The organism is Sphingomonas sp. CCH10-B3 (assembly GCF_001556185.1).
Lineage (GTDB): Bacteria > Pseudomonadota > Alphaproteobacteria > Sphingomonadales > Sphingomonadaceae > Sphingomonas > Sphingomonas aquatica.
In genome coordinates, this window is record NZ_LSIJ01000063.1 from 1 (window position 1) to 45,799 (window position 45,799).

44 protein-coding genes are annotated in these 45,799 nt (G+C 66.6%); 24 read left to right on the forward strand and 20 right to left on the reverse strand.

The window, feature by feature from the left end; all coding sequences use genetic code 11:
• Both arfB and AX672_RS10900 read right to left on the reverse strand, forming a co-directional pair.
• On the reverse strand, positions 1-377 hold a 377-nt coding region (gene arfB, locus AX672_RS10895; protein ID WP_066651318.1), incomplete at its 3' end, for an alternative ribosome rescue aminoacyl-tRNA hydrolase ArfB.
• On the reverse strand, positions 370-1,095 hold the full coding sequence (locus tag AX672_RS10900; protein WP_082730507.1) for an RluA family pseudouridine synthase: 726 nt from the start codon (positions 1,093-1,095) through the stop codon (positions 370-372). The genes arfB and AX672_RS10900, both read right to left, overlap by 8 nt.
• 82 nt (positions 1,096-1,177) lie before the next feature.
• Between AX672_RS10900 and AX672_RS10905 the strand changes: the two genes are divergently transcribed.
• Entirely contained in the window at positions 1,178-1,903 is a 726-nt protein-coding gene (locus AX672_RS10905; RefSeq protein ID WP_066651380.1) for a M15 family metallopeptidase, read from the forward strand.
• Between the two features lie 16 nt (positions 1,904-1,919).
• Here AX672_RS10905 and wrbA read toward each other — a convergent pair whose 3' ends face one another.
• Together wrbA and AX672_RS10915 are read right to left on the reverse strand one after the other, a co-directional pair.
• Positions 1,920-2,522 carry an NAD(P)H:quinone oxidoreductase gene (wrbA, locus tag AX672_RS10910; protein ID WP_066651319.1) on the reverse strand — a complete coding sequence of 201 codons (603 nt, stop codon included), beginning with the start codon at positions 2,520-2,522 and terminating at the stop codon, positions 1,920-1,922.
• A gap of 53 nt (positions 2,523-2,575) precedes the next feature.
• Positions 2,576-3,295, reverse strand: coding sequence for a pirin family protein (locus tag AX672_RS10915; protein ID WP_066651320.1), 720 nt, complete (start codon positions 3,293-3,295; stop codon positions 2,576-2,578).
• A 110-nt stretch (positions 3,296-3,405) separates the two neighbouring features.
• On the opposite strand from AX672_RS10915, the gene AX672_RS10920 reads away from it, so the two are divergent.
• Together AX672_RS10920 and ctrA are read left to right on the forward strand one after the other, a co-directional pair.
• Complete coding sequence (locus AX672_RS10920) at positions 3,406-4,338, forward strand: LysR family transcriptional regulator (protein WP_066651381.1); 933 nt, start codon at positions 3,406-3,408, stop codon at positions 4,336-4,338.
• A gap of 112 nt (positions 4,339-4,450) precedes the next feature.
• Complete coding sequence (ctrA, locus tag AX672_RS10925; RefSeq protein WP_066651383.1) at positions 4,451-5,152, forward strand: response regulator transcription factor CtrA; 702 nt, start codon at positions 4,451-4,453, stop codon at positions 5,150-5,152.
• Between the two features lie 145 nt (positions 5,153-5,297).
• On the opposite strand, the gene AX672_RS10930 is transcribed toward ctrA, so the two are convergent.
• Positions 5,298-7,766: a PhoX family protein gene (locus tag AX672_RS10930; RefSeq protein WP_066651321.1), complete on the reverse strand. Its 2,469-nt coding sequence runs from the start codon at positions 7,764-7,766 to the stop codon at positions 5,298-5,300.
• A gap of 152 nt (positions 7,767-7,918) precedes the next feature.
• The gene (locus AX672_RS10935; protein WP_066651322.1) at positions 7,919-9,559 is read right to left on the reverse strand and encodes an amidohydrolase; all 1,641 of its coding nucleotides are present in this window, start codon (positions 9,557-9,559) and stop codon (positions 7,919-7,921) included.
• Between the two features lie 162 nt (positions 9,560-9,721).
• Between AX672_RS10935 and AX672_RS10940 the strand changes: the two genes are divergently transcribed.
• From AX672_RS10940 to AX672_RS10960, 5 genes are all read left to right on the forward strand, one after another.
• Positions 9,722-10,945, forward strand: coding sequence for a threonine ammonia-lyase (locus tag AX672_RS10940; protein ID WP_066651324.1), 1,224 nt, complete (start codon positions 9,722-9,724; stop codon positions 10,943-10,945).
• 228 nt (positions 10,946-11,173) lie between these two features.
• Positions 11,174-11,956 carry an arginyltransferase gene (locus AX672_RS10945; protein ID WP_066651326.1) on the forward strand — a complete coding sequence of 261 codons (783 nt, stop codon included), beginning with the start codon at positions 11,174-11,176 and terminating at the stop codon, positions 11,954-11,956.
• Between the two features lie 76 nt (positions 11,957-12,032).
• On the forward strand, positions 12,033-14,729 hold the full coding sequence (locus tag AX672_RS10950) for a bifunctional YncE family protein/alkaline phosphatase family protein (RefSeq protein ID WP_168727447.1): 2,697 nt from the start codon (positions 12,033-12,035) through the stop codon (positions 14,727-14,729).
• A 244-nt stretch (positions 14,730-14,973) separates the two neighbouring features.
• Positions 14,974-15,729 carry a Crp/Fnr family transcriptional regulator gene (locus tag AX672_RS10955; RefSeq protein WP_202189313.1) on the forward strand — a complete coding sequence of 252 codons (756 nt, stop codon included), beginning with the start codon at positions 14,974-14,976 and terminating at the stop codon, positions 15,727-15,729.
• Positions 15,730-15,845: 116 nt separating this feature from the next.
• Complete coding sequence (locus AX672_RS10960) at positions 15,846-16,172, forward strand: PilZ domain-containing protein (RefSeq protein WP_066651330.1); 327 nt, start codon at positions 15,846-15,848, stop codon at positions 16,170-16,172.
• 35 nt (positions 16,173-16,207) lie between these two features.
• On the opposite strand, the gene AX672_RS10965 is transcribed toward AX672_RS10960, so the two are convergent.
• From AX672_RS10965 to AX672_RS10975, 3 genes are all read right to left on the reverse strand, one after another.
• Positions 16,208-16,675: a c-type cytochrome gene (locus AX672_RS10965; RefSeq protein ID WP_066651332.1), complete on the reverse strand. Its 468-nt coding sequence runs from the start codon at positions 16,673-16,675 to the stop codon at positions 16,208-16,210.
• Between the two features lie 128 nt (positions 16,676-16,803).
• A complete protein-coding gene (locus AX672_RS18615; protein ID WP_168727448.1) occupies positions 16,804-17,157 on the reverse strand; it encodes a DNA primase in 354 nt (117 codons plus the stop codon).
• Between the two features lie 101 nt (positions 17,158-17,258).
• Positions 17,259-18,488, reverse strand: a complete 1,230-nt coding sequence (locus tag AX672_RS10975; protein ID WP_066651386.1) for a multidrug effflux MFS transporter — start codon at positions 18,486-18,488, stop codon at positions 17,259-17,261.
• Positions 18,489-18,612: 124 nt separating this feature from the next.
• Between AX672_RS10975 and AX672_RS10980 the strand changes: the two genes are divergently transcribed.
• The 4 genes from AX672_RS10980 (at position 18,613) to AX672_RS10995 (ending at position 22,097) form a co-directional block, all read left to right on the forward strand.
• Positions 18,613-19,086: a hypothetical protein gene (locus AX672_RS10980; RefSeq protein ID WP_066651334.1), complete on the forward strand. Its 474-nt coding sequence runs from the start codon at positions 18,613-18,615 to the stop codon at positions 19,084-19,086.
• 99 nt (positions 19,087-19,185) lie between these two features.
• A complete protein-coding gene (locus tag AX672_RS10985; RefSeq protein ID WP_066651336.1) occupies positions 19,186-19,626 on the forward strand; it encodes a hypothetical protein in 441 nt (146 codons plus the stop codon).
• A gap of 65 nt (positions 19,627-19,691) precedes the next feature.
• Positions 19,692-20,642 (forward strand): isopenicillin N synthase family dioxygenase, encoded by a 951-nt coding sequence (locus AX672_RS10990; RefSeq protein WP_066651338.1) that lies wholly within the window; start codon positions 19,692-19,694, stop codon positions 20,640-20,642.
• Positions 20,643-20,810: 168 nt separating this feature from the next.
• The gene (locus tag AX672_RS10995) at positions 20,811-22,097 is read left to right on the forward strand and encodes a homoserine dehydrogenase (protein WP_066651340.1); all 1,287 of its coding nucleotides are present in this window, start codon (positions 20,811-20,813) and stop codon (positions 22,095-22,097) included.
• 16 nt (positions 22,098-22,113) lie between these two features.
• Here the strand turns inward: AX672_RS10995 and AX672_RS11000 are convergent, their stop codons facing one another.
• Positions 22,114-23,319: a penicillin-binding protein activator gene (locus AX672_RS11000; protein ID WP_066651341.1), complete on the reverse strand. Its 1,206-nt coding sequence runs from the start codon at positions 23,317-23,319 to the stop codon at positions 22,114-22,116.
• Positions 23,320-23,331: 12 nt separating this feature from the next.
• On the opposite strand from AX672_RS11000, the gene rsmI reads away from it, so the two are divergent.
• From rsmI to AX672_RS11020, 4 genes are all read left to right on the forward strand, one after another.
• Positions 23,332-24,204: a 16S rRNA (cytidine(1402)-2'-O)-methyltransferase gene (rsmI, locus tag AX672_RS11005; RefSeq protein WP_082730511.1), complete on the forward strand. Its 873-nt coding sequence runs from the start codon at positions 23,332-23,334 to the stop codon at positions 24,202-24,204.
• Entirely contained in the window at positions 24,090-24,491 is a 402-nt protein-coding gene (locus AX672_RS11010; RefSeq protein WP_066651388.1) for a YraN family protein, read from the forward strand. The genes rsmI and AX672_RS11010 overlap by 115 nt, the downstream gene beginning before the upstream one ends.
• 272 nt (positions 24,492-24,763) lie before the next feature.
• The gene (gshB, locus tag AX672_RS11015; protein ID WP_066651343.1) at positions 24,764-25,723 is read left to right on the forward strand and encodes a glutathione synthase; all 960 of its coding nucleotides are present in this window, start codon (positions 24,764-24,766) and stop codon (positions 25,721-25,723) included.
• Positions 25,724-25,764: 41 nt separating this feature from the next.
• Positions 25,765-26,154 carry a limonene-1,2-epoxide hydrolase family protein gene (locus tag AX672_RS11020; protein ID WP_066651345.1) on the forward strand — a complete coding sequence of 130 codons (390 nt, stop codon included), beginning with the start codon at positions 25,765-25,767 and terminating at the stop codon, positions 26,152-26,154.
• Between the two features lie 455 nt (positions 26,155-26,609).
• Here the strand turns inward: AX672_RS11020 and AX672_RS11025 are convergent, their stop codons facing one another.
• The 3 genes from AX672_RS11025 to fsa all read right to left on the reverse strand — a co-directional run bounded on the left by AX672_RS11025 (position 26,610) and on the right by fsa (position 28,600).
• Positions 26,610-27,488: a tyrosine recombinase XerC gene (locus AX672_RS11025; protein WP_066651347.1), complete on the reverse strand. Its 879-nt coding sequence runs from the start codon at positions 27,486-27,488 to the stop codon at positions 26,610-26,612.
• Positions 27,489-27,584: 96 nt separating this feature from the next.
• Complete coding sequence (locus AX672_RS11030) at positions 27,585-27,950, reverse strand: nuclear transport factor 2 family protein (RefSeq protein ID WP_231731289.1); 366 nt, start codon at positions 27,948-27,950, stop codon at positions 27,585-27,587.
• Positions 27,947-28,600, reverse strand: a complete 654-nt coding sequence (gene fsa, locus AX672_RS11035) for a fructose-6-phosphate aldolase (RefSeq protein ID WP_066651349.1) — start codon at positions 28,598-28,600, stop codon at positions 27,947-27,949. The genes AX672_RS11030 and fsa overlap by 4 nt, the downstream gene beginning before the upstream one ends.
• Before the next feature lie 155 nt (positions 28,601-28,755).
• Between fsa and AX672_RS11040 the strand changes: the two genes are divergently transcribed.
• From AX672_RS11040 to AX672_RS11050, 3 genes are all read left to right on the forward strand, one after another.
• Positions 28,756-29,085, forward strand: coding sequence for a hypothetical protein (locus tag AX672_RS11040; protein WP_066651351.1), 330 nt, complete (start codon positions 28,756-28,758; stop codon positions 29,083-29,085).
• Between the two features lie 68 nt (positions 29,086-29,153).
• Complete coding sequence (locus tag AX672_RS11045) at positions 29,154-31,319, forward strand: primosomal protein N' (protein WP_066651352.1); 2,166 nt, start codon at positions 29,154-29,156, stop codon at positions 31,317-31,319.
• A gap of 73 nt (positions 31,320-31,392) precedes the next feature.
• Positions 31,393-32,895: a S1C family serine protease gene (locus AX672_RS11050; RefSeq protein ID WP_066651354.1), complete on the forward strand. Its 1,503-nt coding sequence runs from the start codon at positions 31,393-31,395 to the stop codon at positions 32,893-32,895.
• Here AX672_RS11050 and AX672_RS11055 read toward each other — a convergent pair.
• The gene (locus AX672_RS11055) at positions 32,871-33,767 is read right to left on the reverse strand and encodes a CPBP family intramembrane glutamic endopeptidase (protein WP_231731291.1); all 897 of its coding nucleotides are present in this window, start codon (positions 33,765-33,767) and stop codon (positions 32,871-32,873) included. The two genes, AX672_RS11050 and AX672_RS11055, sit on opposite strands and share 25 nt — an antisense overlap.
• 138 nt (positions 33,768-33,905) lie before the next feature.
• Between AX672_RS11055 and AX672_RS11060 the strand changes: the two genes are divergently transcribed.
• Positions 33,906-35,369, forward strand: a complete 1,464-nt coding sequence (locus AX672_RS11060) for a hypothetical protein (RefSeq protein ID WP_066651359.1) — start codon at positions 33,906-33,908, stop codon at positions 35,367-35,369.
• Here AX672_RS11060 and AX672_RS11065 read toward each other — a convergent pair whose 3' ends face one another.
• From AX672_RS11065 to AX672_RS11090, 6 genes are all read right to left on the reverse strand, one after another.
• The gene (locus AX672_RS11065; RefSeq protein ID WP_066651361.1) at positions 35,370-35,840 is read right to left on the reverse strand and encodes a DUF1203 domain-containing protein; all 471 of its coding nucleotides are present in this window, start codon (positions 35,838-35,840) and stop codon (positions 35,370-35,372) included.
• Positions 35,837-36,874: a bifunctional DNA-binding transcriptional regulator/O6-methylguanine-DNA methyltransferase Ada gene (gene ada / locus AX672_RS11070; RefSeq protein WP_066651364.1), complete on the reverse strand. Its 1,038-nt coding sequence runs from the start codon at positions 36,872-36,874 to the stop codon at positions 35,837-35,839. The genes AX672_RS11065 and ada overlap by 4 nt, the downstream gene beginning before the upstream one ends.
• 76 nt (positions 36,875-36,950) lie before the next feature.
• Positions 36,951-37,589, reverse strand: coding sequence for a hypothetical protein (locus tag AX672_RS11075; protein WP_066651366.1), 639 nt, complete (start codon positions 37,587-37,589; stop codon positions 36,951-36,953).
• A gap of 46 nt (positions 37,590-37,635) precedes the next feature.
• Positions 37,636-38,433, reverse strand: a complete 798-nt coding sequence (locus AX672_RS11080) for an alpha/beta hydrolase (protein ID WP_066651368.1) — start codon at positions 38,431-38,433, stop codon at positions 37,636-37,638.
• An 11-nt stretch (positions 38,434-38,444) separates the two neighbouring features.
• Positions 38,445-39,125: a dienelactone hydrolase family protein gene (locus AX672_RS11085; RefSeq protein ID WP_066651370.1), complete on the reverse strand. Its 681-nt coding sequence runs from the start codon at positions 39,123-39,125 to the stop codon at positions 38,445-38,447.
• A gap of 80 nt (positions 39,126-39,205) precedes the next feature.
• Complete coding sequence (locus AX672_RS11090) at positions 39,206-40,951, reverse strand: methyl-accepting chemotaxis protein (protein ID WP_066651372.1); 1,746 nt, start codon at positions 40,949-40,951, stop codon at positions 39,206-39,208.
• A gap of 264 nt (positions 40,952-41,215) precedes the next feature.
• Between AX672_RS11090 and AX672_RS11095 the strand changes: the two genes are divergently transcribed.
• The 4 genes from AX672_RS11095 to atpD all read left to right on the forward strand — a co-directional run bounded on the left by AX672_RS11095 (position 41,216) and on the right by atpD (position 45,782).
• On the forward strand, positions 41,216-41,764 hold the full coding sequence (locus AX672_RS11095; protein ID WP_066651374.1) for a F0F1 ATP synthase subunit delta: 549 nt from the start codon (positions 41,216-41,218) through the stop codon (positions 41,762-41,764).
• 2 nt (positions 41,765-41,766) lie between these two features.
• The gene (atpA, locus tag AX672_RS11100) at positions 41,767-43,296 is read left to right on the forward strand and encodes a F0F1 ATP synthase subunit alpha (protein ID WP_066651375.1); all 1,530 of its coding nucleotides are present in this window, start codon (positions 41,767-41,769) and stop codon (positions 43,294-43,296) included.
• Positions 43,297-43,403: 107 nt separating this feature from the next.
• Positions 43,404-44,279, forward strand: a complete 876-nt coding sequence (locus AX672_RS11105; RefSeq protein WP_066651377.1) for a F0F1 ATP synthase subunit gamma — start codon at positions 43,404-43,406, stop codon at positions 44,277-44,279.
• Between the two features lie 48 nt (positions 44,280-44,327).
• Positions 44,328-45,782: a F0F1 ATP synthase subunit beta gene (gene atpD, locus AX672_RS11110; protein ID WP_202189314.1), complete on the forward strand. Its 1,455-nt coding sequence runs from the start codon at positions 44,328-44,330 to the stop codon at positions 45,780-45,782.
• The last annotated feature ends 17 nt before the right edge of the window (positions 45,783-45,799 follow it).

The window sequence follows — 45,799 nt, forward strand, 5'->3', positions numbered from 1 at the left end:
GCCTTCACCACACTCCGGCCCTTTTTCTCGTTGACCCGCTTGGCCTTGGCGGTTTTGGAGGGCTTGGTCTTCACCCGCCGCACCGGGCGCTGGTGCGCGGCCACGATCAGCGCCGTCGCGCGCTCGCGGGCGTCGGCGCGGTTGGCTTCCTGCGTGCGGTGCTGGCGCGCGGTGATGAGCAGGCTGCCGGTCGCAGTCATCTTGCTGCCCGCGAGCCGCTTGAGCCGGGCGTACACATCGGGGGCAAGGCCGAGCGCGAAGACATCGACACGCAACTGGCAGGCGGTCGCGACCTTGTTGACATTCTGCCCGCCGGGGCCAGTCGCGGCGAGGAACTTCTCCTCGATCGCCGCCTCTGGCAGGACGAAGTCAGCCATGGTCCGATGCGGTGTCGGTGGCAGGCGGCGGCGCGGTCGGATCAACGGGGCCCGTCGCGTTCGGCTCGGGGTGATCGAAGCCGGCCGCGGCAAAGCGCGGCGGGGTCGGCGCGATCGCATGCACCGGTGGCTTGGCCCCGCGCGGCACGCTCAGCTCGGCGGCGTGGAGCAGCATCCCGTGCGGACCCGCCTTGCCATACACCGGATCGCCCGCCACCGGGCAGCCGAGCCCTTCGGCGGCATGGACACGGATCTGGTGGGTACGACCGGTCTCGGGGCGGAATTCGACCAGCGATTGTCCGCCCTCGACCCGCAGCAGCCGCCAATGCGTGCGCGATGGCTTGCCCTTGGCGTCACCCGTCATCCGCCAGCCGGTCTCCGCCGTGCTGACTTTGATCAGCGCGAGGTCGATCAGCCCGTTCTCACCCTCGGGCACGCCGTCGAGCACAGCGATATAGCGCTTGGCGACGGTCCCCGCCTCGAACGCTGCCTGAAAGCGCGCCTGCGCCTTCGGGTTGCGCGACAACAGCAGACAGCCGCTGGTGTCGCGATCGAGCCGGTGGACCGCGACGGGCCAGCGCTGGAAGCCGAAGGTCAGGCCCTGCAAGTGGTTTTCGAGGCTGAGGCCGCCGTCACGCGGCGGATCGACCGGCAGGCCGCTTGGCTTGTCGATCACGATCGCTTCGGCATCGATGAACAGGACATGGTCGGCAAGCATCAACTGCCCTTGCCAGTCTTGGCGCCGACATGCCAGAGCTAGGGTAAATCAGACGTTATCCGGGGGACCTATGAAGCACGCGATGGCGGCTGCGCTGGCTTGGCTGGCGCTGGCTTCGGACGGCGCGCAGGCAGAGTTACTGTGCCCGACGCAGGAAGTGGCCGCCGTCGACGGGCGGATGCTGGGCCATATCCGCTATGACGAGGCGCGCGCCGCTGATCTGGTGGCGGCGCCTGCCGGTTTCGCGATCGGCGCGCCGTGCCGGGTGCGGCCCGAAGTCGCGATTGATCTGGGCCGCATGCTTGCCGTCGCCGACGCCGACCCGCAGGTAAAGGGGCGGTTGCGCGCGGTTTCCTGCTATCGATCGATCGCGCATCAGCGGCAGGTATTCTGCGGCGCGATCGGCCCGAAAAAGCGCGCGCGCACAGCGGCCGACCGCGCCCGCTTCGTCGGCCCGCCGGGCTATAGCGAGCATGCGACTGGCTATGCGATCGATTTCGGAACGCGGCCGTCGCCGGGCTGCGGCGATGTGTCGGCGTGCTTTGCGGGCACCGCGGCAGGGCGCTGGCTGATGCAGCACGGCCCCGACTTCGGTTTCGAATTGAGCTTCCCGCCGGGCAATGCGCAGGGCGTGACGTGGGAGCCATGGCACTGGCGGTGGGTCGGCACGTCGTTGCTGATCCCCGGGTCGGCAGCGGCGCGGGCGACCTTTGCGACCGCACGCGCCACTTTCCCGGCACGACCGACGACTGCCGACAACCCGGCGCGAGCATTGGCGCCCGCGCCGGGCTTCACGATGCCGCGCTGATCGGCGGCCGGGTCGATCAGGCGGCGATCTTGGCCGCAACCTCGGCGATGCGGCGGCCCTGATAACGCGCACCGGCAAGGTCGATCGCGCTCGGCTGGCGGCTGCCGTCACCGGCCGCGACAGTGGTCGCACCATAGGGGGCGCCACCCAGCACTTCGTCGACGCGCATCTGGTCCTGATGGCCGTAATCGAGCCCGACGATCGTCAGGCCAAAGTGGAGCAGGTTGGTGATCACCGAAAACAAGGTCGTTTCCTGACCGCCATGCTGCGTCGCGGTCGAGGTGAAGGCGCCGCCGACCTTGCCGTGCAACGCGCCCGACATCCACACGCCACCGGCGGTGTCCCAGAACGCCGCCATCTGGCTCGCCATGCGGCCAAAGCGGGTCGGCGTGCCGACGATGATCGCGTCATATTGGGCGAGCGCTTGCGGCCCTTCGATCACCGGATGCGCGGTGTCGGTCTTGAAATGCGCGGCTTCGACCACGGCCTGCGGCGCGGTTTCGGGGACGCGGCGGATGTCGACCTCGGCGCCCGCCGAGCGCGCGCCTTCGGCGACGGCTTCGGCCATCTGCTCGATATGGCCATAGGAGGAATAATAGAGGACGAGGACTTTGGTCATGGCAGGTCTCCAAAATGCCCCCTCCCGCGAGCGGGAGGGGGTTGGGGGGAAGATTATTCGCTGTCGACGAGGACGACTTCGGCGTCGTCGATTGCCGTCACGCTGATCGTGCGGCCGCCCAGGATAGCTGCGCCGTCGCGCGCATTGATGCGCTCGCCGTCGACCTCGATCGTGCCGCGCGCCGGAACGAGATAGGCATGGCGCCCTTCGCCGATCGCATAGCTGATCGTCTCGCCGGCCTGCACGGTTGCTGCCAGCACCCGCGCGTCGGCGCGGATCGGCAGCGCGCCTTCATCCTCGGCAAAGCCGCTGGCGAGCGTCACGAACTTGCCGCTACGGTCCGCCTTGGGGAAGGGCTTGGCACCCCAGCTGGGGCTGCCGCCGAGCCGCTTGGGCTGGATCCAGATCTGGAACAGCGTCGTCGTCTCGGGCTCAAGGTTGTACTCGGCATGGCGCACGCCCGTGCCTGCGCTCATGACCTGCACGTCGCCCGCTTCGGTGCGACCCTTGTTGCCGAGCGAGTCCTGATGCGTGATCGCCCCCGAACGGACATAAGTGATGATTTCCATGTCGCGGTGGGGGTGCGGCGGGAAGCCGCTGTTGGAGGCGATCTCGTCGTCGTTCCAGACGCGGATCGCGCCCCAGCCCATGCGATCGGGATCATAATAATCAGCGAACGAGAAGTGATGCCGCGCGTTCAGCCAACCGTGATCGGCATGGCCCAGGCTGTCGAAGGTGCGACGGTCGATATGCGATTGGGTGGTGGTTGTCATCGCGTGTCTCCTTTGTTGCCGCCAAGATAGGGAATTTGATTGCGCGGTAAATGGAAACGATGGAAACCTATCGTTTCCCCTGATAGCGGATTGGGAGGCAGGAGATGGCGATGCGGTTACCCGATCTTGAAGCCTGGGCGATCTTTGCCTGTGTGGTCGAACACAGGTCGTTCAGCGGCGCAGCCGACGCAATCGGCCTGTCGAAAGCGACCGTGTCGAAAGCAATCACGCGGCTTGAAACGCAACTCGGCACCGGGCTGTTCCATCGCACCTCGCGGCGGCTGGCGCTGACCGAAAGCGGGCGGTCGCTCGCCGATCATGCACAGCGCATCCTTGCCGAGGCGCGCGCGGCTGAGGAGGCGGCGAACGATGGCGCGGCATCGTTGGCCGGGCGGGTGCGGGTGAGTGCACCGATGAGCTTTGGCCTCGCCCATGTCGCCCCGCTGCTGGCGCGCTTCCTTGCCGAGCATGAGCGGATCGAGATCGAACTCAACCTCTCCGATGCCGTGACCGACATCGTCGCCGAAGGTTTCGACATCGCACTGCGCATCGGCAGCCTGCCCGATAGTTCGCTCCGCGCGCGGCGGCTGGGGCCAGTGGCGATGCATATCATCGCCGCCCCGGCCTATTTGGCGCGCCACGGCCGCCCGACCCACGCCGGCCAGCTCGGCGAGCACCGGCTGCTGGGCTATACCAATGCGAGCGGGCCGCTGCATTTATATGGCCCCGGCGGCGCCGAAGTCGCGGTGCGCTTTGCCGGCCCGCTCGGCGCCAACAGCGGCGAAGCGATCCTGCCGGCACTGCGCGCAGGGCTGGGTATTGCCGTCCTGCCCGACTTCATCATCGCTGGCGATATTGCTGCCGGGACGGTCGAGCCGATCCTGACCGACTGGCGCACGGCGCCGGTTGCACTGCATTTGATGACGCCGCCCGGCACGCTCCGGCCCGCACGCGTTGAGGCGCTGATAAGCTTCCTTACCGACGAGATCCGGCGCCAATGCCCGCCCGACCCAGTGATTGACTCGCCGCGACTCGTGGATTGAGGCCACTTAATCACAAATTAACCTTTTGCCTTCATCCGTTGTTTGGTTAATGCTGTACCGTGAGCGATGCGCCGAACAGGTGGGCGTGGCGCTGCAACAGGGGGAAAGCCAGATGCGCGTGCTGCTGATCGAGGACGAGCCGACGACGGCGAAGGCGATTGAACTGATGCTCTCGGGCGAGGGCTTCAATGTCTATACGACCGACCTGGGCGAGGAAGGCCTCGATCTGGGCAAGCTCTATGATTACGACATCATCTGTCTCGACCTGAATCTGCCCGATATGCACGGTTATGACGTGCTGAAGAAGCTGCGCGTTGCCCGCGTGCAGACGCCGGTGCTGATCCTGTCGGGCAATGCCGAAATGGATTCGAAGGTGCGCAGCTTCGGCTTCGGCGCCGATGACTATGTCACCAAGCCGTTCCACCGCGAAGAGCTCGTCGCGCGCATCCATGCGGTGGTGCGCCGCTCGAAGGGCCATTCGCAGAGCATGATCCGCACCGGCAAGCTGGCGGTCAATCTCGACGCCAAGACCGTCGAAGTCGATGGCGCCCGCGTCCATCTGACCGGCAAGGAATATGCGATGCTCGAGCTGCTTTCGCTGCGCAAGGGCACCACACTGACGAAGGAAATGTTCCTGAACCACCTTTACGGCGGCATGGACGAGCCTGAGCTCAAGATCATCGACGTGTTCATCTGCAAGCTGCGCAAGAAGCTCAGCATGGCCTGCGATGGCGAAAACTACATCGAAACCGTCTGGGGCCGTGGCTATGTGCTGCGCGAGCCCGACGAAGTAGGCAGCGCCAAGGTCGCCTGACCAACCAGTTTCCAAGGGGGCAAAGGCCCGCGATCCACGCCGGATCGCGGGCCTTTTTCTTGCACCGTGCAGCCGGCACATCGCCGCCTGCGCATAAAAAACGGGAGGTCGCAGCTGCGACCTCCCGCTGAGGTTCGGGGGATGATCAGAGGCCGACGATACCGCCGTCATTCTTGGTGATGACGATCGTCGCCGAGCGCGGACGGGTGCCGGCCGGTGCCGTGCCCGTCGCCTGAGTGGTCGGCCAGCTGCTGGTCGGCGCAGTCGGGGTGCCGTTTTCGCCCGGGTGCTGGATGTTCACGAACAGCGTGCGACCGTCCGGCGTCGAGTCGACGCCGGTGATTTCGCAATCGTTCGGTCCGACGAGGAAGCGGCGGAGCTGGGTACCGGGCGCCCGGCCGACGCGCGTCGCCTGCGTGGCGCCACCCGAGTTGGTGACCGTGCGGACGCCGCCGTCGTTCACCGTGCCGGGGACGGCAAGCAGCATCTGGTTGTTGGTGACATCGCGGAAGGCGTTGTCGTCGGTCTGGATCCACAGGAACGGGTTGATCTGGCCCGACGCGTTCGAGGGGCGACCGAACCACAGGCCGTCGGGCGACGAGAAATCGTTGGTCGCGTCGAGGCCGGACAGGTTGATGTTGGTCGCATCCAGATCGGCACCGGCGCCGAACAGATAGATGTCCCAAGTGAAGCCGACGCTTTCCGAATTGTCGCCGATTTCGCGCAGGCGCAGGATGTGGCCGTTGCGGTTGCCGACCGCCGCGCTCGGCGGATCGACATAAGCGCGCGGGTTCGAGGCGTTGGTGTTCGCCGGCGTGCGCGACGCATTGTTGGTGAGGGTGAGATAGACTTCGCCGGTTGCCGGATTGACGGCGGTCCATTCGGGGCGGTCCATCCGGGTCGCGCCGAGCGCGTCGGCGGCGAGGCGCGAGTTGATGAGAACATCGGCCTGATCGGCAAACGAATAGGTCGTGTTCGCCGGCGTCAGCGGACCGTTGCCGAAGGTGAGCGCGGCCCAAGTGCCGGTACCATCGGGATTGAAGATCGCGACGTAGAGCGTGCCCGCGTCGAGATACTTGTCGCCGATTGCGAGGCGATCGGCTGCCTGCGCATCGGCGGGCACCCACGGCGTCGCCGACACGAACTTGTAGAGATATTCGTTCTGCGCGTCGTCGCCCATGTACCAGGCGGGGCGACGACCGGCGACGAAGTTCGATGGCCATGCACCTTCATGGTTGAAGCGGCCAAGCGCGGTGCGCTTGCGCGGCGCGGCGGTGCGGTCATAGGGATCGATTTCCACGATCCAGCCGAACTGGTTGTGTTCGTTGCGATAATCGTCGGTGGCCGTTGCGCCGGTCACGGCGACATTGTGACGACGGAAAATCGTATTGGCAGGATCGGCAGGAACGACGCTCGCCCAGCCATAGGCACCAGTGGTGCTCGTCACGCCGGCGCGGGTCAGCGCGACGACTTCCTTCGCCGAGCGCAACGGATTGTCGGTCGCGGGCGGACGACGGAAATAGCCCGCCCAGTTCTCCTCGGCCGTCAGGTTGGTTCCCCAAGGCGTGTAGCCATTGGCGCAATTGTTAAGCGTGCCCCGGCCTGCACGACCAGTCGGCGAGAACACCGTACGCATCTGCGGCGTGCCAGCCGCCGGACCGCTCATCACGGTCGGGGTCAGCGGCGTGATGCGGCGGTTGAAATTGCTGCCGACGGTGTAGCTCCAGGCACCCGCAGCGCTGCGGGTGACTTCGATCACGCTCAGGCCATGGCATTCCATTTCCCGGATCGCTTCGACTTCAGGGCGGGCGCCAGCGACGGTGGTCGGACCGTTCGGATGCAGATACTGCTGGTTGATGTTCTCGTGGTTCATCACGAGCAGGCCGCGGCTGTTGTTGGTGTCGTCGCGCGCCGTCCCGGCGGAATTCAGACCGTAATAATATACCGCGTCGTGATGGTCGCCCGAGCGATTGCCATAATCGTTGTCGGTGCCGTCGTTGCGGTATGCTGGCGTGCTGGCGTTGATCGGGTCACCCGTGCGGTAAAGCACCGTCACGGTGTAACCGGCGGGGACGGTGACGACGTCGCTGCGATTCTTCGCGACAGCCGTGAAGCCGATCTGCGCGGGCGACACCGTGACGGTCGTGTCGGCGGTGCTTGCCTGCGCCAGATTGTCGTTCGCCTGATAGCGGAAAACGAGCTGCGTCGCGGCCGACACGGCGGGCGCGACGAAGGTGAACACGCCCGCGGTCGCACCGGGGATCAGCGTGACGGGCGGACCCGAAATCTGGAACACCGTCTGCGAAGCAACGCTGCCATTGTCGGTTGCAGTGCCGGTCAGCGTCACGACGCGCCCTGCGCTGGTGTTGCCCGACGAACCGAAGGTGACGACCGGCACGGGGTCAGCTGCCGTCGGCGTCACCGCGTTGGACGTGCAAGCCGAGAGCACCGAGCCGCCGAACACGGCGATGGCTGCTGCCGAGGCACCGCTGCGCAGCGCTTCACGCCGCGAATAGCGCGCATCGATCATCGCATTCAGCGAGGGATTGTCAGTCCGGTTGGTATCGACGTCGCCATCGTCGTAGCTGAAGCAAACACTCATCGACTCAGTCATGCTAACCCCCTGAGGTTGTGCGATTCCTTGATCGCATTAAGATTACTCAAGGGTATTGCGCGCCCAATCCGACGCTTTGATGGACTTTCAATGACTCCTTGGTGAATGTTATTGGTCGCTAATGTTGCAAAGGACGTAAGTGCCCGCACGCATCAACGCTTTTGCCAAACCTTGACGCCGCCGATCCACGTCTGCTCGACCTTGGTCGCGCGCAGGTCGCTGGCCGAAACGGCGGTCGGATCACGATCGACGATGATGAAATCGGCATATTGGCCGGGGGCAAGCCGCCCGAACTGCGCCTCGGCAAAACCGGCATAGGCGGCGTCGATTGTATAGGCTTTCCACGCCTGTTCGCGCGTCACGCGTTCCTGCGGCTGCCAACCGCCGAACGGCTGCCCTTCGGCATCAGTGCGAGTGAACCCGGCCGCCCAGCCAGCGAAGGGATCGGGGCTTTCGACCGGATAGTCGGTACCGAACGCGAGCGGCACGCCCTGCTTCAGCATCGTTGCCCAGGCATAGGCGCCCGCCAGACGATCTTGTCCAAGCCGCGCCTCGGCCATCGTTCGGTCGCTGGTCTCGTGCACCGGCTGCATCGAGGCAATCGTGCCGTGGCGCGCGAACTGCGGCAGGTCAGCAGGGTCGACGATCTGGGCATGCTCGATCCGCCAGCGTCGGTCGCCCTTGTACGTGTCGGCAAGCTCGTCGATCGCGCCCAGCACCTGCGCATTGGCGCGGTCGCCGATCGCGTGCACCGCGACCTGATAGCCGTCCATCGCCGCGCGGCTCATCAGGTTGCGCAGCTGTGCATCGCTCAGGAACCCCGCACCGCTTTGCGTGGCAGCATCGCTATAAGGCGCCTTCAGCCACGCGCCGCGCGAGCCGAGCGCGCCATCGGTGTAGAGCTTGACGCCGTTCAGCTTCAGCCGCCCCTGATACAGCCACGGCGTCGGCCCGGTGCCGCCGATGCGGATCGTATCCTCGACGCCCGCGCCATAGCTCATGATCCGCACGCGCATTGCGCCTGCGTCTCCGGCGCGGCGATAGGTCATCCAGTCGTCGAGCGTCGTGCCCATGTCGGCGGTCGCAGTGATGCCGAAACCGAGCAGGATTTCCTGCGCCTTGTAGAATGCGAGCGCCCGTTCCTTCGGCAGCGGCATCGGCACCGCGCGCTGCACCAGCGCCTGCGCTGAATCGACGAACACGCCATTGGGTTCGGTACCGGTCTTTTCGATCCGCCCGCCCGCCGGCGTCTCGCTCTTGGCAGTGACGCCGGCAGCCTTCATCGCCGCCGTATTGGCCCAGCTGGCATGGCCGTCGGCACGCGAGAGCCAGACCGGGCGGTCGCTCACGGCGGCATCAAGGTCGGCCGCCGTCGGGAAGCGCCCCAGCCCCCATTTCTCCTGGTTCCAGCCGCCGCCGAGGATCCATTTGCGCTCAGGGTTGGCCGCCGCATAGGCGGCGATCTTCGCCTTGGCCTCGTCAAGCGTCTTGGTGTCCGACAGATCGAGTTCGAGCGCACGGAAGCCGAGTTCCATCACATGGCCGTGCGCGTCGACGAAGCCGGGGATCAGCACCTTGCCCTTCATGTCGGCGCGCCAGTCGAGCCGGTCGGGGCGCTTGTCGCCGTCCTTCAGCAGCCGCACGACCTTGCCCTCGTTCGACACCAAGAGAGCACTGAAGCGGACGACCACGCCGCGCTCGTCGAGCGTGACGCCGTCGACATTGTCGACCAGTCCATCGGCGTGGGCCGGGGCGGCCAGCAGCAGGGCAGCGAGCGCGAGCAGCTTTTTCATTCACTTCGTCTCCAGGCACAGGCAATCGGCTGGCAGGGCATGGCCAGCAGCCCTCGGGCATAAGCACTGTTCCCCCATGGCGCCAGATGGTCTAGGCCCCCGCCCCACCACCGCCCTTGGACTGTACCCGCAGCCCGGCAGCAAGAGGACCGAACCGCGCGCATGGCGAGCATCCCCGACCTTCCCGTTTCGATCGACGACATCCGCGCGGCCCATGCCCGCATCGCCGGCGCGATCGTCCGCACGCCGACGCTCGTCAGCCGCACGTTGTCCGAACTGACCGGCGCGACCGTTTATCTGAAGTTCGAAAATCACCAGTTCACCGCCGCCTACAAGGAACGTGGCGCGCTCAACACGCTGCTGCAGTTGCCGCGCGACACCAAGGGCGTGATCGCGGCATCGGCGGGCAATCATGCGCAGGGGTTGGCCTATCACGCGCACCGGCTCGGCATTCCGGCGACGATCGTTATGCCGACGACGACGCCGATCGTGAAGGTCACGCAGACCGAAGGTCACGGCGCCAATGTGATTCTGGTCGGCGAGACGTTCGACGAAGCCTATGCGCATGCGCGCATGCTCGAGGCCGAACAGGGCCTGACGTTCGTCCATCCGTTCGACGACCGGCGGATCATCGCCGGGCAAGGCACCGCCGCGATCGAAATGCTGGAGGATGCGCCCGACATCGACATGTTCGTAACGCCGATCGGCGGCGGCGGGCTGATCAGCGGCATGGCGGTCGTCGCGCGCGCGGCGGGCCGCCCGATCGAGGTCGTCGGCGTCGAGGCCGAACTGTTCCCGTCGATGTACAACCGCGTCCGCAACGGCCAGCTGCCCTGCGGCGGCGAAACGCTGGCGGAGGGCATTGCGGTGAAGGAACCGGGCCTGATCACCGGCCGCATGGTCGAACTGCTGGTCGACGACATCGTGCTGGTGAGCGAGCGCAGCCTCGAAAAAGCGGTGTCGCTGCTCGTCCAGATCGAAAAGACCGTGGTCGAGGGCGCGGGCGCCGCTGGCCTTGCCGCGCTGATCCAGCATCCCGAACGCTTCAAGGGCAAGACCGTCGGGCTGGTGCTGTGCGGCGGCAACATCGACACGCGGCTGCTGGCGAATGTGCTGGTCCGCGATCTCGCGCGTTCGGGGCGGCTCGCGCGCGTGCAGATCCGGCTGCAGGACCAGCCGGGCGCGCTGTTCAAGCTGGCGGGCGTATTCGATGCCGAACGCGTCAACATCATGGAAGTCTATCACCAGCGCATTTTCACCTCGCTGCCCGCCAAGGGGCTGATCACCGAGATCGAATGCGAAACCCGCGACCGCGCGCATCTTGAGCGGCTGCTGACGGCAGTGCGCGCCGCCGGTTATGAAGCGAGCCTGATCGAACTCGCCTGAGGCGACCGCGAGCCGAAGCGAATCTCACGAGCGACGGACCGAGTCGGCGGCCGCGTGCGGCGCGGTGGCCGATCGGCTATCATCGCGGCGTGCCGATTGCGCATCTCCCGCTAATCCACAGCTCTGTTAACCCTCTTTCGTGGTAAAGCGGCTTTTCATCATGATCGCGACGATTCATAACAGCCCCCAAGCGCGTCGGCGGGCGTCGCGCGAGGGGACCATCGAGCGGTGACCGCGCCTTTTCGCTTTCCGCGCTTCTTCGTGACCAGCCCGTCGCCCTGCCCCTATCTGCCGGGGCGGCTGGAGCGCAAAGTGTTCACCGAGCTGGCCGGGCCGCACGCCGCCGAACTCAACGACGCGCTTGGCCGAATCGGGTTCCGCCGCAGCCAGTCCGTGGCCTATCGCCCGAGCTGCGCGGGATGTTCGGCCTGCGTGTCGGTCCGCGTGGTCGCGGACCAGTTCGCGCCCAACGCGACGCAGCGCAAGCTGATCCGCCGCCACGCCGATCTCGATGTGCGCGCCTGTCAGCCATGGGCGACCGACGAGCAATATGATCTGCTCCGTCGCTATCTGGCGAGCCGCCATCCCGGCGGCGGCATGGCCGGGATGGACGAGGCCGATTATGCCGACATGGTCGAGCAGTCGCCGGTCAAATCCTATGTCATCGAATATCGCGAGCCTGCGCGCCCGGGGCGACGCGGGCGGCTGGTCGGCGCTTGCCTGACCGATCAGCAGGTCGACGGGCTGTCGATGATCTACAGCTTCTTCGATGCCGACCATGAAGAGCGTCAGGGCCTAGGCAATCTCATCATTCTCGATCACATCCTGCGCGCGCGCGCCGCGGGGCTGCCCTATGTCTATCTCGGCTATTGGGTGAAGGGCAGCGCGCGGATGAGCTACAAGACGCGTTATCGCCCGATCGAAGTGCTCGGGCCGACCGGCTGGAGCCTGCTCGCGGACGAAGACGCCGCACCGGCCAAGCTCCCGCTGCCCGCTGACGAGCTGGTCTAGCGCCTGCCTCCGGCGACTGTCACAGTCGCGTCATGCCGCCGATGCTATCGGGGGCATCGATCATGGGAGACGGATGATGCGGATCGCGGTTGCGCTGGCGCTGCTCGGTACGGGGTTGGCCTCTGACAGCATGGCGGTGGCCGCTGACGACATCCTGCCGACCGGCCAGCGCATCACCCCGCTCGCCGCACCGGGCAGCACCATGATCGCGCTCGATCCCGAAGTCGCCGAGCTGCCGGGGCTGAAGCTCGGGTTTGCCGTCAACGCGGTGCTGTCGCCCGATCGCACCCGGCTGGCGATCGTGACGGCGGGCACCAACAGCCTGGCAGGGCCGGACGGCAAGCCGCTCAATCCCAAGGCGACGGGCGATTTCATCGTCATATACGACGTGACCGGCCCCACCCCGCGCCGCACCGCGACGATCGATGTGCCAGCCAGCTATGGCGGGCTCGCGTGGAGCGCCGACGGTCGCAAGCTCTATGTCGCGACCGGCGTCGACGACAGCGTGCGCGGCTATGCCGAGGCGGGCGGCGTCTGGACCCTCATCGGCACGCCCATCAAGCTCGGCCATGGCGCGGGCATCGGCATCGACACCAAGCCGCTCGCCGCCGGCATCGCCTTGTTCGACCGCGACACCCGGCTCGCCGTCGCCAATCGCCACAATGACAGCGTGTCGATCGTCGATCTTGCCAGCGGCGCGGTGCGCGAGATCGATCTGCGCCCCGGTGGCGGCAAGCCCGGCGGCACTTCGCCTTACTGGATCGCGGTTGCGGGCAAGACGCTCTGGGTGACGAGCCAGCGCGACCGCGAGCTGGTCGAGGTCGACCCGGTCGCGGGGCGGGTGCTGCGCCGCGTCGCGCTGAAGGGCGTGCCCAACCGCGTCATCGCCGACCGCGCGGGCAAACGCCTGTTCGTGACCGAGGACAATGCCGATCTGGTCGAGATCGTCGATGCGGCGAAGGGCGTGGTCGCGCAAGCCGTCCCGACCCTGCCCGACACGCGCACGCGGCCGCGCGGCGCCACGCCGACCAGCCTCGCCCTGTCGGGCGACGAGCGCACGCTCTATGCCACCAATGCCGGCACCAATGCGGTCGCCGTCATCAGCCTCGCTGCCCGCAAGCCACGCCTCGCCGGGTTGATCCCGACCGGCTGGTACCCCGCCGCGGTCGCCTGGACACCGAAGCGGCTGTTCGTGATCGATACCAAGGGTCAGGCCGGCCCCAATCGCGGCTGGTGCGCGCAGATCGTACGGATGAAGCAGCAGGGCGACTGCGCTAAACCGCGCGTCGGCCGGGCAAGCAATGATTACATCCTCCAGCGCGTCCGCTCGGACCTGCTGACGATTCCGCTGCCGTCGGCCAAGACGCTTGCGGCGCTGACGCCGCGCGCGCTTGCCAACGCCCGGATCGGCGCCGCCGCGAGCCGCGCCGATACGCTCAAAATGGCTGAGCTGCGCAAGCGGATCAAACACGTCATCTATATCGTCAAGGAAAACCGCACCTATGATCAGGTGCTCGGCGACCTGCCGCGCGGCAACGGCGACCCGCGCCTGGCCCAGTTCGGGCGCGCGATCACGCCCAACCAGCATGCGCTGGCCGAACAATTCGTGACGCTCGACGATTTCCGCGTGTCGGGCGAAGTCTCGGGTGATGGCTGGCAGTGGAGCACGGCCGGCCGCGCAACCGACGTCAACGAACAGCTGGTCCACGCGCAATATTCGGGCAAGGGCGGCAGCTACGACAGCGAAGGCACCGAACGCGGTGTCGTCGTCAGCGGCAACAAGGCCGAACGCCGCGCCGCACAACCGCTGGTCGACGAGGACGACGATCGGCTGGCAGGCAACCGTAACGCCGCCGAAATCGACGGGCCAGAGGATGAGCGCGGGCTCGGTTATCTGTGGGATGCCGCGCACCGGGCCGGCAAGTCGGTGCGCAACTATGGCTTCTTCCTCGACCTCTCGCGTTACGACCAGCCCGTCGACAAGGGCGGCATCCCGCCGCTCGAAGACCCGTTCGCGAGCAAGACTCCGGTCGCGGTCGTCGCCAGCAGCTTCCTGAAGCCGCTCACCGACCCCTATTTCCGCGGTTTCGACAGCCAGCTCCCCGATTTCTTCCGCTTCCGCGAATGGCAGCGCGAATTCAAACAGTTCGAGGCCAAGGGGACGATGCCGTCACTGTCGTTCGTGCGCTTCATGAACGATCACATGGGCGCGTTCGACACTGCCATCCGCGGCGTCAACACCCCCGAGACGCAGCAGGCCGACAATGACTATGCCGTCGGGCTGCTGGTCGAAGCGATCGCCAACAGCCGCTTCGCCAAGGACACTTTGGTCTTCGTGCTCGAGGATGATGCGCAGGACGGCCCCGACCATGTCGACGCCCACCGATCAATCGCGTTTGTCGCCGGACCCTATGTCAAGCAGGGCGCCGTGGTCTCGACACGCTATACGACGGTCGACATGATCCGCACGATCGAAGCGATCCTGGGCCTGAAGCCGAACAACCTCTTCGACGGCGGCGCGCGGCCGATGGCGGACGTGTTCGATCTGGCGCAAGGGCCGCGCTGGTCATTCAAGGCGACGCCCGCGGACGTGCTCTATTCGACCAAGCTGCCGCTGCCGCCACGCCAGGCCGCCGGTCCGATCGCGCAACCGCGCCGCGATGCTGCGTGGTGGGCGGCGGCAACCAAGGGTTTCAACTGGAAGTCAGAGGACAAGAACGACGCCGATGCGTTCAATGCCGTGCTGGCGAAGGGGCTATCGGAGGGGAAATAGCCCCTTCGCCAGGGCAGCGACATGGGCCGAACGCGGCCCCGCCGCCGCCGCCGCTGCCCCCGCGCAGGCGCTCGGGCAGTGCCATGCCAGATGCGCGGCAGACGCTCGACGATCCACCGCGCACATCGTTGCCTGCATCCTCCCCATGGTGGGCCTCTGCGGACCCGTTGCATCCGGAACGCTAGCGGACACGTAGCTGGATCATGGGCTCGTTTGGGTTGGCGTGATGATGCACGGGCGAATGATGGCGAACGCGGTCGAACCACATGACAATGCGCTGCTCGGCGCGCTGCAGCCCGAGGACCAGTGCCTGATTGCCAGCCGGCTTCAGCGGCACGTTCTCAATGGCGGCGCCATCCTTCTCGACCCTGCGCAGCCGTTCGACCGCGTCTATTTTCCCGAAACCGCGGTGATCGGGCTGTGCGCGGAAACGGCAGCAGGCCGGCCGATGGGTGTCGGGCTGGTCGGTCGCGAGGCGATGGTCGGTTGGGAAGTGCTGCTGGGCGGCGCCGCCCCGGCGCTTACCGCTGTCACACTGCTGCAGGGCGGAACCATCCTGTCGCTGCCGGTGGCGACCTTGCGACGGGCGTGCGACGCCAGCGCGACGCTGACATCGGCATTGCTGCGCTCGGTCGGCGCGCTGATGCAGCAATTGGGTGCCGCCGTGGTCTCGACCGCGAGCGATCCGGCCGAGCGGCGGCTCGCGCGCTGGCTGCTGATGCTGCATGACCGCATCGACGGCGACGAACTGGCGATCAAGCACGGCGAACTTGGCGTGATGCTCAATCTGCGCCGCGCCACCATCACCGATTGCCTGCACATCCTTGAGGGCGAACGCGCGCTGCGCTGCACGCGCGGCCGGATTACCGTTCGCGACCGTGCCGTGCTGGAGCGTTTTGCTGCCCTTTTCCAAGGGACTGAAGACGGGCGCGGTGCGCGATCGACGCGCTCCGGTCCGCCCAGTGGCGGCACTAACCTCCTGTTAGGCTTTCAGGCCTAGGCTCGCGATCTGGGGAAGCATATCCGGGCCGGGCAAATGACGTGCAGCATGATTTCGAGGTCGAAGCCTTTGCGCTGCATTGCTGCGCCCGGAACCGCTGACGGCTGCTGATCGCGATGGCGATGCCCCCGTCCGCACTCCGTTCGCCGTTCGATCCCCAACGTCGCGAAGGCGAGCGTGCGCGGGTGATGATGATCGCGTCGATCCGCGAGCGCGGCACGACCGCACACAATGCCGTCATCAACGACCTGTCGCGTCAGGGCTGCCAAGTCTCCAACATCTTCCTGCGCGCGGGCAAGCCAGTGTGGGTCAAATTCGGCCAGCTTGCCCCGATCGAAGGCATGGTGATGTGGGCACGCAGCGACCAGTGCGGCATCCGCTTCAATCAGGCGCTCCATCCCGCCGTGCTCGATCACGTCGCCGCCGCTGCGCGGGTGCGCTGACCCGGCACAGTGATCGTTAGGGCGGCGACGGGCCGTCAGCGCTTTTCTTCAGCCTTGTATTTGTTGTGGCAGGCAGCGCAGGTGCCACCCAGCACCGCGAATTGAGCTGCAAAAGCGGCATTGTCGCCCGACTTTGCCAGCGCGTTGAGCTTGGCGGCTTCGGTCGCCATCGCAGCGGCAGCGGCTTCAAACCCGGCGCGGTCGCTCCAGACGGTGGGTAAGGCTTCGGATTTGGGGGTCGAGCTGCCAGCGGGGAACAGTCCCGGCAGCGCGCGTGCCCAACCGGCAATGGCGCCGGAGGGCAGTGCCAGCGTCTTCACATCGTCGCCGCGCGCAATCGCCGCCTTCATCGCCAGGAAATTGCCGAGGTTCAGCCGAAACGCGGACTGCCGTGCGGCAACCAGCGCCTCGGCACTCGGCGTGGTTTCGGCTGGCGCCGCGAAACCGCTACCGGCAACGCCAAACACCAGTGCGACAGCGGATAGAGCGAACAGGACGCGCATCGGCATTCTCCTCTCGGGTCGGTGACGACGGAGGCTAGGCCGCGCGCGCCCGATCGGCAAGACGCCGCGCAAGTCCGCAAACACCGCGCCCCAGCCAATAGCGGCGGGGCGCGGCGCGCATGGGTCGATCAATCGTCGTCGTCGTCGGCGTCATCGCCTTCGTCGGCGTCGTCATCGTCCATGTCGTCATCATCATCATCGTCGTCGTCATCATCGCCGGAGACGTCGGCGTCGTCCTCGTCTTCGTCTTCGTCTTCGTCTTCGTCCAGATCGGCATCGTCATCCTCGCCGAGATCGTCGTCGTCGGCATCCTCGTCCTCGGGGCCCATGTCCGGCGCAATATCGGTCAGCACGGTGCCATCGCTCGGCCCGTCGCCCGTCACTTCCAGGATTTCGGCGCGCTGGCTTTCATCATAGCCATCTTCGTCAAAGCCTTCGCCCACCGGACCGTCTCCGGCAATCTGCACGCCACCGATGCTCATTTCCCGTCTCCTTGCCGCTTGGTTGCGGACCGACTCCGCCAACGGCTCCGATGATCACCGGTTCCGGAGACTCTGTGATGACGTTAACTGGATTAGGATGATCAGCTCGGGCGGAACAGGCGCCCACGCTCGACGACCGCGACGATGGCAAAGGCAATCAGCGAGGCGACGAGGAAACTGCCATAGAGCGGCACCGTCGTTCCGTCGAAGCTCTGGCCGATCAGCGCGCCGACCACGGCGCCGGCGGTGACCGTGATGAAGCCCTGCACGCTGGACGCCGTGCCCGCGATCGCGCCCATCTTTTCCATCGCCATTGCCGAGAAATTGGCGCTCGCCAACCCAAAGCACGCCATTGCCAGCGCCTGAAGGACGGCAAAGCTCCAGATCGTTTCCATCCCGCTCGCCGCCACCGCGAGATGCACCGCCGACAACAGGATGAAGCCTGCAAGCGCAGTGTGCGAGATCCGCCGCGTGCCCAGCCGCAGCACGATCCGCGAATTGAGCAGATTGGCAAGCGCCATCATGCCCGCAACGCCAATGAACACCGGCACCAGCAGCCGGTCGCTGCCGGTCAGCGCGGCAACGATCTGCTGCACCGAATTGATGAAGCCATAAAGCGCGCCGAGCAGCGCGGTCGACGCCAGCGTATAGCCGATCGACGCGCGCTCGGTGAGCGTCGTCCGCCAGTCGGCGATCAGCCGCGCGAACGACAACGGGTGGCGGCGTTCAGGCGGCAAGGTTTCGGGCATGCGGATCGCAAACCATGCCAGCACGCCGCCGCTGACCATCGCGATCAGCACGAAGATCAGCCGCCAGCTGCCGAACAGCAGGATCAGCTGACCAAAGGATGGCGCAAGCACGGGGGCGGCCATGAACACCATGAACGCAAGGCTCATCACCCGCGCCATCGGGCGCCCTGAATAGCAGTCGCGCACCAGCGCCACCGTCACCACCCGCGACGCGGCAATCGCCAGCCCGCTTGCAAAACGCGCCGCCAGCAACAGCTCGAAACTACTCGACATTGCCGCCACCAGATTGGCAACGACATAGGCGGCAAGCGCTGCAAGCAGCACCGGGCGCCGCCCGAACCGGTCAGCCAGCGGGCCGTGGACCAGCTGCGCGAGGCCGAAGCCGAGCAGGAACGCGCTGATCACGAATTGCCGGTGATTCTCGCTCGCGACTCCCAGCGCCGTGCCGATCGCCGGCAGCGCGGGCAGCATCGCATCGATGCCAAGCGCGGTCAGCGCCATCAGCGACGCGACCAGCGCCACGAATTCGACGAATCCGATCGGCGCGCGCTGTTCCTGTTCAATGGCTTGCGGAGCGTTCATCCGGGCGCCCATGCCCGATCACAGGCCATGCGTCACTCGCTAATCACCGATGCGGCGCGATGGCGATTGACCTGACGGAGCACGGTGCGTATTATTTAAGTAACTCACCCAGAAAGGACTGCCCATGCGCGCGCTTGTTGCTCTTGCCCTGTTGGTGGCCCCGCTCGCCGCGTGCAGCGACAAGGGCGACGACTCCGCCATCCGCTATGACGAAAACGGCAGCGCGGGCAATTTTTCGATCAACGTGCCGGGTTTTTCGGGCAAGATGAAGCTGCCCAAGCTCAAGCTCGATGCCAGCAATGTCGAATTCAACGGCGTCCATCTCTACCCCGGATCGACCGTCAGCAGCTTCAACCTCGACGCTTCGGGCGATGGCACGGATGAAGGCAAAGGCAAGGTCCGCATCGGTTTCGAAAGCCCCGCCGACCCGGCGGTGGTGCGCGACTGGTTCGCCGAACGGCTCGGCAAGGTCGGTTTCACACTGAAGGCGGACGGCAACAGCCTGGTCGGCACCGACGACGACAAGGAGCCGTTCCGCATGGACCTCGAACCCGCCGGGGCTGGCAAGAGCAAGGGCATGGTCACCGCAGGCGGCTGACGGTTACCGATTCTCGCACAACGGTGCTGAATCGTCCTGTCGCTTGACGTGGCGCCGCGTGCGGGCGGACTAGGCGGGCCACTTTTCGGAGCGCTGACCATGACCCGTTCGCCGCTTGCCGCCCTTTCGCTCGCACTTGCCCTTGCCGGTTGCGGCAGCGCGCCCGAGCCGACCAATCGCGCCGCGCTCGCCGACATGAATGACGCGATGATGGCAAACGCCACGACCATGCCGATGCCGATGCCCGACGGTCGCGTCGGCGACATGGCGAAGTTCGCGCTCTATCCGGGGTCGAAGCTGGTCGAATCCGCCAAGATCATGCCGCACGAGCCCGAGGACATGACGAGCTTCAGCTTCTGGAGCCCCGCCCCGCCCGCCAAGCTGCGCGGCTGGTACGCCGAAGAACTCGGCAAGGCGGGCTATAAGCTGCGCGTCGAGGCCAACAGCCTGATCGGCAGCGACGACCACGGCAAGCCGTTTCGGCTCGACCTGATGGACGCACCGGGCGGCGCTGCAATGGGTGTCGTCAGCAAAAGCTGAGCCACTGGCGGGTCGCGGTCGGGCGTCCTATTGTTGGGGCAGCCATTTTCACGGACGCCACGCAAATGCCCGATACGCTCGACAAAATTCCCACGCTGTCGCTCAACCAGAACCGCGACGACCCCAATGGCTTTGCCGCCGCGATCGGGGCGTCGTTCGAGCGGTTCGGCTTCGCGGTGGTTGCCGATCACGGCGTCCCTGCCGATCTGGTTGATCGCGCCTGGGCCGAGACCAAGGCGTTCTTCGACCTGCCCGAGGAGGAGAAACGCGGCTATTTCGATCCCCGGGGCGGTGGCCAGCGCGGCTATACCCCGTTCAAGACCGAAATCGCCAAGGGCGCGAGCGCGGTCGACCTCAAGGAATTCTGGCACGTCGGGCGCCCGCTGCCCGCCGGGCATGCCTTCGAAGCCGTGATGCCGCCGAACATCTGGCCGACGCGGCCCGAGGGATTCCGCGACACCTTCACCGAGCTGTTCGCGGCGTTCGACCGCGCGGGCGACGTGATCCTGTCCGCCATCGCGCGCCATCTGGGTCTTGCGCCCGACTGGTTCGACCCGGCAGTGAAGGACGGCAATTCGATTCTGCGGCTGCTCCACTATCCGCCGATCCCCGCCGACGCCGAAGGCGTGCGTGCGGGCGCGCATGAGGACATCAACCTGATCACGCTGCTGCTCGGCGCTGAGGAAGCGGGGCTCGAGCTGCTCGACCGTGACGGGCGCTGGCTGGCAGTGAAGCCGCCCGAAGGCGCGCTAGTGGTCAATGTCGGCGACATGCTCCAGCGGCTGACCAACCATGTTCTGCCGTCGACCACTCACCGCGTCGTCAATCCCCCGCCCGAGCGGCGTGGGTCGTCGCGCTATTCGATGCCCTTCTTCCTCCACCCCGCGCCCGATTTCCTGATCGAGACGCTGCCCGGGTGCGCGAGCGCCACCAACCCCAATCGCTACCCCACCCCGATCACCGCGCATGATTATCTGCACGAGCGGCTGGTTGAGATCGGGCTGGTCAAGGTCTGAGCTCCTCCCCTCCCGCTTGCGGGAGGGGTCGGGGGTGGGCAGTGAGCATCCACAAGCGGCCGTGCCTGAGGTGACCGCTCGCCCACCCCTAACCCCTCCGGCAAGCGGGAGGGGGACTTGCGGCGGGGCAAGCTTCACCGCTAGCGCTCGTCGGGAAGGAGTTACCCGATGACAGCACCTCTCCGCGTTGCCCTCGCCGGGCTTGGCACCGTTGGCGGCGGGGTGATCCGGCTGATCGATGCGAACGGCGACCTGATCGCGCGGCGGGCCGGGCGGCGGATCGAGATCGTGGCCGTCTCGGCGCGCGACCGTGCCAAGGATCGCGGCGTCGACATCGCCCGCTTCGGCTGGGTCGACGATACCACCAAACTCGCCGAGGCCGACGCCGACGTGATCGTCGAGCTGATCGGCGGATCGGACGGCCCCGCGCTCGCGCTCGCCCGCGCCACGCTGGCGGCGGGCAAGGGCTTCGTCACCGCCAACAAGGCGATGATCGCGCACCACGGGCTCGAACTCGCGTCCGCCGCCGAAGCCGCGCGCGCGCCGCTGAAGTTCGAAGCCGCCGTCGCGGGGGGCATTCCCGTCATCAAGGGCCTGCGCGAAGGCGCCGCCGCCAACGAAATTGCGCGCGTCTATGGCATCCTCAACGGCACCTGCAATTTCATCCTGTCGAAGATGGAAGCCGAAGGCCGCGATTTTGCCGAAGTGCTCGCCGAGGCGCAGGCTTTGGGCTTTGCCGAGGCCGACCCGAGCTTCGACATCGACGGCATCGACGCGGGCCACAAACTGTCGATTCTCGCCAGCGTCGCGTTCGGCACGCGGCCCGCGTTCGGCGCGGTCGCGGCGAGCGGCATCCGCCACATCCTCGCCGCCGACATCGCCGAGGCCGCTGCGCTCGGCTATCGCGTGCGGCTGATCGGGCTTGCCGAAGCGGGGCCGCAGGGGCTGTTCCAGCGCGTCCATGCGCATCTGGTGCCGGTCGATCACCCGCTCGCGCATGTGACGGGCGCGACCAATGCGGTGGTGGCGGAGGGCAATTTCGTCGGCCGTCTGCTGTTCCAGGGCGCAGGCGCGGGTGACGGGCCAACCGCGAGCGCCGTCGTCGCCGACCTGATCGACATTGCGCGCGGCGAATATGGCGCGCCCTATGCGATGCCCGCCGCCGAACTCGCCGACACCCACCCCGCCGACAGCGGCGACCGGATCGGGCGCGCCTATGTGCGCTTCACCGTCGCCGACAAAGTGGGCGTGCTCGCCGAGATCGCGACGGCGATGCGCGACGCGGGCGTCTCGATCGAAAGCCTGATCCAGCGCGGGCGCGTCGGCGACGGCAGCGTGCTCGTCGCGATCGTGACCCACGAAGGGCCGGAGCGCGCGGTGGCGCAAGCGCTCGAACGGCTGCGCGGCTCGCCGAGCCTGACCGACACGCCGCTGTGGATGCACATATTGGGGTAGCGGCGACGGGCCGACGTTACTTCCCGAACCCGGTCGGTGCCGCGCTCACCGTCACCGTTGTCCCGCCGCGGATTTCCTGCACTTCGAGCGCGCGCTGGGCGACGCCGTCGGGACCGAAGCGGAACGCACCGTCGAGCCCTGCAAAACCGCCGCGGTCGTTCAGCCGCTCGGTCGGGAAGGCCGCGCCGATCGGCCAGTCGCGCATGATCCGCACCGTCAGCAACACCGCATCATAGCCAAGGCTCGACAGCCGGTACGGCGCCTTGCCGAAGCGGGTGCGATACTTGGTCGCATATTGGCGGTAGAGCCCGTCCGATACGCTCGCGAACCAGGCGCCTTGCAACGCGGGCGCAGCGGCGACCGAGGCTTCGGTATTCCACAGGTCGGTGCCCAGCACCTGCGCGGTCGGCCCGCCGCTGCGGCGGATGATCGGCACCGCAGTGGCGCCAACGCTGCCCGAGTCGGCGATCAGCACTGCCTGATAGGGCGAGGCGCGGCCCATGCGGGTAATTGCCGCGGTCAGCGATCCGGGCTGGCGATCATAGGTCTGCAGGCTCACCACTTGCCCGCCGGCGTCCTCGACGGCCCGCAGCAGCGCGGTCGACGCGCGGTCACCGTAGAGGCCGTTGGGCACCAGCCCGGCGAAGTCGCGAATGCCCTTCGACGCAGCATAATCGACGACGCGCGCGATCGACTGGGCGGGTGCATAGCCAAGCACGAAAGTGCCGCCACCGGCCACGCTGGTGTCGTTCGAGAAGGTGATAACCGGCACGCCCGCGCGCCGTGCGATCGGCCCGACCGCGCGCGCATCATCGGCGAGCAGCGGACCGAGGATCAGCCGGTTGCCATCGGCCAGCGCCCGCTGCGCGGCAGCAGCAGCGCCCAGATTGGTGTCGTAAGTTGTGATGCGGATCGCTTCGTTGCGCAGGTCGAGAATCGCAAGCTGGGTCGCATTGGCAATGCTCTGGCCGACACCGGCATTGGCGCCGGTCATCGGCACCAGCAACGCGACGCGCTGGCGCGCGGTATCCTGCGGAATGCCGGTGTCGACGCGTGGCGGGGTGACCGGCCGCGCGACCGGTGGCGGCGCCGAGGGCGGCGGAGCAGCGGGGCCGCGCGGCACCACTGTCTGGCAGGCAGCGAGCATCAGGCCGAGCCCGGCCGCAATCAATTTGCGTGCCCAGATGCCCGAGCGTTGCGAACGTCGTGCTGAGTCTGTCATGGTCCCACCTTCATGAACGCCGCTTTGAACACCAGCGCCTTGTCGCCCGGCCTCTATATCGTCGCCACCCCGATCGGCAATCTCGGCGATCTTTCGCCGCGCGCTGCTCACATTCTGTCGCATGCCGATCTAATCGCCGTCGAAGACAGCCGCGTGACGGCGCGGTTGCTCCAGCACATCGGCGTCAAACGGCCGATGCAGCCCTATCACGATCACAATGCGGAAAGCGTGCGCCCCGGCCTGATCGCGCGGATGGCGAGCGAATCGGTGGCGCTGGTGTCCGATGCCGGGACGCCGCTGATTTCGGACCCCGGCTACAAACTGGTGCGCGACGCGCGCGCGGCGGGACATGCGGTGGTGACGATCCCGGGGCCGTGCGCGGCAGTGGCGGCGCTGACTTTGGCGGGGCTGCCGACCGATCGCTTCCTGTTCATGGGCTTTCTGCCTGCGAAAGCCGGCGCACGGGCGAGCACGATTGCCGAAGTGGCGGCACTGCGGGCGACTTTGGTGTTCTACGAAAGCGGCCCGCGGCTCGGCGGCGCGCTGGCGGCGCTGGCCGAGGGGCTCGGCGACCGCGAGGCAGCGGTCGCGCGCGAGATCACCAAGCATTTCGAGGAAGCGGTGACGGGGACGCTCTCCACGCTCGCCGCGCGCTATGCCGAGGCGCCGCCCAAGGGCGAGATCGTCATCGTCGTCGCCCCGCCGGGCGAGGCCGCGCCCGCCAGCGCCGCCGATTTGCGGGAGGGGCCGGGGGTGGGCATTGCCAGTCAGTGCCGTCGAAAAGCCCCACCCCTAACCCCTCCCGCAAGCGGGAGGGGAATCCGCTTCGCCAGGCCGCCGAGGAGCGCGGGCGAGAGGGCGAGACGCTGGCGGCGGCGCACTTGAAACGCCTCGGCTGGACGATCGTCGCCGAGCGCGTGCGGACCAGGGTTGGCGAGGTCGATCTGGTCGCCAAGCGCAAGGGGCTGGTCGCCTTCGTCGAAGTAAAGGTCCGCGCGACCGCCGCCGAACTCGATTTCGCGATCGACGAGCGCCGCCTCGCCCGCGTCGCTGCCGCCGCCGAGGTGCTTGCGGCGACCTACGCCACCGACGGCGAGGACATCCGCATCGACGTGATCCTGATCGCGCCGGGGGCAAAGCTGCGGCATATCGAGAACGCGTGGATCGGGTGAGGCCGCACAGCGCCAATCACCATCAACGTTAATCGTCATTGCGAGCGCAGCGAAGCAATCCAGCCCGAGCATGGATTGCTTCGCTGCGCTCGCAATGACGAATAGGTAAACCGCAGCGCAATTACGCCTAGACGACGGCCGGCGGCGCCTGCGCCGACCTACGACGCGGCTTGGCCGCGTCGGCGCGCCGCCAAGCAGATGACTTCGCGCGCGTCACCGCCTAGATACGCGCGACACCGCTCGACCCGATCGGCTTCAGGAACTTGGCCCGCATGACTCTCACCGTTGCCGTCCAGATGGACCCGCTCGACGCGATCAACATCGGCGGCGATTCGACCTTTGCGCTGATGCTGTCGGCGCAGGGGCGCGGGCACCGGCTGTTCCACTACCTCGCCGAAGACCTGAACTATTCAGACGGCCATGTCTGGGCGAAAGCGCATCCGGTGACGGTGCAGCGCGTCGTCGGCGACCATTATCGCGCCAAACTGCCGGTGCGGCTCGATCTCGGTCAGGACGCCGATGTGGTGCTGATGCGGCAGGACCCGCCATTCGACCTCGGCTATATCACCGCGACCCATCTGCTCGAGCGGATCGCCGACCGGACGTTGGTGGTGAACGACCCCGCGTCGGTGCGCAACGCACCCGAAAAAGTGTTCGTGCTCGATTATGCGCGCTTCATGCCGCCGACGCTCGTCACCCGCAGCCTCGACGAAGCGCGCGCCTTCCTGAAGGAACATGGCGAGATCGTCATCAAGCCGCTCCACGGCAATGGCGGCAAGGCGATCTTCCGGGTCGGCAGCGACGGCGCCAACCTGTCGGCGCTGGTCGAAGTGTTCAACACCGCGTGGCGCGAGCCGCATATGGTGCAGGCGTTCCTCCCCGACGTGGCCAAGGGCGACAAGCGCATCGTGCTGGTCGACGGCGAGGTGGTCGGGGCGATCAACCGCTTGCCGGGCGAAGGCGAAATCCGCAGCAATCTCGCGGTCGGCGGCTCGGCCGAACGGACCGTGCTGACCGACGAGGAGCGCGAGATCTGCGCGGCGCTCGGGCCCGAGCTCAAGCGGCGCGGGCTGTTGTTCGTCGGCATCGACGTGATCGGCGGCAAATGGCTGACCGAGATCAATGTCACCTCGCCCACCGGCATCGTCGCGATCGAGAAGTTCGACGGGACCGATGTCGCCGGGCTGATCTGGGACGCGATCGAGGCGAAGGTTGCGGCGCGCGCGGGATAGGCATAGAAGCGATGTAGCAACCGCTACAGGAGTCGCTCGACATGCCCAGCCCGTTGGAAATCGTCAAAGCCATGACCGATGCCATGGCGATCAAGGATTATGACGCGGCGCTGCCGTGGTTCACTGACGATTGCGAATATACCAACCTGCCGATGGGCAGTGTCACTGGGCCTGCCGGGGTACGCAGCGTGCTCGAGCCGTTCTTTGCGCCGACGATCGAGAATGAATTCCGCATCATCCGCGTCGCGGTCGACGGCGACACGGTGTTCACCGAACGGCTCGACCGCCACTTGATCGACACCGGCTGGGTCGAACTGCCGGTGACCGGCGTGTTCGTGATCCGCGACGGCAAGATCGCGGTGTGGCGCGAATATTTCGACCTCGGCACGATCGTGCGCCAATGGCCTGCGCTCGCGGCGATGGCGGGGTGAGACAGCGATACAGGGAAGCGAAAAATATTTTTGGGCTTACATCAAGTCGGCTTCCGCCCGCACCTGTGTACTCTCCTGGCTATGCCACTGAATATTCATATATTATTCGAGCCATTGAAGCATAGGCAACGGTTTGTCGCTTCGATTTAGCGACGAACTGAGTCCCTAAACTGTCATACATAGTATTGCTTGCTGCCGCGAATCCGAACAGAGTCACGGGGCCGACTTTCCCGTCGAGCCGCATGGTTAGCCACCTATCCGTGTGATGTCGGTGCTGATTGACCTCTTTTGGTGTCCACCGACTCCAGCGTCCAAACCTGGAGTCGTCCAAGACGGTCAATCAGCACCGAATTGGTGTTAGCATTGTGTGCGAAAAATATACCAGTACATATTTGCGATTATCGCAATTTGAAAACAGCTCGTGGTATTCGAGTACTTTTTTGAGGCTCTTGAACTCATACAGCCCTTGGGTGCGCATTCCGATAGACGTCGAGCAGGTGCGCCGCGTCAACCTGGGTATAAATCTGCGTCGAGCTGAGGCTCGCGTGGCCGAGCAGTTCCTGCAAGCTGCGTAAATCCGCGCCGCGCCCGAGCAGATGCGTCGCAAAGCTGTGGCGCAGCGCGTGCGGGGTGGTGCGCTCGCCGAGGCTGAGGCGAACGCGGGCGGCGCGCACCGAGCGGCGGATGATCGCAGGGCTGAGCGGCCCGCCCTTGGCACCCCGGAACAGCATTTCGCCGCGCTCGATCGGCCAGGGGGTGAGGCGGACATAATCCTCGATCGCCGCGCAGACTTGCGGCAGGAGTGGGACGATCCGCGTCTTGGCGCGCTTGCCGGTGACGCTCATCGTGGCACCAAGCGGCAGCACCGCGCACGTCAACCCGACCGCCTCGCCGATCCGCAGCCCCGCGCCGTAGAGCAGCAACAGCACCGCCAGATCGCGCGCGGCAATCCATGGCTCGCGCGCGTCCTCGGCGACATCCTCGGCGAGCGCGACCGCTTCGTCGGGTGAGACGGGACGCGGCACGCCTTTCTTGACACGCGGCCCCTTGAGCGACGGCGCGGGCGCGCCGGTGAAGGCGAGGAACCCGCGCACCGCCGACAATTCGCGCGCGGCAGACGCATTGCCCAGACCGTCGGTGCGGCGCATCGCCAGATAGGCGCGCAGATCAGCAGTGGTCAGCTTCGCCAGCGCCGCCGCGTCAATCTCACCTCCCCAATGGCCTTGCAGAAACGCGACCAGCCGCTCGGCGCTCGCCTGATAGGCGCGCACGGTGTGGACCGAACGCCGCCGGTCGCGCCGCAGATGATCGGCATAGGCTTGAACGAGCCCCATAGCGCCCCGTCTAGCTGTCCGGATGGCTTTTGGGGAGGGAAACTACCGGGCGGAAAGATGGACAGCGAGATAGGCTTGAAATCGGCCCGCTCGCTTTCACGCGATCGGCAGATTGTGCATCTTCAGAAACGACAGCCGGTCCCAATAGCCGCGCTGAAACTCAATCAGCCCGTCGCGCACCCTGAAAAATCCGCAACCGCGCAGTCCGAGCGGATCGCGCCATTCGAGCGCGGCAACATCGCCTGCCTCATGGATCGCCTCGACAATGCAATGCATCTCGGCGGTCGCGAAATCGCGCACGAGCATGGCCTCGATTGCGTCCCGGCCCACGACCGGATCCTGCACCACTTGGTGGTTGACCGCGTTGACATGATAGAGCGCGGCGAGTCCGGCCGCGTCACGAGCATTGAATCGCGCGACCCAATGCTCCACCACTTGCCGCGGCGACGGCACCTCGCTCACCCGATCGACTGCCCGGTCTTCGCCCAGTCCGCCAGGAACCCCTCGATCCCCTTGTCGGTCAGCGGGTGCTTTACGAGCTGGCGGATGACGGCGGGCGGCGCGGTCATCACATCGGCACCGATGCGGGCGGCTTCGAGGATGTGGATCGGGTGGCGCACGCTGGCGACGAGAATTTCGGTGTCGAACGCATAATTGTCGTAGATCAGTCGGATGTCGCGGATCAGCTCCATCCCGTCGAAGCCGACATCGTCGTGCCGCCCGACGAAGGGCGAGATGAAGGTTGCGCCCGCCTTGGCCGCGAGCAGCGCCTGATTGGCCGAGAAACAGAGCGTTACATTCACCATCGTGCCGTCGTCGGTCAGCGCCTTGCAGGTCTTCAAGCCATCGATCGTCAGCGGCACCTTGACCGCGATATTGTCGGCGATCTTCCGCACGATCTCGGCCTCGCGCATCATGCCTTCATGGTCGAGCGCCACGACTTCGGCCGACACCGGGCCATCGACGATGCCGCAGATTTCAGCGACGACTTCGAGGAAATTGCGCCCCGATTTGGCGATCAGCGAGGGATTGGTGGTGACGCCATCGACTAGCCCAGAATCGGCGAGATCACGGATTTCGGCAGTGTCGGCGGTATCGACGAAGAATTTCATGGGTGGCTCCGGGAAAGGCGATCATGGCGGGCCATATGCCAAAGCCGGGTCGATGGCGAGCCTTTGCCATGCCATCTTGCGATGCGACTAATCGCTGGCTCAGGCATTGTGCAGGTGGAACGACCAGCCATGGTCGATTGCCGGAAGGAACCATCATGAAGAAGTTTTTCATCGCCATTGCGTTCAGCACGCTGGCTCTGGGCGGCGTTGCGCATGCCGACATTGGCATCGACGTGCGCCAGACCGATCTGCAGCGACAGGTCGACGCCGGCAAACGATCGGGCAAGCTCAGCCTGCGTGAGCGCAACCTGCTCAATGCCGAGCTGCGGCGCATTTCGGCCACCGAAGCGCAGCTGCGGGCGCGCGGCAATAATTTGAGCGAGCGTGACGAGCGGCGGATCGGCGCGATGCTCGATCAGGCGCAGCGCCACATCCGCCAGTTGAAGCAGAACCGCGAACGCGGCCGCAACGGCATCCATTTCTAGGGGCTGACGGGGTGGTCGGTCTGGGCCGATCACCCTTCCCTGCCGCGCGGCAATGCCCATAAAGGGGCATGTCCCGCGCGCGTGTCATCATCCTCAATTCCGCCCTCGGCCCGCTCGATTACCGCGTGCCGCAGGGCATGCAGGTTGCGCCGGGGTCGATCGTCGTCGCGCCGCTGGGGCCCCGCCAATTGATGGGGGTGGTGTGGGAGGAAGATCGCCTGCCCGCCGAACCGGTCGGCGACAATCGGCTGCGTAACCTGATCGCGGTCGCCGATGCGCCGCCGATTGCGGCCCCCTTGCGGCGGCTGATCGAATGGACTGCAGATTATTATCTCGCGCCGCTCGCGAGCGTGCTGCGGATGGCGATGCCGTCGAGTTCGGCGCTCGAAGGCGCGCGCACTGTTACTGAGTATCGGCTGACCGGCGAAGTCCCCGCGCGGCTCTCGCCCCAGCGCGTGCAGGCGATCGAGCGGCTCGGCGATCGGCAGGGGATCGTCCGCGAGCTGGCGCTGGCGGCGGGGGTGTCGGACGCGGTGATCCGGGGGCTGGTGAATGTCGGCGCGATGGAAGCGGTCGAGGTTGCGATCGATTCGCCCTTCCCGCTGCCCGATCCCGATCACCAGCAGCCCGCGCTGTCGGACGCGCAAGCCGCCGCCGCGCGCCAGTTCACCGATGCCGTGGCGGCCCACGCCTTCGCGCCGATGCTGCTCGACGGCGTCACCGGCTCGGGCAAGACCGAAGTCTATTTCGAAGCAATCGCGCAAGCCATTCGCGAGGGGCGCCAGAGCCTCGTCCTGCTCCCCGAGATCGCGCTGACCGAGCCGTTCCTGAAGCGCTTTGCCGCTCGCTTCGGCTGCGCGCCGGTCGCATGGCATTCGGACCTGCGCCAGTCGCAGCGCCGCCGCGCCTGGCGGGCGGTTGCCAGCGGCGAGGCGTTGGTGACGGTCGGCGCGCGCTCGTCGCTGTTCCTGCCCTATGCCAATCTAGGGCTGATCGTCGTCGACGAAGCGCATGAGACGAGCTTCAAGCAGGAAGACGGCGTCCATTACCACGCCCGCGACGTGGCGGTGATGCGCGCCAAGTTCGAGGGCGCGCCCGTCCTTCTCGCAAGCGCCACCCCCGCGATCGAGACCCGCCAGCAAGTCGCCGCCGGGCGCTATGCCGAGGTCAAGCTGCCCGGCCGCTATGGCGCGGCGCAATTGCCGACGATCGAGGCGATCGACCTGATCGCCAACCCGCCCGAGCGCGGGCGCTGGATCGCGCCGAAACTGGTGACGGCGATCGACGAAACGCTCGCGCGGCGTGAGCAGGTGCTGCTGTTCCTCAACCGGCGCGGCTATGCGCCGCTGACCTTGTGCCGGACCTGCGGGCATCGCTTCCAATGCCCCAATTGCACGGCGTGGATGGTCGAGCATCGGCTGATCGCGCGGCTCGCCTGCCACCACTGCGGCCATGTCGAGCGCGTGCCCGAAAAATGCCCCGAATGCGGCGGCGAGGCCAGCCTTGTCCCCTGCGGCCCCGGCGTCGAGCGGATCGCCGACGAGGCCGCGCTGCTCTGGCCCGACGCCAAGCGCGCGATCGTCACCAGCGACACGATCTGGTCGCCCGCCAAAGCCGCCGAATTCGTGGCACGGATGGAAGCGCATGACATCGACATCGTCATCGGCACGCAATTGGTGACCAAGGGCTATCACTTCCCCAATCTGACGCTGGTCGGGGTGATCGATGCCGATCTCGCGCTGCAGGGCGGCGACCTGCGCGCGGGCGAAAAGACTTTCCAGCAGATCAGCCAGGTCGCCGGGCGCGCGGGGCGCGGCGCCAAACCGGGGCATGTCTATATCCAGACCCACGATCCGGGCGCGAGCGTGATGCAGGCACTGGTGACGGGCGACACCGAGGCTTTCTACACCGCCGAAACCGAGGCGCGGCGCGAGGCAGGCGCGCCGCCGTTCGGCCGCTATGCAGCGATCATCGTGTCGAGCGAGGACAAGGCCGACGCCGACAGCACCGCGCGCGCGATCAAGCACGCCGCGCCCGAGCATGACGCGATGTACGTGTACGGCCCCGCCCCCGCCCCGCTGGCGATGCTGCGCGGGCGGCACCGCTTCCGCTTGCTGGTCCACGCCAAGCGCTCGCTCGACGTGCAGGACGTGATCCGCGACTGGCTGGGCGGCGTCGACTGGCCCGCAAAGGTGCGGGTGGCGGTCGATGTCGATCCGTACAGTTTCTTGTAGCGCGACAGTCGCCTCTTGAACCGACCGGGCGATTGGCCGACAGACCGCGTGATCCGCGACCCGGGGGAACAAGATGACGCGCCTGCTGCTGATGCTCGCCCTGCTGATCGGCCTTGCCGCCCCGGCGCGCGCCGATGACATTTCGGCCGCCGGGCGCGGCGTCGTGCGCGTTGTAACCATTGCCTCGGCCGAAGGGCAGATTGTCGGCTTCGGCCATGGCAGCGGCTTCGCGATTGCGCCCAATCGCATCATCACCAACGCGCATGTGGTGGAACTCGCCGCGCGCTATCCTGACAATGTCGTGATCGGGGTGGTGCCGTCCGAAGGCGACAAAAGCTATCGCGGCAAGCTGATCGCCTATGATGCGCAGCGCGACCTCGCGCTGATCGAGTTCACCGGCACCCGATTGCCGCCGCTGACCCTGTACCCCGGCCCGGTGAGCGATGGCCAAGCCGTGGTCGCGCTGGGCTATCCCGGCAATGTCGATCTGGCGACGGCACAATCCGCCGCCGACTATATCCGCCCGCTGATGCCGGTGCGGTCGCAGGGGGGCTTTGCCGGGCGGCGGGCGATTTCGAGTGTCGAGGTGCTGCTGCACACTGCCGGCATCGCGCGCGGCAATTCGGGCGGGCCGCTGCTCGATCCGTGCGGGCGCGTGATCGGGGTCAATTCGGCGATCACCCGTGCGGAGGACGGCGATTCGAGCTTCGGCTTTGCGGTCGCCGATACCGAACTCGCGGCTTTCCTGCGCGAGGCGAAACAGCCCTATGCGACCACCGGGGCGCCGTGCACCAGCATCGACCAGCGGCTGCAGCAGGACAAGGAAACTGCCGCCGCGCGCGCCGAACGCGAGGCGCAGGCCGCGCAAGCCGCCGCCGCCCAGGCCGCCGAGCAGCGCAGCGCCGCGATCGAGCGCGCGCGCGAGGATCAGGCCCGCACGCGCGAGAATTTCATCGGTGGCGCGGCGCTGCTGGTGGTGCTGGGGTCATTGGGCTTGAGCGGCGCCGGGCTGCTCGAGACGCGCGGCGCACGGCGCGAGGCGGTCTGGGCGCTGGCGGGCGGGATCGTGCTGATGCTTGCCGGGATCGTGCTGTTCTTCGCGCGCCCGTTCGGCGACGTTCGAGTCGCGCTACCGGCTGCCTCGACCACGCCGGTGCCGCCCCCCGCATCCGAAGGCAAGTTCGTCTGCCATATCGCGCCCGACCGCAGCCGCATCAACACCTCGACTCCGGGCGACGTCACGATCGACTGGGGCAAGGACGGCTGCGTCAACACGCGCACGCAATATGTCGAGAACGGCAGCCGCTGGGAGCGGATCCTGGTGCCGACCACCGAGCAGACGGTGTCGATCCTCGAATATCGCCCAGCCGAGCGCGTCTATACCGAAAGCCGCTATCTGCTCGGCGCGAGCGCGATGGAGCAGGCGCGCAAGTTGCGGTCGAGCGTGACGATCAAGGCGTGCATCAGCGATGAAGCCACGCGCCAGAAACTCGCGCAGCAGCAGGCCGCGATCCGCAGCGCGTTGCCGCCGCAGCCCGACGAATGGCTGGTCTATGACTGCGCAGCGGCCAAGTGACGGCGGCGCACCCATAGGGGCGCGATGACCTGACCGCGCCGCTGCGCATAAGCAACGACCGCGATGCCGAAGGCAGTTGCGATAACCATCGCCGGGATCGAGGCTTCGGCACCGAAAGCGCCGCCAGTCAGCAGGTCGGGGCCAGTGATGCGCGGCACGAGCAGGCCCGGCGTGTCACCGCCCGAAATCGCAATGCCGAAAATGCCGCCTTGCGTGAAATTCCACGCCGCATGCACGCCGATCGCCGCCCACAACCGCCGCGTGACCATGTAGATCGCCGCCAGCATGATGCCCGCCTCAAGCGCGATCGCGACCGCTGCCAGGGCGCTCGCGTTGGGGTTTCCGAGATGGAGCGCGCCGAACAGCGCCGCCGACAGCGCCAGCGCCGCCCAGCTGCCGAGCCATTCCTCGATCAGCCGGAAAAACAGGCCGCGCAGCAGGATCTCCTCGACCGTTCCCGAGACGATGGCGAGTGCCACCACCGGCAACAGCACTTCGGCGCCACGCGTGCTGACCACCTGATAGCCGCCGAATGCCCAGATCACCGCGACCACTGACGAAAACAGGACAGCGCCGATCGCCAGCCCCGAGGCGAGTTCGACGAGCGCACCGGGCAGCGCAAATTCGACATTGCCGCGCCGCTCCACGAAAGTCGTGAATGCCAGATAGATGGCAATGAAGATCGCGGCGGTGACAGCAGCGGCCGCAACTTGTGGCCACCCGCCGTGCAACGGATCGATCGCCCGCGCGACGAAGCTGGAGGCGATGCTCGCGATCGCGAAAGCGACGATCCCGATCGCTAGCCGCGTCATCGGAAAATGCAGGACGCGCATGGCAAGGCTCGGGGCCGGTGTCGCGACGGTCGGTTCCAAGACGTTTTCCCCCTCTTGTGATTTATATCCGTAACACGCCGCATAAGGGTCGGACAAGGTCCGCGACGCGACCGCTCGTCGCTTGACAGGTGAACGGACGATCCGCTTCCTTCGCGGGCATTTGCGGAAGGACATGCAATGGCCCGGTGGTTGATCGCGGTGATGCTGGCGCTGCTGCCTGTGGCCGCGCGTGCTGAATGGCGCGAGGCGACGACGCCGCATTTCCTGATCTATTCGCAGGGCAGCGAGAAATCGCTGCGCCAGCGCGCCGAACGGATCGAGGCGCTCCATTATCTGATGCTACGCGCAAACGGCATTCAGGACGATCCGCATCCCTATCGCGTGCGGGTTTATGTCGTCGGCACCACCGCCGACGTCCACAGGATGATGGAAAAGCCGCGCGAAGATGTCGTCGGCTTCTACCGCCCGCGCACCGAAGGACCTGCCGCCTTCATTCCCGAAAGCGGCAACAACGGGATCGATCCGCAAGTCGTGCTGTTCCACGAATATGCGCATCATTTCATGCTGCAGAATTTTCCGGTCGCTTATCCCGCCTGGTATGTCGAAGGGTTTGCCGAGCTGGTGTCGACCGCGTCGTTCGAGCGATCGGGCCTGATCACCTACGGCAAGGTCGCCAATCATCGCTCCTATGAATTCGAAGGGCGGGTGGTGAATGCGCGCGACATGCTGCTCAAGCCGCCATCGGCAACCGGTCTCAACTATGGCGACAGCTGGCTGCTGACGCATTACCTGACCTTCGCGCCCGACCGGCGAGGCCAGCTGCGCGCCTTTCTCGCGGCATTCAATGCCGGCGCGCCTGCCAGCGATGCCGCCAAGGTGTTCGGCGACCTCGGCAAGCTCAGCCGCGATGTGTCTGCCTATCTGACCGCCGCCAATTTCGGCTATGTCACGGTCCCGATCCCGGCCAGCATCGGCCAGAACATCACCGTGCGCACGCTGCCGAGCGACGAGGCAGCGATGCTGCCGCTGGCAATGGAATTCACCAAGCCGATGGACAAGGCGGCGGCGCAGGCCTTCCTTGCGAAAGTGGAGGCAGCCACCGGCGCGCTGCCCGACAGTATCGCGGCGCTCAAGCTGCGCGCCGAAGTCGAGATCGACAGCAATGCGCTGGATGCGGCGCTGGCCACGACCGAACGGCTGGTTGCGCTGGCGCCGGGCGACGCACGCGCACGTTATTTCCGGGGTGCGGCGCTGCTCGCCAAGGCCAAGGCCGACATCAAGGCGAAGGGCGGCGATCAGGCCGCGCTGGTCGCGGCGCGGCGCGAAATCGTTGCCGCCAACAAGCTCGACGCCGACGATCCGCTGCCGCTGCTCGCCTTCTTCGAAGTGTCGAGCCTGATGTCCGGTCCGCTACCGCAGAATGCGATCGACGCCCTGGCAAAGGCGCAGCAGATCGTCGCGCAGGATGTCGGTACGCGCATGATCTATGCGCGGGTGCTGATCGCGCGCGGCGATAAGCTGCGGGCGGCGCGGCTGTTGCGCCCGCTCGCTTACGATCCGCATGGCGGCGAGGCGGCAGCGACGGCGCAGAAGCTGCTCGCCGGGATCGAGACCGGCGGCGGCACGCCCGCCGCCAACTGATCAGCCGCGATCGATGCGCGCCGCGAAACAGCCGCGCTTGGCGTTGTGCGCGTGGAGATAGGCGACCTGCGGGTCTGCAAACAGCCGGTCGATCAGCGCGGGCAAGTCGCGCCCGTCGACCAGATCGGCATCGGTCATGGTGCCGGCCGCGTCATAAGCGCGCACCGACAGCGGCCGGATCGCGAGTTGTTCGGGCACAACGTCAGTGAAGGTCGCGGTCGTCGTCGCGCCTTCGCGGACGAAGATCGCGTGGCGCTGACGATAGGGGGTGTCGACCGCGAGGTGCTCGTGATTGAGCAGCAGCACCTGCTCACCCGGCTCCGCATCTTCGAGCGTAATCCGGCACGGAAAGCCGGGCTTGGCGCTGACCGTCATCCGCTCGACGCCGCGCACGGCAAGCGCTGCGTCGGACAGGCCGTAAAGCTCGGCGAAGGGGGCGGCGTCGAGCCCGGTGATTTTGAAGCGAGTCATTTCACACCTTCCCGGTCCCTGAGGACGATCTTGCGGTCGATGCCGTAAGCATAGCCGCCCATGCTGCCGTCGCTGCGTTGCGCGCGGTGGCAGGGAATGACGACCGCGAGATGGTTCGCGCCGCACGCCGTCCCGGCGGCGCGTACCGCGCGCGGATTGCCCGCCGTCGCGGCGAGCTCGGCATAGCTGCGGGTCTCGCCCGCCGGGATCGCGCGCAGGGCCTGCCAGACGGCTTCCTGGAACGCGGTGCCGCGCACGTCGAGCGGCAGGTCCTGGTCGCGGTCGGGGCTTTCGACGCTGGCGACGACGCGCGCCGCCAGATCGGCGAGCGCGGCCCCGCCCGCCACGATCTCGGCCTTGGGGAAGCGACGGGCGAGCGCGCCGTCATCCTCGTCGAAGGCGACCCGGCACAGCCCCTTGTCGGTGGCGGCGATGAGCAGCGGCCCCAGGCTGGTGTCGGCGATCGTCCAGCGGATCGTTACCCCAGCCCCGCCGCGCTGCCACACGCTGGGGCTCATCCCCAGCCGCGTCGCCGCCCCTTCGTAGAAGCGGCTGGGCGCGGAATAACCGGCTTCGTAGATGGCTTCGGTCACGTTGCTCTCCTTGGTCAGCGCTTCGGCAGCCGCGCGCGCCTTCAGCCCGCGGGCATAGGCAGCGGGCGTCACCCCGGTCGCGCGCTTAAACAAGCGGTGGAAATGATGCGGCGCATAGCCGACCCGCGCCGCGAGCTGATCGAGATTGAAGGCCTCTTCGGCCGCCTCGATCAGCCGGATGGCTTCGGCCACCGCCAGCCGGTCGCGCCCGACCTCGTCGGGCTTGCAGCGCAGGCAGGGGCGAAAACCCGCCGCGCGCGCCTCGGCCGGGGTGCGATAGAAGACGACATTCTCGCGCTTCGGATGCCGGGCGGGGCAGCTCGGCTTGCAATAGATGCCGGTGGTCAGCACGGCACCGACGAAGCGGCCGTCGCTATGCCGGTCGCGGGCGATGAAGGCTGCCCAGCCGGCGGCGGGATCGATGATGTCGGTGTTGCTCATGCTCCCGATATACGCTTGGGGCCGCGCCGCTACATCCCGCAGGTTGCGATCAAAAGGGCCGCGCTGTGGCAGCGGGTTACTTGTCAGCGAGCGGCTTGATCGTCAGCGCGATCTTGCGCGTTTCGGTTAGCAGGCCTGCGCCGCCGTCGCTCTGCGGCTTGTAGCTGACGCGGTAGACGCTGAACTGCCGCGATCCGACCACCGTCGCGCAAGCGCCGATGACGCCGGTCGCCTGCTTGCCGGCGAAGGTAACGTCGATCGACCCGCCGATATAGGCGCAGGTGGCATCGCGCCCCTGCCCGCGCAATGCGCCCTTTAGATCGACCTTGGTTCCCGTGGCACTGGCGATACTCCCCGACGTTTGCTGCAACAGCTTCTGCTGGGCGTCGGGTGTCTCGATCGTGGGCAGCGCGGCGGCGATCTGGGCAATGAAGGTTTCACGCTGTAACGGCGTCGTCGCGTACATCCGCAGCGTCTTTATCGCGACCAATTCAGGCAGCGCAGGCGATTGCACGCCGCATTCGATCAGCATGACGTTGGTGATGTTGGCGGGATCGCCTGCCGCAATCTGCGCAGCCTGCGTGATCTGCTCGCCTTGCGGCAAGCAGAAGCCGGCCGGGATCGCGACACGGAACTTCAGCCCGCCGACCGTGAAGTCGGTCGTCGTCGGGGCGGCGTCGGCGGCGCCGAACGCCAGTGCCAGCATCATGCTCATCGTTTCGATCCTCCTGCCTTGGCATCAATTTGCCGCGTGGCTCGGGCTATGTCGACGGCAATCGCTCCAGCCACGCGAGCGCTTGCGCGATCACCGGCGGCTGAAAAACGAGATCATGGCCCACCCCCGGCAGCGTCACGGTCTGCGCATCGGCGCGGGTGGCCGCCAGCAACGACAGATTGTCATACGGCACGGTGCGGTCGGCGGTGCCGTGGAGCAGCAGCGCCGGTGCTCTGACCTTGGGCAGCTTCGCCGCATTGTCGAAATGCTCGGTCAGCAGCCAGCGCACCGGCACCCACGGAAAATGCCGCCCGGCAACGCGATCGACGCTCGCGAGCCCCGCGAACAGGATCAGCGCGCGCGGGCGCATCTCGGTCGCGAGCTGAGTCGCAACGCCCGATCCCAGCGAATAGCCGACCACCACGGTCTGCGCGTCGGCGATTCCCTGCGCAGCCAGCCAGCGATCTGCTTCGCGTGCATCGGCGGTCACTGCGGCTTCGCTCGGCTGCCCCGGCATCCCGCCATAACCGCGATATTCGGGCAGCAGCGCGCCATAGCCGCGCGCGGTGAACGGCTGCACCGCCACGGCGCTGCCCGCGATCGTGTCGCCATTGCCGTGGAAGAACAGCACCACCGGCTTGCCGGGCGCAGGCGGCTTGAACCACGCCCGCAAGGCCGTGCCGTCGGGCGCCGTGAAGCGGATGTCGAGATAGCCGACCGGCACCGGCGGCAAGCTGCTCGCGCGGCTCGCGCCGATGAACAGCAAGTCGCGCTGATAAAGGTAGAGCGCGCCGATCGCCGCCAGATAAAATCCGGCGACCATCGCCAGCAGAACGGCGAGCAAGCGCGCCGCTCTCAAGCCCCGTGCGCCTCGAACAGTTCGAGCGTGCGTTCGCGGGCGAGATCGGCGCTCGGTTCATGGTAATCCTTGCGCCGGTCCGAATTGAAGCCATGACCGGCTTCGTAGACGTAAACCGTCGCGTTGGGCCAATCCTTGGCGATCACCTTCTCGACGCCTTCCATCGGGATGCCGGCGTCGTGCCGCCCGAAATGCGCGATCACGGGGACCTTGGGCTCCTCATCGGCGGCGCCGGGGATCAGCGAGCCGTAATAGGCTGATGCCGCTGCAACGCCGTTCAGCCGCGTCGTCGACAGCCACGCAATCGACCCGCCATAGCAATAGCCGACGATGAAAACCGGGCCGTCGGCTGCCAGCCGGTCGATGCAAGTCTGCACGTCCTTCAGGCTCTGGTCGAACGGGTGGATTTCACGCGCCAGCTGGACCGCACGGGCAAAGTCCTCGCCGGTATATTCGGCTTCGAACCCGGGATGCTCGCGGTCGAACAGCGCGGGCGCCAGCACTTCGAAGCCATCGTTGGCATATTCGTCGCACAATTCGCGGATGTGATCGGTGACGCCGAAGATTTCCTGCACCAGCACGAGGCCGGCGCGGCGGGTGCCCGGGGGGCTGACATGATAGACCGCGATCGCCGCGCCATCGTCCATCGTCATGCGAGTCATCGTGCCGTCTGCCATTGCCTGCTCCCTGCTGATGCCGTGGCAGGCATCATGCGGATGTTACGCAGCAAAGTCAGCCCGACGAATCGGGGGGCGGGTCAGGCTGCGCGGACGTCGGCGATCAGCCCGTTGATCTGGCCGCGCAGCGTGTCGACGGCCCCCGCGACGCGATCGGCGGTCGCGGCAAGATCGCCGGCCGTCGTCCGCGTGCGCTCGGCGCGCTCGTGGAGCAACTGCATGTTGGCGGCGGCATTGGCGGTGCCGCCTTCGACCTCGGCGATGGCAGCGACGATGCGGCGCGTCATGTCGCGCTGCTGCTCGACCGCGTCGGTCACATTGTTCGCCGAACGATCGAGCCCGGCGACCAGCCCGTCGATCGATTCGATCGACGCGAGCACAGTATCGCTTGCGGTGCGCACGGCCGACAGTCGCGCCTCGATTCGCCCGGCGGCGGCCTGGGTCTGGCGCGCGAGGCCCTTCACTTCCTCGGCGACGACGGCAAAGCCGCGCCCCGCAGGGCCTGCCCGCGCAGCCTCGATCGTGGCGTTGAGCGCAAGCAGATTGGTCTGCCCCGCGATGCTGGCGATGAAATCGAGCACCGAGGCGATTTCGTTGACAAGCGAGCCGAGCGACTCGGCATGGTCGCGCCCGGCCAGCGTGCGTTCACGCACGGTGCCGACGCCCGACCGCGATTCATGCGCCGCCTTGCTGATATGCTCGATCGCCGATGTCAGCGCGACCGCCGACTGGGCGATGGTGCGCGCCGACCGCGCGCTCTGTTCGGCGACTGCCGCCGTTGCAAGCGCGTGATGCTCGGCCTCGGTTGCTTCACCCGACATCGTTCCGGCGGTTTCGCGCAGGCTCGGCCCTGCCGATTTGAGCAAGCTTACAATGGCGCCTGCTTCGCGCTCGAACACCGAAAACAGCCGGTCGAGATCGGCGGCGCGCTTGGCGCGCGCGGCGTGCTCGGCGACTTCGCGGCGGTGGAGTGCTTCCTCGACCCGGCGCGATTCATCCGACAGACGGCGGGCGTCCTTCGACCGCTGGCGGGCAAAGGCCAGCGCGCGGGCGACGTCGCCGATCTCGTCGATACGGTCGAGGCTGGGGATTTCGCCATCGTGGCGTTCATCGGTGATGCGGTGCGTGGCAACCGCAATTTCGGCCAGCGGCTTCGAAATGCGCGTCGTCACTAGCCGCACGCCCCACAGCCCGACCAGCACCGCCGCCACCAGCACAACCAGAATGACGGCAAAGGCAACGTAAAAGCTCCGCCGCAGCGCTGCCTGGTCGGCATCGGCATCGGCGCGCAAATCGGCAATCAGCGACGCGCTTGCAATCGTCAGCGGATCGATGGCCGCATAGAGCCGGCCGCTGACGAAAAATTGCAGGTTATCGGTCTTGCCGCTCTGCAGCATCGTCACGAGCTGGTCGATCGCGATGTCGGCGTCGCGCCGCGCGGCGTCGATCTGGGCAATCGCCCCGGCGTGACGATCGGCGATGTTGTGCGAACGAAACCGGCCCCAGTCCTCGGCAATCCGCTTGCGCGCGGTCGCGATTGCGTCGGTCGCCCCTGCGGGCGACAGGTTGTTGCTGCTAACTTTATAGGCCGTGGTCAGTGCGATCGAGTAGCTGTCGGTCACGCTTTGCAGTTCGCTGATCGGCACCATGCGATCATCGATCAGGCTGCCGACGGCGCGTGCATTGGCAAAGGCGCCGCCGATCATCATCGCGACCAGGAGCGCTTGAATCGCCAGCAGCGCGAACAGCACACGCCGCAGCTGGACGCCGATCCGGGCGGGGCGGCCCGCAGCGAACAGGGACGTGCGGGGCAGTGACAATTTCATAAAGGGATCGATTTTTCCGCTGGAACGACAGGGTGTTTATGCCGCCCGAATGGCAAATGCCGGGTTAAGCGAATGTGACAAACACGTGAATCCGAGCATTATTTCGGTGCCGTTTCAGCCCCGAGTGGCGGCGCTTGCATCGCGACCGAGCCGATGCTAGCAGCCCCGCAACCAAGCCAAGGGGCGCTTTGTCGCCCCCGTTCGGCATGGGCCATTCCTTTCGGCGAAGAGGGTTTCGATCGCGTGGAGAGTTCCAGCGGTAATTTGAGCAGCGGTATCCAGGCGAGCCTGCCGGGACGCTACGCCGCCGCATTGTTTGACATCGCGCGCGAGTCCCGCAGCATCGCGACGGTTGAGGCGAGCCTTGCCAATGTCCGCGCCGCTATCGACGGATCAGCTGATTTCGCCCGCCTGATCGCCAGCCCGATCGTCAGCCGCGCCGACGCCGCGCGCGCGGTGGCTGCGACCGCCGCTTCGCTCGATCTCGACGCGACGACGACGAAGTTCCTCGGCGTACTCGCCGACAACCGTCGGCTCGGCCAGTTGCCCGCGATCATCCGCGCCTTCCGCGCGCTCGCCGCTGACCACCGTGGTGAGACGACGGCCGAAGTGACGTCGGCTCACCCACTTGCCGACGATCAGGTCGACGCGCTGAAGGCGTCGCTGCGCCAGCGTATCGGCCGCGACGTTGCCGTCGAACTCGCCGTTGATCCGTCGCTGCTCGGCGGCCTTGTGGTCCGCATCGGCAGCCAGATGATCGATTCGTCGATCAAGACCCGTTTGAATTCCCTCGCCCAGGCGATGAAAGGCTAATCATGGATATCCGCGCCGCAGAAATTTCGAAGGTCATCAAGGACCAGATCGCCAGCTTCGGCACCGAGGCCGAAGTCTCCGAAACCGGTCAGGTGCTGTCGGTCGGCGACGGCATCGCGCGCATTTATGGCCTCGACAATGTCCAGGCCGGCGAGATGGTCGAATTCTCGAACGGCGTGCAGGGCATGGCGCTCAACCTCGAAGCCGATAACGTCGGCGTCGTGATCTTCGGCTCAGACAGCCAGATCAAGGAAGGCGATGTCGTCAAGCGCACCGGCACGATCGTCGACGTGCCGATCGGCAAGGGCCTGCTCGGTCGCGTCGTCGATGGCCTCGGCAATCCGATCGACGGCAAGGGCCCGATCGTCAGCGACCAGCGCAGCCGCGTCGAAGTCAAGGCGCCCGGCATTATCCCGCGCACGTCGGTCCACGAACCCGTCCAGACCGGCCTGAAGGCCATCGACGCGCTCGTCCCCGTCGGCCGTGGCCAGCGCGAGCTGATCATCGGCGACCGCCAGACCGGCAAGACCGCCGTCGCGATCGACACCTTCATCAACCAGAAGGCGGCGAACGCGGGTGATGACGAGAGCAAGAAGCTCTACTGCATCTATGTCGCGATCGGCCAGAAGCGTTCGACCGTCGCGCAGATCGTCCGCCAGCTCGAAGAATCGGGCGCGATGGAATACACCATTGTCGTCGCCGCAACCGCCTCGGACCCGGCGCCGATGCAGTTCCTTGCGCCCTACACCGGCTGCGCGATGGGCGAATATTTCCGCGACAACGGCATGCACGCGCTGATCGTGTATGACGATCTGTCGAAGCAGGCCGTCGCCTATCGCCAGATGTCGCTGCTGCTGCGCCGCCCGCCGGGCCGCGAAGCCTATCCCGGCGACGTGTTCTACCTTCACAGCCGCCTGCTCGAGCGCGCCGCGAAGATGAACAGCGACAATGGCTCGGGCTCGCTGACCGCGCTGCCGATCATCGAGACGCAGGCAGGCGACGTGTCGGCATACATCCCGACCAACGTGATCTCGATCACCGACGGCCAGATCTTCCTTGAGACCGACTTGTTCTTCGCGGGCATCCGCCCCGCGATCAACGTCGGCCTGTCGGTGAGCCGCGTCGGTTCGGCCGCGCAGACCAAGGCGATGAAGAAGGTGTCGGGCTCGATCAAGCTCGAACTCGCGCAGTACCGCGAAATGGCGGCGTTCGCGCAGTTCGGGTCGGACCTCGACGCGTCGACGCAGAAGCTGCTTAACCGCGGCGCGCGGCTGACCGAGCTGCTCAAGCAGGCGCAGTTCAGCCCGATGCCATTCGAAGAGCAGACGGTGTCGATCTTTGCCGGCACCAACGGCTATATCGACAGCGTGCCGGTGGCGGACGTGACGCGGTATGAAGGTGCGATGCTGGCGCACATGCGCTCGGCGCACGCCGATCTGCTCGCCGACATCCGCAACAAGCGCGAGCTGACCAAGGAAACCACCGACGCGCTGAAGGCAGCGCTCGGCGATTTCGCGAAGACGTTTGCGTAAGACAAGGCCGAAGTAACCGTCATCCCCGCGAAGGCGGGGATCCATAGACTCCGACGTTGGGATGTATGGATTCCCGCCTCCGCGGGAATGACGAACAGGGAACGAAAATGGCGTCACTTAAGGCCCTCAAGATCCGCATCGGCTCGGTCAAGTCGACGCAGAAGATCACCCGCGCGATGAAGACCGTCGCGGCCGCCAAGCTGCGTCGCGCGCAGGAAGCCGCCGTCGCCGCGCGCCCCTATGCCAGCCGCCTCGAAGCGGTGATGGCGAGCCTTGCGTCGAAGGTCACCGTCAGCGAGTCGAGCCCCAAGCTACTGATCGGCAATGGCCGTGATCAGGTTCATCTGCTCGTCGTCGCGACCAGCGAGCGTGGCCTTGCCGGTGGTTTCAACACCAACATCGTCCGCCTCGCCCGCCGCAAGGCCGATGAGCTGATTGCGCAGGGCAAGACCGTCCGCTTCTACCTCGCCGGTCGCAAGGCGCGCGTGCTGTCGCGCTTCTATCCGGGCATGATCCACAATGATCGCGACATGAGCGGCCACCGCGCGCCGGGCTTTGCGATCGCGCATGATCTCGCCGCCGATCTGATCGCCCGGTTCGAAAGCGGCGAATTCGACGTCGCGCACCTCTTCTATTCGACCTTCCGCTCGGCGCTGGTGCAGGAGCCCGTCGCGCAGCAGATCATCCCCGTGCCGCTGCCGACCCAGGCGGCAGTGTCGGACTCGATCGCCGCCGTCGATTACGAACCCGATGAGGAATCGATCCTCGCCGATCTGCTGCCACGCAACATCGCGATCCAGCTCTATGGCGCGATGCTGGAGAACAACGCCGGCTTCTATGGCGCGCAGATGACCGCGATGGACAATGCGACCCGCAACGCCGGCGACATGATCAAGCGACTGTCGATCCAGTACAACCGCGCCCGCCAGGCCGCGATCACGACCGAACTGGTGGAAATTATTTCGGGCGCCGAGGCGCTCTAAGCGAAGCACGAAGGCAAGGAACGAACGATGGCAACCGCCCCCGACACGATCGCACCCGTTGCGACCACCAATAATGTAGGCCGCATCAGCCAGGTCATCGGCGCGGTCGTCGACGTAACCTTCGAGCAGGATCAGCTGCCCGCGATTCTGAACGCGCTCGAAACCGACAACAACGGCAACCGGCTGGTGCTCGAAGTCGCGCAGCATCTCGGCGAGAACACCGTCCGCACGATCGCGATGGACGCGACCGAAGGCCTCACACGCGGCCAGGCCGTGACCGATACCGGCGCGCAGATCCGCGTGCCGGTCGGCCCGAAGACGCTGGGGCGCATTCTGAACGTCGTCGGTGAGCCGATCGACGAGCGCGGCCCCGTCGGCGCCGACCAGTTCGCGCCGATCCACGCGCAGGCACCGGCCTTCGTCGACCAGTCGACCGAAGCCTCGATCCTCGTCACCGGCATCAAGGTGATCGATCTGCTCGCGCCTTATGCCAAGGGCGGCAAGATCGGCCTGTTCGGCGGCGCCGGTGTCGGCAAGACCGTGCTGATCCAGGAGCTGATCAACAACATCGCCAAGGGCCATGGCGGCACGTCAGTGTTCGCGGGCGTGGGTGAGCGCACCCGCGAAGGCAACGACCTGTATCACGAATTCCTCGACGCAGGCGTTATCGCCAAGGACGCCGATGGCAACGCGATCAGCGAAGGGTCGAAGGTCGCGCTGGTCTATGGCCAGATGAACGAGCCGCCGGGCGCGCGTGCCCGCGTCGCGCTGTCGGGCCTGACCATCGCCGAATATTTCCGCGACGTCGAAGGCCAGGACGTGCTGTTCTTCGTCGACAACATCTTCCGCTTCACGCAGGCGGGTTCGGAAGTGTCGGCGCTGCTCGGCCGCATTCCCTCGGCGGTGGGCTATCAGCCGACGCTGTCGACCGACATGGGCGCGCTGCAGGAGCGCATCACCTCGACCAACAAGGGCTCGATCACCTCGGTGCAGGCGATCTACGTGCCCGCCGACGACTTGACCGACCCGGCGCCGGCGACCTCGTTCGCCCACTTGGACGCGACCACCGTGCTCAACCGCGCGATTTCGGAACTCGGCATCTACCCGGCGGTCGACCCGCTCGACTCCACCTCACGCGTGCTGGAGCCGCGCGTTGTGGGGCAGGAGCATTACGAAACCGCCCGCGCCGTTCAGTCGACGCTGCAGAAGTACAAGTCGCTGCAGGACATCATCGCCATTCTCGGCATGGACGAACTGTCGGAAGAAGATAAGCTGACCGTCAGCCGCGCGCGCAAGATCCAGCGCTTCCTGTCGCAGCCGTTCCACGTCGCCGAAGTCTTCACTGGCATTCCCGGCAAGTTCGTCCAGCTCGAAGACACGGTGAAGTCGTTCAAGGCCGTGGTCGAAGGCCAGTACGACCATCTGCCTGAAGCTGCCTTCTACATGGTCGGCGGCATCGACGAAGCCGTCGCCAAGGCCGAGAAGCTGGCGCAGGAGGCTTAACCTGCTCCCCCTCCCGC

What these genes read in the sequence shown, in the direction of transcription:
- AX672_RS10900 (WP_082730507.1), bottom strand. Translation starts at nt 1,095, where the DNA reads ATGCTTGCCGACCATGTCCTGTTCATCGATGCCGAAGCGATCGTGATC.
- AX672_RS10905 (WP_066651380.1), top strand. Translation starts at nt 1,178, where the DNA reads ATGGCGGCTGCGCTGGCTTGGCTGGCGCTGGCTTCGGACGGCGCGCAG.
- wrbA (WP_066651319.1), bottom strand. Translation starts at nt 2,522, where the DNA reads ATGACCAAAGTCCTCGTCCTCTATTATTCCTCCTATGGCCATATCGAG.
- AX672_RS10915 (WP_066651320.1), bottom strand. Translation starts at nt 3,295, where the DNA reads ATGACAACCACCACCCAATCGCATATCGACCGTCGCACCTTCGACAGC.
- AX672_RS10920 (WP_066651381.1), top strand. Translation starts at nt 3,406, where the DNA reads ATGCGGTTACCCGATCTTGAAGCCTGGGCGATCTTTGCCTGTGTGGTC.
- ctrA (WP_066651383.1), top strand. Translation starts at nt 4,451, where the DNA reads ATGCGCGTGCTGCTGATCGAGGACGAGCCGACGACGGCGAAGGCGATT.
- AX672_RS10930 (WP_066651321.1), bottom strand. Translation starts at nt 7,766, where the DNA reads ATGACTGAGTCGATGAGTGTTTGCTTCAGCTACGACGATGGCGACGTC.
- AX672_RS10935 (WP_066651322.1), bottom strand. Translation starts at nt 9,559, where the DNA reads ATGAAAAAGCTGCTCGCGCTCGCTGCCCTGCTGCTGGCCGCCCCGGCC.
- AX672_RS10940 (WP_066651324.1), top strand. Translation starts at nt 9,722, where the DNA reads ATGGCGAGCATCCCCGACCTTCCCGTTTCGATCGACGACATCCGCGCG.
- AX672_RS10950 (WP_168727447.1), top strand. Translation starts at nt 12,033, where the DNA reads ATGCGGATCGCGGTTGCGCTGGCGCTGCTCGGTACGGGGTTGGCCTCT.
- AX672_RS10955 (WP_202189313.1), top strand. Translation starts at nt 14,974, where the DNA reads ATGGCGAACGCGGTCGAACCACATGACAATGCGCTGCTCGGCGCGCTG.
- AX672_RS10960 (WP_066651330.1), top strand. Translation starts at nt 15,846, where the DNA reads ATGGCGATGCCCCCGTCCGCACTCCGTTCGCCGTTCGATCCCCAACGT.
- AX672_RS10965 (WP_066651332.1), bottom strand. Translation starts at nt 16,675, where the DNA reads ATGCGCGTCCTGTTCGCTCTATCCGCTGTCGCACTGGTGTTTGGCGTT.
- AX672_RS18615 (WP_168727448.1), bottom strand. Translation starts at nt 17,157, where the DNA reads ATGAGCATCGGTGGCGTGCAGATTGCCGGAGACGGTCCGGTGGGCGAA.
- AX672_RS10975 (WP_066651386.1), bottom strand. Translation starts at nt 18,488, where the DNA reads ATGAACGCTCCGCAAGCCATTGAACAGGAACAGCGCGCGCCGATCGGA.
- AX672_RS10980 (WP_066651334.1), top strand. Translation starts at nt 18,613, where the DNA reads ATGCGCGCGCTTGTTGCTCTTGCCCTGTTGGTGGCCCCGCTCGCCGCG.
- AX672_RS10985 (WP_066651336.1), top strand. Translation starts at nt 19,186, where the DNA reads ATGACCCGTTCGCCGCTTGCCGCCCTTTCGCTCGCACTTGCCCTTGCC.
- AX672_RS10990 (WP_066651338.1), top strand. Translation starts at nt 19,692, where the DNA reads ATGCCCGATACGCTCGACAAAATTCCCACGCTGTCGCTCAACCAGAAC.
- AX672_RS10995 (WP_066651340.1), top strand. Translation starts at nt 20,811, where the DNA reads ATGACAGCACCTCTCCGCGTTGCCCTCGCCGGGCTTGGCACCGTTGGC.
- AX672_RS11000 (WP_066651341.1), bottom strand. Translation starts at nt 23,319, where the DNA reads ATGACAGACTCAGCACGACGTTCGCAACGCTCGGGCATCTGGGCACGC.
- rsmI (WP_082730511.1), top strand. Translation starts at nt 23,332, where the DNA reads ATGAACGCCGCTTTGAACACCAGCGCCTTGTCGCCCGGCCTCTATATC.
- gshB (WP_066651343.1), top strand. Translation starts at nt 24,764, where the DNA reads ATGACTCTCACCGTTGCCGTCCAGATGGACCCGCTCGACGCGATCAAC.
- AX672_RS11020 (WP_066651345.1), top strand. Translation starts at nt 25,765, where the DNA reads ATGCCCAGCCCGTTGGAAATCGTCAAAGCCATGACCGATGCCATGGCG.
- AX672_RS11025 (WP_066651347.1), bottom strand. Translation starts at nt 27,488, where the DNA reads ATGGGGCTCGTTCAAGCCTATGCCGATCATCTGCGGCGCGACCGGCGG.
- fsa (WP_066651349.1), bottom strand. Translation starts at nt 28,600, where the DNA reads ATGAAATTCTTCGTCGATACCGCCGACACTGCCGAAATCCGTGATCTC.
- AX672_RS11040 (WP_066651351.1), top strand. Translation starts at nt 28,756, where the DNA reads ATGAAGAAGTTTTTCATCGCCATTGCGTTCAGCACGCTGGCTCTGGGC.
- AX672_RS11045 (WP_066651352.1), top strand. Translation starts at nt 29,154, where the DNA reads ATGTCCCGCGCGCGTGTCATCATCCTCAATTCCGCCCTCGGCCCGCTC.
- AX672_RS11050 (WP_066651354.1), top strand. Translation starts at nt 31,393, where the DNA reads ATGACGCGCCTGCTGCTGATGCTCGCCCTGCTGATCGGCCTTGCCGCC.
- AX672_RS11060 (WP_066651359.1), top strand. Translation starts at nt 33,906, where the DNA reads ATGGCCCGGTGGTTGATCGCGGTGATGCTGGCGCTGCTGCCTGTGGCC.
- AX672_RS11065 (WP_066651361.1), bottom strand. Translation starts at nt 35,840, where the DNA reads ATGACTCGCTTCAAAATCACCGGGCTCGACGCCGCCCCCTTCGCCGAG.
- ada (WP_066651364.1), bottom strand. Translation starts at nt 36,874, where the DNA reads ATGAGCAACACCGACATCATCGATCCCGCCGCCGGCTGGGCAGCCTTC.
- AX672_RS11075 (WP_066651366.1), bottom strand. Translation starts at nt 37,589, where the DNA reads ATGAGCATGATGCTGGCACTGGCGTTCGGCGCCGCCGACGCCGCCCCG.
- AX672_RS11085 (WP_066651370.1), bottom strand. Translation starts at nt 39,125, where the DNA reads ATGGCAGACGGCACGATGACTCGCATGACGATGGACGATGGCGCGGCG.
- AX672_RS11090 (WP_066651372.1), bottom strand. Translation starts at nt 40,951, where the DNA reads ATGAAATTGTCACTGCCCCGCACGTCCCTGTTCGCTGCGGGCCGCCCC.
- atpA (WP_066651375.1), top strand. Translation starts at nt 41,767, where the DNA reads ATGGATATCCGCGCCGCAGAAATTTCGAAGGTCATCAAGGACCAGATC.
- AX672_RS11105 (WP_066651377.1), top strand. Translation starts at nt 43,404, where the DNA reads ATGGCGTCACTTAAGGCCCTCAAGATCCGCATCGGCTCGGTCAAGTCG.